The organism is Streptomyces sp. F63, from assembly GCF_018070345.1.
Lineage (GTDB): Bacteria > Actinomycetota > Actinomycetes > Streptomycetales > Streptomycetaceae > Streptomyces.
Genome location: NZ_JAGPXX010000036.1, coordinates 1 through 55,034 on the forward strand (window position 1 = coordinate 1; position 55,034 = coordinate 55,034).

The 55,034-nt window shown below is 73.6% G+C and carries 56 protein-coding genes and 1 pseudogene (1 of these 57 running past the window's edge); 31 read left to right on the forward strand and 26 right to left on the reverse strand.

The window, feature by feature from the left end:
- Window positions 1-232 precede the first annotated feature (232 nt).
- Window positions 233-913, reverse strand: a complete 681-nt coding sequence (locus tag KBZ10_RS25410) for a response regulator transcription factor (RefSeq protein ID WP_030546079.1) — start codon at window positions 911-913, stop codon at window positions 233-235.
- A gap of 205 nt (window positions 914-1,118) precedes the next feature.
- Window positions 1,119-2,462: a cell wall metabolism sensor histidine kinase WalK gene (locus KBZ10_RS25415; protein ID WP_210990062.1), complete on the reverse strand. Its 1,344-nt coding sequence runs from the start codon at window positions 2,460-2,462 to the stop codon at window positions 1,119-1,121.
- A gap of 423 nt (window positions 2,463-2,885) precedes the next feature.
- Between KBZ10_RS25415 and phoU the strand changes: the two genes are divergently transcribed.
- The gene (gene phoU / locus KBZ10_RS25420) at window positions 2,886-3,563 is read left to right on the forward strand and encodes a phosphate signaling complex protein PhoU (protein WP_210990063.1); all 678 of its coding nucleotides are present in this window, start codon (window positions 2,886-2,888) and stop codon (window positions 3,561-3,563) included.
- An 832-nt stretch (window positions 3,564-4,395) separates the two neighbouring features.
- Here phoU and KBZ10_RS25425 read toward each other — a convergent pair.
- The gene (locus tag KBZ10_RS25425; protein ID WP_210990064.1) at window positions 4,396-4,869 is read right to left on the reverse strand and encodes an FMN-binding protein; all 474 of its coding nucleotides are present in this window, start codon (window positions 4,867-4,869) and stop codon (window positions 4,396-4,398) included.
- 7 nt (window positions 4,870-4,876) lie between these two features.
- Entirely contained in the window at window positions 4,877-6,229 is a 1,353-nt protein-coding gene (locus KBZ10_RS25430; RefSeq protein ID WP_210990065.1) for a ferric reductase-like transmembrane domain-containing protein, read from the reverse strand.
- 230 nt (window positions 6,230-6,459) lie between these two features.
- On the opposite strand from KBZ10_RS25430, the gene KBZ10_RS25435 reads away from it, so the two are divergent.
- The gene (locus KBZ10_RS25435) at window positions 6,460-7,209 is read left to right on the forward strand and encodes a response regulator transcription factor (RefSeq protein WP_210990066.1); all 750 of its coding nucleotides are present in this window, start codon (window positions 6,460-6,462) and stop codon (window positions 7,207-7,209) included.
- 86 nt (window positions 7,210-7,295) lie between these two features.
- Window positions 7,296-8,750 carry a sensor histidine kinase gene (locus KBZ10_RS25440; protein ID WP_374223419.1) on the forward strand — a complete coding sequence of 485 codons (1,455 nt, stop codon included), beginning with the start codon at window positions 7,296-7,298 and terminating at the stop codon, window positions 8,748-8,750.
- 299 nt (window positions 8,751-9,049) lie between these two features.
- Here KBZ10_RS25440 and KBZ10_RS25445 read toward each other — a convergent pair whose 3' ends face one another.
- The 5 genes from KBZ10_RS25445 to KBZ10_RS25465 all read right to left on the reverse strand — a co-directional run bounded on the left by KBZ10_RS25445 (window position 9,050) and on the right by KBZ10_RS25465 (window position 12,343).
- The gene (locus KBZ10_RS25445; RefSeq protein WP_247702981.1) at window positions 9,050-9,421 is read right to left on the reverse strand and encodes a GIY-YIG nuclease family protein; all 372 of its coding nucleotides are present in this window, start codon (window positions 9,419-9,421) and stop codon (window positions 9,050-9,052) included.
- A 613-nt stretch (window positions 9,422-10,034) separates the two neighbouring features.
- Window positions 10,035-10,274, reverse strand: coding sequence for a hypothetical protein (locus tag KBZ10_RS25450; RefSeq protein WP_210990068.1), 240 nt, complete (start codon window positions 10,272-10,274; stop codon window positions 10,035-10,037).
- Window positions 10,275-11,119: 845 nt separating this feature from the next.
- On the reverse strand, window positions 11,120-11,467 hold the full coding sequence (locus KBZ10_RS25455; RefSeq protein WP_210990069.1) for a hypothetical protein: 348 nt from the start codon (window positions 11,465-11,467) through the stop codon (window positions 11,120-11,122).
- Window positions 11,461-11,889: an ATP-binding protein gene (locus KBZ10_RS25460; RefSeq protein WP_210990070.1), complete on the reverse strand. Its 429-nt coding sequence runs from the start codon at window positions 11,887-11,889 to the stop codon at window positions 11,461-11,463. Before KBZ10_RS25460 ends, KBZ10_RS25455 begins: the two co-directional genes overlap by 7 nt.
- Before the next feature lie 46 nt (window positions 11,890-11,935).
- Complete coding sequence (locus KBZ10_RS25465; RefSeq protein ID WP_210990112.1) at window positions 11,936-12,343, reverse strand: NUDIX hydrolase; 408 nt, start codon at window positions 12,341-12,343, stop codon at window positions 11,936-11,938.
- Between the two features lie 108 nt (window positions 12,344-12,451).
- Here KBZ10_RS25465 and KBZ10_RS25470 point away from each other — a divergent pair, with 108 nt between their 5' ends.
- From KBZ10_RS25470 to KBZ10_RS29820, 9 genes and pseudogenes are all read left to right on the forward strand, one after another.
- Window positions 12,452-13,240 carry a GntR family transcriptional regulator gene (locus tag KBZ10_RS25470; RefSeq protein ID WP_210990071.1) on the forward strand — a complete coding sequence of 263 codons (789 nt, stop codon included), beginning with the start codon at window positions 12,452-12,454 and terminating at the stop codon, window positions 13,238-13,240.
- Between the two features lie 156 nt (window positions 13,241-13,396).
- Entirely contained in the window at window positions 13,397-13,750 is a 354-nt protein-coding gene (locus KBZ10_RS25475; RefSeq protein WP_210990072.1) for a hypothetical protein, read from the forward strand.
- On the forward strand, window positions 13,750-15,129 hold the full coding sequence (locus KBZ10_RS25480) for an FtsK/SpoIIIE domain-containing protein (RefSeq protein ID WP_210990073.1): 1,380 nt from the start codon (window positions 13,750-13,752) through the stop codon (window positions 15,127-15,129). Before KBZ10_RS25475 ends, KBZ10_RS25480 begins: the two co-directional genes overlap by 1 nt.
- Before the next feature lie 89 nt (window positions 15,130-15,218).
- Window positions 15,219-15,425: a hypothetical protein gene (locus tag KBZ10_RS25485; RefSeq protein WP_210990074.1), complete on the forward strand. Its 207-nt coding sequence runs from the start codon at window positions 15,219-15,221 to the stop codon at window positions 15,423-15,425.
- Between the two features lie 2 nt (window positions 15,426-15,427).
- On the forward strand, window positions 15,428-16,012 hold the full coding sequence (locus tag KBZ10_RS25490; protein WP_210990075.1) for a DUF2637 domain-containing protein: 585 nt from the start codon (window positions 15,428-15,430) through the stop codon (window positions 16,010-16,012).
- 11 nt (window positions 16,013-16,023) lie between these two features.
- On the forward strand, window positions 16,024-16,215 hold the full coding sequence (locus KBZ10_RS25495; RefSeq protein WP_043462864.1) for a mobile element transfer protein: 192 nt from the start codon (window positions 16,024-16,026) through the stop codon (window positions 16,213-16,215).
- Between the two features lie 13 nt (window positions 16,216-16,228).
- On the forward strand, window positions 16,229-16,423 hold the full coding sequence (locus tag KBZ10_RS25500) for a hypothetical protein (RefSeq protein WP_210990076.1): 195 nt from the start codon (window positions 16,229-16,231) through the stop codon (window positions 16,421-16,423).
- 25 nt (window positions 16,424-16,448) lie between these two features.
- Window positions 16,449-16,694, forward strand: a complete 246-nt coding sequence (locus tag KBZ10_RS25505; RefSeq protein WP_210990077.1) for a SpdD protein — start codon at window positions 16,449-16,451, stop codon at window positions 16,692-16,694.
- 154 nt (window positions 16,695-16,848) lie between these two features.
- Window positions 16,849-17,354, forward strand: a pseudogene (locus KBZ10_RS29820) (replication initiator); the annotation flags it as partial.
- Between the two features lie 180 nt (window positions 17,355-17,534).
- Here KBZ10_RS29820 and KBZ10_RS25510 read toward each other — a convergent pair.
- From KBZ10_RS25510 to mshA, 3 genes are all read right to left on the reverse strand, one after another.
- Window positions 17,535-18,293 carry a phosphoglyceromutase gene (locus KBZ10_RS25510; RefSeq protein WP_210990078.1) on the reverse strand — a complete coding sequence of 253 codons (759 nt, stop codon included), beginning with the start codon at window positions 18,291-18,293 and terminating at the stop codon, window positions 17,535-17,537.
- Window positions 18,294-18,482: 189 nt separating this feature from the next.
- Window positions 18,483-19,055 carry a YbjN domain-containing protein gene (locus KBZ10_RS25515; protein WP_210990079.1) on the reverse strand — a complete coding sequence of 191 codons (573 nt, stop codon included), beginning with the start codon at window positions 19,053-19,055 and terminating at the stop codon, window positions 18,483-18,485.
- Window positions 19,042-20,352, reverse strand: coding sequence for a D-inositol-3-phosphate glycosyltransferase (gene mshA / locus KBZ10_RS25520; protein WP_210990113.1), 1,311 nt, complete (start codon window positions 20,350-20,352; stop codon window positions 19,042-19,044). The genes KBZ10_RS25515 and mshA overlap by 14 nt, the downstream gene beginning before the upstream one ends.
- 368 nt (window positions 20,353-20,720) lie before the next feature.
- On the opposite strand from mshA, the gene KBZ10_RS25525 reads away from it, so the two are divergent.
- On the forward strand, window positions 20,721-21,530 hold the full coding sequence (locus KBZ10_RS25525) for a class I SAM-dependent methyltransferase (RefSeq protein WP_210990080.1): 810 nt from the start codon (window positions 20,721-20,723) through the stop codon (window positions 21,528-21,530).
- Between the two features lie 665 nt (window positions 21,531-22,195).
- On the opposite strand, the gene KBZ10_RS25530 is transcribed toward KBZ10_RS25525, so the two are convergent.
- The 4 genes from KBZ10_RS25530 to mshD form a co-directional block, all read right to left on the reverse strand.
- A complete protein-coding gene (locus KBZ10_RS25530; protein WP_210990081.1) occupies window positions 22,196-22,678 on the reverse strand; it encodes an NUDIX hydrolase in 483 nt (160 codons plus the stop codon).
- Window positions 22,675-24,258: a CHAD domain-containing protein gene (locus tag KBZ10_RS25535; protein WP_307847601.1), complete on the reverse strand. Its 1,584-nt coding sequence runs from the start codon at window positions 24,256-24,258 to the stop codon at window positions 22,675-22,677. The genes KBZ10_RS25530 and KBZ10_RS25535 overlap by 4 nt, the downstream gene beginning before the upstream one ends.
- Complete coding sequence (locus KBZ10_RS25540) at window positions 24,242-26,620, reverse strand: RNA degradosome polyphosphate kinase (protein WP_247702983.1); 2,379 nt, start codon at window positions 26,618-26,620, stop codon at window positions 24,242-24,244. Before KBZ10_RS25540 ends, KBZ10_RS25535 begins: the two co-directional genes overlap by 17 nt.
- A gap of 576 nt (window positions 26,621-27,196) precedes the next feature.
- Window positions 27,197-28,129, reverse strand: a complete 933-nt coding sequence (mshD, locus tag KBZ10_RS25545) for a mycothiol synthase (RefSeq protein ID WP_210990082.1) — start codon at window positions 28,127-28,129, stop codon at window positions 27,197-27,199.
- A 213-nt stretch (window positions 28,130-28,342) separates the two neighbouring features.
- Between mshD and KBZ10_RS25550 the strand changes: the two genes are divergently transcribed.
- A complete protein-coding gene (locus KBZ10_RS25550; RefSeq protein WP_210990083.1) occupies window positions 28,343-30,151 on the forward strand; it encodes a bifunctional UDP-sugar hydrolase/5'-nucleotidase in 1,809 nt (602 codons plus the stop codon).
- A gap of 201 nt (window positions 30,152-30,352) precedes the next feature.
- Here the strand turns inward: KBZ10_RS25550 and KBZ10_RS25555 are convergent, their stop codons facing one another.
- The 6 genes from KBZ10_RS25555 to KBZ10_RS25580 all read right to left on the reverse strand — a co-directional run bounded on the left by KBZ10_RS25555 (window position 30,353) and on the right by KBZ10_RS25580 (window position 36,376).
- A complete protein-coding gene (locus KBZ10_RS25555) occupies window positions 30,353-31,783 on the reverse strand; it encodes a cell wall metabolism sensor histidine kinase WalK (protein WP_247702984.1) in 1,431 nt (476 codons plus the stop codon).
- 239 nt (window positions 31,784-32,022) lie between these two features.
- The gene (locus KBZ10_RS25560) at window positions 32,023-32,754 is read right to left on the reverse strand and encodes a response regulator transcription factor (RefSeq protein ID WP_210990085.1); all 732 of its coding nucleotides are present in this window, start codon (window positions 32,752-32,754) and stop codon (window positions 32,023-32,025) included.
- Between the two features lie 255 nt (window positions 32,755-33,009).
- Window positions 33,010-34,167 (reverse strand): S1C family serine protease, encoded by a 1,158-nt coding sequence (locus tag KBZ10_RS25565; RefSeq protein ID WP_210990086.1) that lies wholly within the window; start codon window positions 34,165-34,167, stop codon window positions 33,010-33,012.
- A gap of 155 nt (window positions 34,168-34,322) precedes the next feature.
- The gene (locus KBZ10_RS25570; protein ID WP_210990087.1) at window positions 34,323-35,348 is read right to left on the reverse strand and encodes a LacI family DNA-binding transcriptional regulator; all 1,026 of its coding nucleotides are present in this window, start codon (window positions 35,346-35,348) and stop codon (window positions 34,323-34,325) included.
- A 24-nt stretch (window positions 35,349-35,372) separates the two neighbouring features.
- A complete protein-coding gene (locus tag KBZ10_RS25575; RefSeq protein ID WP_210990088.1) occupies window positions 35,373-36,224 on the reverse strand; it encodes a response regulator transcription factor in 852 nt (283 codons plus the stop codon).
- Window positions 36,221-36,376 (reverse strand): hypothetical protein, encoded by a 156-nt coding sequence (locus KBZ10_RS25580; RefSeq protein ID WP_210990089.1) that lies wholly within the window; start codon window positions 36,374-36,376, stop codon window positions 36,221-36,223. The genes KBZ10_RS25575 and KBZ10_RS25580 overlap by 4 nt, the downstream gene beginning before the upstream one ends.
- A 335-nt stretch (window positions 36,377-36,711) precedes the next feature.
- Here KBZ10_RS25580 and KBZ10_RS25585 point away from each other — a divergent pair, with 335 nt between their 5' ends.
- The 8 genes from KBZ10_RS25585 to KBZ10_RS25615 all read left to right on the forward strand — a co-directional run bounded on the left by KBZ10_RS25585 (window position 36,712) and on the right by KBZ10_RS25615 (window position 42,967).
- Window positions 36,712-37,611 (forward strand): alpha/beta hydrolase, encoded by a 900-nt coding sequence (locus KBZ10_RS25585; protein ID WP_247702994.1) that lies wholly within the window; start codon window positions 36,712-36,714, stop codon window positions 37,609-37,611.
- A 159-nt stretch (window positions 37,612-37,770) separates the two neighbouring features.
- Window positions 37,771-38,034, forward strand: a complete 264-nt coding sequence (locus KBZ10_RS25590) for a MoaD/ThiS family protein (RefSeq protein WP_210990091.1) — start codon at window positions 37,771-37,773, stop codon at window positions 38,032-38,034.
- A 763-nt stretch (window positions 38,035-38,797) separates the two neighbouring features.
- A complete protein-coding gene (locus tag KBZ10_RS29825) occupies window positions 38,798-39,895 on the forward strand; it encodes a hypothetical protein (protein ID WP_374223418.1) in 1,098 nt (365 codons plus the stop codon).
- 63 nt (window positions 39,896-39,958) lie between these two features.
- Complete coding sequence (locus KBZ10_RS25600) at window positions 39,959-40,666, forward strand: DUF2993 domain-containing protein (protein ID WP_210990092.1); 708 nt, start codon at window positions 39,959-39,961, stop codon at window positions 40,664-40,666.
- Window positions 40,667-40,991: 325 nt separating this feature from the next.
- Window positions 40,992-41,072, forward strand: a complete 81-nt coding sequence (locus KBZ10_RS30665) for a putative leader peptide (RefSeq protein WP_350797220.1) — start codon at window positions 40,992-40,994, stop codon at window positions 41,070-41,072.
- A 244-nt stretch (window positions 41,073-41,316) separates the two neighbouring features.
- A complete protein-coding gene (locus KBZ10_RS25605; protein ID WP_210990093.1) occupies window positions 41,317-42,156 on the forward strand; it encodes a sulfurtransferase in 840 nt (279 codons plus the stop codon).
- 66 nt (window positions 42,157-42,222) lie between these two features.
- Entirely contained in the window at window positions 42,223-42,510 is a 288-nt protein-coding gene (locus KBZ10_RS25610; RefSeq protein ID WP_210990094.1) for a DUF1416 domain-containing protein, read from the forward strand.
- A 202-nt stretch (window positions 42,511-42,712) separates the two neighbouring features.
- Entirely contained in the window at window positions 42,713-42,967 is a 255-nt protein-coding gene (locus KBZ10_RS25615; RefSeq protein ID WP_210990095.1) for a DUF3099 domain-containing protein, read from the forward strand.
- Window positions 42,968-43,152: 185 nt separating this feature from the next.
- Here the strand turns inward: KBZ10_RS25615 and KBZ10_RS25620 are convergent, their stop codons facing one another.
- Window positions 43,153-43,515: a DsrE family protein gene (locus KBZ10_RS25620; protein ID WP_210990096.1), complete on the reverse strand. Its 363-nt coding sequence runs from the start codon at window positions 43,513-43,515 to the stop codon at window positions 43,153-43,155.
- Window positions 43,516-43,829: 314 nt separating this feature from the next.
- Between KBZ10_RS25620 and KBZ10_RS25625 the strand changes: the two genes are divergently transcribed.
- Entirely contained in the window at window positions 43,830-44,393 is a 564-nt protein-coding gene (locus tag KBZ10_RS25625; protein ID WP_210990097.1) for an FABP family protein, read from the forward strand.
- Between the two features lie 58 nt (window positions 44,394-44,451).
- Here the strand turns inward: KBZ10_RS25625 and KBZ10_RS25630 are convergent, their stop codons facing one another.
- Window positions 44,452-44,898 (reverse strand): ATP-binding protein, encoded by a 447-nt coding sequence (locus KBZ10_RS25630; protein ID WP_210990098.1) that lies wholly within the window; start codon window positions 44,896-44,898, stop codon window positions 44,452-44,454.
- 340 nt (window positions 44,899-45,238) lie between these two features.
- Between KBZ10_RS25630 and KBZ10_RS25635 the strand changes: the two genes are divergently transcribed.
- The 3 genes from KBZ10_RS25635 (at window position 45,239) to KBZ10_RS25645 (ending at window position 49,012) form a co-directional block, all read left to right on the forward strand.
- Window positions 45,239-45,745, forward strand: a complete 507-nt coding sequence (locus tag KBZ10_RS25635; protein ID WP_210990099.1) for a Fur family transcriptional regulator — start codon at window positions 45,239-45,241, stop codon at window positions 45,743-45,745.
- 9 nt (window positions 45,746-45,754) lie between these two features.
- Window positions 45,755-46,738, forward strand: a complete 984-nt coding sequence (locus tag KBZ10_RS25640) for a folate-binding protein YgfZ (RefSeq protein WP_210990100.1) — start codon at window positions 45,755-45,757, stop codon at window positions 46,736-46,738.
- A 171-nt stretch (window positions 46,739-46,909) separates the two neighbouring features.
- Entirely contained in the window at window positions 46,910-49,012 is a 2,103-nt protein-coding gene (locus KBZ10_RS25645) for a SpoIIE family protein phosphatase (protein WP_210990101.1), read from the forward strand.
- A gap of 214 nt (window positions 49,013-49,226) precedes the next feature.
- On the opposite strand, the gene KBZ10_RS25650 is transcribed toward KBZ10_RS25645, so the two are convergent.
- Complete coding sequence (locus KBZ10_RS25650) at window positions 49,227-49,712, reverse strand: D-aminoacyl-tRNA deacylase (protein WP_210990102.1); 486 nt, start codon at window positions 49,710-49,712, stop codon at window positions 49,227-49,229.
- A 270-nt stretch (window positions 49,713-49,982) separates the two neighbouring features.
- On the opposite strand from KBZ10_RS25650, the gene KBZ10_RS25655 reads away from it, so the two are divergent.
- From KBZ10_RS25655 to KBZ10_RS25665, 3 genes are read left to right on the forward strand one after another with little or no spacing between them, the layout of a single operon-like run.
- Window positions 49,983-50,546, forward strand: a complete 564-nt coding sequence (locus KBZ10_RS25655; protein WP_247702985.1) for an ABC transporter substrate-binding protein — start codon at window positions 49,983-49,985, stop codon at window positions 50,544-50,546.
- Window positions 50,547-50,594: 48 nt separating this feature from the next.
- A complete protein-coding gene (locus KBZ10_RS25660; RefSeq protein WP_210990104.1) occupies window positions 50,595-51,632 on the forward strand; it encodes an asparaginase in 1,038 nt (345 codons plus the stop codon).
- Between the two features lie 25 nt (window positions 51,633-51,657).
- A complete protein-coding gene (locus KBZ10_RS25665; protein WP_210990105.1) occupies window positions 51,658-52,920 on the forward strand; it encodes a GNAT family N-acetyltransferase in 1,263 nt (420 codons plus the stop codon).
- Window positions 52,921-53,011: 91 nt separating this feature from the next.
- Here KBZ10_RS25665 and KBZ10_RS25670 read toward each other — a convergent pair whose 3' ends face one another.
- Entirely contained in the window at window positions 53,012-53,191 is a 180-nt protein-coding gene (locus KBZ10_RS25670) for a hypothetical protein (protein ID WP_210990106.1), read from the reverse strand.
- 219 nt (window positions 53,192-53,410) lie between these two features.
- On the opposite strand from KBZ10_RS25670, the gene KBZ10_RS25675 reads away from it, so the two are divergent.
- Window positions 53,411-54,310, forward strand: coding sequence for a GntR family transcriptional regulator (locus KBZ10_RS25675; protein WP_307847602.1), 900 nt, complete (start codon window positions 53,411-53,413; stop codon window positions 54,308-54,310).
- Window positions 54,311-54,532: 222 nt separating this feature from the next.
- Window positions 54,533-55,034: the 5' portion of an HAD-IA family hydrolase gene (locus KBZ10_RS25680; RefSeq protein ID WP_307847603.1), read on the forward strand. It continues 338 nt past the right edge of the window; only the first 502 of its 840 coding nucleotides appear in the window; it begins with the start codon at window positions 54,533-54,535; its stop codon lies off the right edge, out of view.

The window sequence follows — 55,034 nt, forward strand, 5'->3', positions numbered from 1 at the left end:
GGCAGAGACTGACCATCCGGAGACGCCGGAGGGGGGCCCCCCCCACCCCGGGTGGGCGGGGGGGGGGGGGCGCCGCGGCGGTTCTCTGCTGCCGTTCCGCTGCTGCGGCCCGCCGGCGCCCGTGCCGGTGCCGCGCGGGTCGCGTCCGCCGGCCGCCGTGGACACGGACGGTCCCGGACGGGCCGGATGGGCCCGGGCCGGCCGGGTGAGCGGGGTGACGGTCCGCGGCGGCCTACGGCTCGAACTTGTAGCCGAGACCCCGCACGGTCACCAGGTAGCGCGGGGCTCCCGGATCGGGCTCGATCTTGGCGCGCAGCCGCTTGACGTGGACGTCGAGGGTCTTCGTGTCCCCCACGTAGTCGGCCCCCCAGACCCGGTCGATCAGCTGCATGCGGGTGAGGACGCGGCCGGCGTTGCGCAGCAGCATCTCCAGCAGGTCGAACTCCTTGAGCGGGAGGTCGACCTTCGCGCCGGAGACCGTGACCACGTGCCGGTCGACGTCCATCCGCACCGGCCCCGCCTCCAGGGCCGCCGGTACGACCTCCTCCGGCTCTCCCCGGCGGCGCAGCACGGCCCGGATGCGCGCGACCAGTTCGCGGGAGGAGAAGGGCTTGGTGACGTAGTCGTCGGCTCCTATTTCCAGACCGACGACCTTGTCGATCTCGCTGTCCTTGGCGGTCACCATGATGACCGGGACGTTGGAACGGCCGCGCAGCTGGCGGCAGACTTCGGTGCCGGGGAGGCCGGGCAGCATCAGATCGAGCAGCACCAGGTCGGCGCCGTTGCGCTCGAACTCGTCCAGCCCGTCGGGTCCGGTGGCCGCGACGGCGACCTCGAAACCCTCCTTGCGCAGCATGTAGGACAACGCGTCGCTGAACGATTCCTCGTCCTCGACAACGAGCACTCGGGTCACGAAAGGACCTCCGGTCTGTTCTGCGAGCGGCGCTGCTCGGCGCCACCGCGGTGTGGGTCGGCACCCCCGCGTCGTACGGGGATACGGGGGGTTGGCGCGGCCCCGCTGAACACGGCTTCGGGGGCGGCGGTGGTGTCGGTGGTGTCGGTGGTGTCGGGGAGGCCCGCGGGGGCCGTGCTGCCGGGCCGGAGGAGGCCGGCCGGGATCACGGGAGTGCCTCCGGAGCGGAGAGCGAGGCCCGGGGGAAGGGCTCGAAGGAGGTGTCGTCCTCGTCGAGGTCGTCGTCCGGCTCCGTCAGCGGCCGGTCCGGGGTGTGGAGGACCTGGGGCTCGCCGTGGGCCGCGAGTCCGCGCTCGCCGGGGCCGGGCTCCTCGCGCCCGGATGCGGCGCGGTCCCTGCCGTGCCCGGCCTCGGGGAGCCGGAGGGTGAAGGTGGATCCCTGGCCCTCCGCGCTCCAGACCGTGACCTCTCCGCCGTGGGACGCGGCCACGTGCTTGACGATGGCCAGGCCGAGGCCCGTCCCGCCGGTGGCGCGCGAGCGTGCCGGGTCGACGCGGTAGAAGCGCTCGAAGATGCGCTCCCGGTCCTTCTCGGAGATCCCGATGCCCTGGTCGGTGACGGCTATCTCGATCATGTCCCCGCCGGTGCCGGCGATGCGGCGGGCGGCGATGCCGACCCGGGTGTGCGCCGGGCTGTAGTTGACGGCGTTCTCCACGAGGTTCCCGAGGGCGGCGGCGAGCTGGCCGCGGTTCCCCCAGATGGCGAGGTGGGCGGTGCCGCCCGAGGCGATGGTGATCTGCTTGGTGCCGGCCTGGTGGCGGCAGCGGTCGATGGCCTCGGCGACCAGCTCGTCCACCCGTACCGGCTCGGCGTCCTCCAGGGGGTTGTCGTTCTGCACCCGGGAGAGGTCGATCAGCTCCTGGACGAGACTGGTCAGACGGGTGGCCTCCTTCTGCATCCGCCCGGCGAAGCGGACGACCGCCTCCGGATCGTCGGAGGCGTCCATGACGGCCTCCGACAGCAGGGAGAGGGCCCCGACCGGGGTCTTCAGCTCATGGCTGACGTTGGCCACGAAGTCGCGGCGCACGGCCTCTATCCGGCGGGCCTCGGTGAGGTCCTCCACCAGCAGCAGCACCAGCCGGGAGCCGAGGGGGGCCACTCTGGCGGAGACGGCGAGGGCCTCGCCGCGGCCGGTGCCGCGCCGCGGCAGGTCCAGTTCGACCTGCCGTATCTCGCCGTCCCGGCGGGTGTCCCGGGCCATCTTCAGCATGGGTTCCACGGCGAGCTTCCCGCCCCGGACGAGCCCGAGGGCGTAGGCGGCGGAGCTGGCCTTGACGACGCTGTCGGCCTCGTCGAGCACGACGGCCGAGGAGCGGAGCACCGAGAGGACGGTGTCCACGCCCGGTGGCAGCACGGCCTCGGTGTGGAGGGAGCTGCGGGTGGGTTTGGCCTGCTCCCGCTCGCTCCAGCGGAACGCGAGCATGGCGATGACACCGGTGCAGACCCCGGCGATCGCTGCCGTGGCGGCTACCGCCGCGTTCACGTCCATGAGTCCAGATTAAGCGGGTGCGGAGACACCTCCACAGCCGTCCGGGGACCGTCTCGGACAGTGGTTGCCGAGAGTTCACCGGCAGGTCGGTGCTGATTCATTCCCGCGGACCCGGCGTGGGCGGGAAGGAGGGGGAAGGGGCGCGCGGGAATCCGCCCACGCCGTAGCCGCCTCCGCACGCCGTCCCGGGGCAGGTGAGCCGGGGGGTGGGGCGGAAACGGGCCGTTGCCGAGAGTTCACCCCCGCGCCCACGGTGGTTCATCCGGGATGCCGGAAGCCGACGCGTGGGCACACCAGCGTGGCACCGTGGGGGCCGGCAGCCTTCGCCGGGCGCCGGGCCGCCGGTACGACCGGCGGACGGCCCGACGCGGGATGTACACAGGATTCGCAGGTATCGCAGGATTTCGATGGAAGGAAAGCGCGATGCGGGACGCATACCACGAGGAACTGGACTCGATCGGTGACGACCTGGTGGAGATGGCCCGACTCGTCGGCTCCGCGATCGGCCGGGCCACGACGGCCATCCTCGACGCCGACCTCAAACTCGCCGAGAGCGTGATCGCGGCGGACGAGAAGGTCGACACGCTCCAGCACGAGCTGGAGGCGAAGGCGATCACCCTGCTCGCGCGCCAGCAGCCGGTCGCCACCGACCTGCGGATCGTCGTCACCAGTCTGCGGATGAGCGCGGACCTGGAGCGCTCCGGCGACCTGGCACAGCACGTGGCCAAGCTGGCCCGGCTGCGGTTCCCGGAGACCGCGGTGCCGCGGGACCTGCACTCCACCATCCTGGAGATGGGGCAGCTGGCGCAGCGGCTGATGGCCAAGGCCGCCGAGGTCATCATCACCAAGGACGTGGACCTGGCGCTCCAGCTGGAGCAGGACGACGACGCGATGGACCTCTACCACCGCAGCCTCTTCCAGCACCTGATGGACGACCGCTGGAAGCACGGCATCGAGACCGCCGTCGACGTGACCCTGCTCGGCCGCTACTACGAGCGGTTCGCCGACCACGCGGTGTCGGTCGCGAAGCGGGTCGTCTACCTGGTCACCGGGGAGCACGCGGACGAGCTCACGGCCGAGGGGCAGGACGAGGGGGCATAAGCGCCCGGGGCCCCGGGCCGGTAACCGGACGGTGGATGCGCCGACGCGGGCAGAGCCGGCCGGACGGGTTCCGGGCGGCCGTGCCGGCCCGGAGCGGCCTGCGACCACGGCCGGGAGCGGAAGCGACCCGTGGGACCACGGCCGGGACGAGCGGGGCAGGGGGCGTGAAGGGCGGACCGCGGACGGCGCGAGCGCATCGCGCGGGACGCCCGGGCTCCGGGGACGGCGCGAGTGCTCTCACGCGCCCTTGCTGCGCCCGCCGCAGCAGGTGTCCAGTGGTCGGCAGGACCGCTGCGGGTCCGCCGCGGACACCGCCGCGGACCCGTCGCGGGCCGGGTCAGGTCCAGCGCAGTCGAGGAAGGGTACTCATGGCCGTTTTCCCGACCACACCGTCACCGACACCGACCGTTCGCGAGCCAGGCGTCACCAAGATCCCGCTGCCCCTCCTGGGGGCCTGCGGCTGCGGCTCCGGGTGCAGTTGCGGCTGCCAGAGCGGCGGCCCCTGCCAGTGCGGCGGCAGCTGCGGCTGAGCATCGCGGCCTCCCGGCCGTACAGCCCACGAACCCCCGCGCGCCGGGCCGCCCGGCGACCGCAGCGATGGGTCGCGCGCGGTCGCGGGGTGGGGCGGCCCTGACGCGCGGGCCCTCGCCGGGAGCGTGACGCGCGGCCCCGGCCGGGGTTTCTCCTCCGGCCGGGGCCTGCGTCTTCGTCGTCGCCGGGCGGCCATCGCGGGGAAGCCGGGCGGCCATCGCGGGGAAGGCGTCGCCGGGCCCGGGCGCGCACGACGTCCCCGCCGCGGAGCGCGCCGGCCCGGCGGGCGCCGGCGCCGGCCTCAGCGGCTCGCGGAGTCCAGCGCCGACTGGAGCGACCTGCGGTAGCCCTCGCTGGTGTACGTGGCCCCCGAGACCGTGTCGATGTCGGCGCTCTGCGCGGTGACGGCCTCCCGGGTCAACCGCGGGACGGCGTATGCGCTGATCCGCCGGTCCTTCGGATTCTCCTGCGGGGTGACGACCGCGGTGACGCCGGTGAGTCTTCCGTCCTCCAGCGTGACCCGGACCTGGACGGAACCGTATCGGGTCCGCACCCGGTCTCCGGTGAGGGTCCGGGTGCCCGAGACCGAGCCGCCCCGCCCGGGCACCCCCCTCGGCGTGCTCGCACCACTGGACGGCGCGGGAGAGTACGTGAACCCCCCGGCCGCCGGCGGTGTGTGCGGCTTCAGCGACAGCAGCAGCACCATCCCGGAGACGGTCGCGGCGCTCGCCAGCACGATGCGGCGCAGCGGCCGGTTCTTCCTCAACGTGTGCACGCGGGCCTCACAGCTCGAAGGACTCGTGGTGGATACGGCGGTCCGGGACCCCGGCGCCGCGCAGCGCCTCGTACACGTGCTGCGCGAACCCGTGGGGGCCGCACAGATACACGTCGTGCGCCTCCAGACCGGGCACGGCCGCGCGCAGGGAGCGGGCCGTGATCTCGGGGCGCCGGCCGTGCGGACCGTTGAGCGCGTAGAGCACCGTCGCCCCGCGGCACCGTGCGACGGCCTCCAGTTCGCCGCTCAGGGCCAGGTCCTCCGCCGTGCGGGCGCGGTAGACGAGGGTGACGTCGCCGGGCAGCGTCTCGAACAGGGCCCGCAGTGGGGTGATGCCGACGCCGCCCGCGACCAGCAGAGTCCTCGAGGAGGTCCGCCGGTCCGCGGTCAGCGCCCCGTAGGGGCCCTCGGCCCATACGCGGGTGCCCGGCCGCAGCCGGGAGACGGCGGCGCTGTGGTCGCCGAGCGTCTTGACGGTGATGCGCAGCCGGTCCGGGCGCGGTGGCGCCGACAGGGAGTACGGCGTGGAAGTCCAGCGCAGGCCCGGGGTGAGGAACCGCCAGCGCAGGAACTGCCCCGGCCGCGCACCCATCTCGGGCAGCCGCCGGCCCCGCACGACGACGGAGTGCACGCCCGGCGCCTCCTCCCGCACGGAGTCGACCCGCAGCCGGTGCCGCAGGTTGAGCCGGATCGGAGTGAGGATCCGGAACCACACCACGAGCGCCGCGGTGCCCGAGTACAGCGCGTACCAGGCGGCCCGGGCCGGCGGGTCGCCGGCGAAGTCCGAGCCCAGGGCGAGTTGGTGGCCGAAGGAGAGGAAGACCGCGGCATACGTGAGCAGGTGCACGTAGTACCAGAACTCGTGGCCGGCCCGGCGGCGCACCGCACGCACCGAGACGATCCCGACCGCGCACAGGAGGGCGGTGCCGGCGGTGGCCTTGAGCATCTCCGGGTAGTCCAGGACCACCGTGAGCGCCTCGTCCGGAATCGGCGAACCGTCCTGGGCGGCGTACCCGAGCACGGTCAGCACGGCGTGTACCACCAGCAGGGAGATCGTGTAGCGGCCGGCCATGGCGTGCCAGCGCGCCACCCGGTCCGCTCCGATCCCCCGCTCCAGGAGCGGAACGCGGGCCATCAGAGCGATGAGGACGGCGGAGGCGTACCCGCACAGCAGTCCCGCGATCCGCCCGGCGCCCGTCAGCCAGCCCGCGAGGCCCACGACGGACCCCGTGCCGTGCCACCACAGGGCGATCACGGCAGCGGCCCCGCCCCACAGGGCGACGAGCACGGGGCCGGCCGGGGAGCGGCGCCGCACGGGCTCCGGGTGGCGGGTCTTCTGCCGCGCGTACACCGTCGTCATCCGCGGATCCCTCCGATGCTCGTCCGTACGTCCCCTCGGCCGTCCGGGACGACACTGTGCCGACACAACCTCTGAGCCGGCTCTCAGCACACGGTGGGCGGTACGGCTCGCCGCAGGTGGGAAGGGGCGCCGGGAGGCCGGGCGGACGGGCGGCCCGGCGGACTCAGAGCGAACTCAGAGGCGGGCGGAGAAGCCCGGGCCCCGGGCAGGGCTGCATCCTGGTATCCGAGATGAACACTCACCGCCCCCGCGGCTCCGGCCGCCCCGCGCTCACCCGGACCGATGGCACCCCGCTCCGGGTCCTCGTCGTCGACGACGATCCCGACCTGGCGGAAGTCCTCTCCGGAGCCCTGCGCTACGAGGGCTGGGAGGTCCGCACGGCCGGCGACGGCCTCTCGGCTGTCGCCGAGGCACGGAGGCTGCTGCCCGACGCGGTCGTCCTCGACATCATGCTGCCGGACACCGACGGCTTCGCCGTGCTGCGCTCGCTGCACGCCGTGCGGTCCGACGTCTGCGTGCTCTTCCTCACCGCGCGGGACGCCGTCGAAGACCGCATCGCGGGCATCACGGCGGGCGGCGACGACTACGTGACCAAACCGTTCAGCCTCGAAGAGGTCGTCGCCCGACTGCGCGGGCTGCTGCGCCGTGCCGGTATGGCCCGGCAGACGGAGGACGGGCCCCGGCTGGTCGTCGGCGACCTCGTCATGGAGGAGGAGGCCCGCGAGGTCACGCGCGGTGGCGAGCTCATCGAGCTGTCTCCGACGGAGTTCGAACTGCTGCGTCTCCTCATGCGCAACCCGCGGCGTGTGCTCAGCAAGGGGCTCATCCTCGACCGCGTATGGTCCTACGACTTCGGCGGGCGGGCCCACGTCGTCGAGCTGTACATCTCGTATCTGCGCAAGAAGGTGGACGCGGGCCGCCCGCCCATGATCCACACGGTGCGGGGCGCCGGGTACGTACTGAAGCCGGTGGTCCGGTGAGGGCCGGGCCGCGGCAGCGTCCCGGGGGCCGTCCGCCGCGGCCGGCGGCGAGGCGGCGGCTGCCGCGTCCGCCCCGGCCGCGCACGCTGCGGCCGCGCACGCTGCGCGCCCGGCTCACCGCCGGGCTCGTCCTCCTGCTCGCGGTCGGCTGCGCGGCCATCGGGGTGGCCGCGGTGGTGGAGCTGAACGGCTTCCTCACCGGCCGTCTCGACCAGCAGCTGCGGGAGGCGGGCGCACGATTCCCGGCAAGCCTGGAGCACGGCGGGCGGCCACCGTCCGACCACGACGGCGACGAGAACGGCGACACCCGCCGCCAGGCCGCCGGAACCTTCGGCGCCCGGCTGGCCGGCGACACGGTCACGCACGCCGCTGTGGTGGCGTCCGGCAGCGGTACGGGGTCGGTGACCGTCTCGCTCAGCGCACTGGACAGGGGGAAGCTCGCCGGGCTGCCGGCCGATGGCGCGGGGCACACGGCCGATCTCTCGTCCCTGGGCGACTACCGCATGATGGCGACCCGGGGTCAGGACGGCGATGTCCTGGTCACCGGGCTGCCCATGGAGCCCGTGGAGGCCGCCGTCCACCGGCTGGAACTGGTCGCGGCCGTTGTCTTCGCCGCGGTGCTCGCCGCAGCCGGCGTCGCGGGAGCACTGGGGGTGCGCCGGTCGCTGCGACCGCTCAGCGAAGTGGCCGCGACCGCCACGCGGGTCAGTGAACTACCGCTCTCCAGCGGCGAGGTGGCGTTTCCGCCGCGCGCGCCCGAGAGCGATCCGCGCAGCGAGGTGGGACGTCTCGCCGGCGCCTTCAACGCGATGCTCGGCCACGTCGAGGAGGCGCTGACGAAACGGCAGGCGAGCGAGGAGCGGCTGCGCGGTTTCGCCGCCGACGCCAGCCACGAACTGCGCACACCCGTGGCGTCGATCCGCGGCCACGCCGAACTGGCGCTGCTGCACCCGGACCCGGTGCCGCGGAAGGTGGTGCGGGCGCTGGAGCGCATCGAGGCGGAGGCGGCGCGCATGGGCGGGATGGTCGACGACCTGCTGCTCCTCGCCCGCCTCGACGCGGGACGCCCGCTGGCACGCCTCCCCGTCGACCTGACGCGCCTGGTCCTGGACGCGGTGACGGACGCGCAGGCCGCGGGCCCGGGACACCACTGGACACTGGAACTGCCCGAGAAGCCGGTGACGGTGACGGGCGACGACCACCGGCTCCATCAGGTACTGGCCAACCTGCTGGCCAACGCGCGTCTGCACACACCCGCCGGCAGTACGGTGACCGTCTCGCTGGGCACCGAGGACGGGACGGCGGTGCTGAAGGTCCACGACGACGGGCCGGGCATCGCCGCGGGCGTCCAGCCCAAGGTCTTCGAACGCTTCACCCACGCGGACCACCGCCGCACCAAGGACTCGGACGAGGGCACGGGGGCCGGCCTGGGGCTGTCGATCGTGGCAGCCGTGACGGAAGCCCATGGCGGAAGCGTCGCCCTCGACAGCGTCCCCGGCTCGACCACTTTCACCGTCCGGCTCCCCGCCGGCCCCCGATGACCGGAACCGCCACGCCCCCGAGCCCTGCCCGGCCGAACACACCCCGGGGGCCAGAGTGGTCCCAGGCCGTGAAAACGCCTCCCATCCGCGCCGTAGGCGCAGGCGGGAGGCATGATCACAACAGCTGCTACTTCTTGCCCTGGGTCTTGCCAGGGATCTTGGTGAGCTGGCTTTTCGCTGCTCAGCGGCAGTGGGCCCGTGCGCCTGGTGGTCGTCGTTGGTCGTCATTGGCCATTGTCGAGCGGCCTCGGACGGCCCAGGGACGGCCCAGGCAACGATCCGTCGGCTCTTTGGTCGGCCTACGAGCTGACGGGCAACTCCTTTGCTCGCTGGCGTGCTTGGGCCCGTATCTCCTTCAGGCGGCTGTGGAACGCGTTGTGGCGGTTCTGGTCGAGGTTCAGTGGTAGGTCGAGCTGAGAGATGAGCTGTGACTCCAGGTCCCAAGGTTCGCTCCGCTCGATCCAGCAGACTCGCGCGTTGTCCGCCATCCACTGGCTCAGGGTGGCTTCGCCCGTCTTGCCGAAGGTCATTCGCTTGCCGCTGCCAACGCGGCGCAGCTCAAGGCCGAGCAGGCAGCCGAGGGTGAGCCGTAGGGTCGAGCCGGCCGCGTTGCCCCGGTAGTGGTAGCGCACCCGCTTGCGCAGGTTCTGCGTGCTGGTCCGGTTCGCCATGTACCGCGGTGCTATCCCGACGTAGAGCAGGCGCCCAGCGCCCAGGTCCGAGTGGGGCGGCTGCACAAAGTGCCACCCGTAGACCCCTGCCGCCGCCGGGACAGGGCTCGGACGCACCAAGACTTCCTGCGCCGACCACAACCGATGGGGACTGACGAGAGCGGTCGCTTCCACGAAGCCTCCAGACGTGCCGCAACTGACCGTCGCAGGCTACTGGTCAGCGCCGACAGGGCATTCGGGGCTGTGCAGTCGCGTGACATCAGCTTGGGAAGCCTGGCGCCCCTTTGTTGGCGGTCTCTGCTGGTCACCGGGCACGCAGCGGCGCCGAGCCTGCTGACGGCCTTCTACACCGCCGCGAACTGCGAGTGACCGTGGTTGACCGCTCGATCTGGCACGGATCTGGCACGCGGACCGCATTCCCGCACCCTCAAGTTCGACCCTGGCAGTCGGCGAGACCCGTTTCGATCGACGCCGAGTCACCAGTTTGGAAGATCGCGTACGCGGATGCTCGCTGACCTGGCGAGGCGCTGACCTGTCCGTTCCTTGCCGAGTCCCCGTGGTTTACAGTGCTGCCCTCTCGGGTGCTGCTGTATCGGGCACGCGGCGGACACGCTCAGTCGTCGGACCGTTGATCTTCATGGGTTCGGGGGAGGGTCAGTGAGATAGACCACACAGCGGCCAGCATGCCGACGCCGTAAGGCAAACCGTCCCACGGCTGCGGCAGCGACTTCTGGAGCCATGTGGTCGCCGCGAAGATGAGCACGAGTACCAGGATCAGCAAAGGGCGCCGGACGACGTGCCTGACTATCGCGAGGAACGATGCGCCGAACTGCGTCAGTCTCCCTGGCTTCATGTCCGGGACTGTAGCGCCGCTTCTTCTCACCTGCACCAGCCCACCACTCACCCCAGCTCCCATCCCGTCTGCCGTCGACCCACACACCCGTGGAGCGGGCTTGGCCCCTGGTGTCCAGGTGGAGCGCGCCACTGTACGAACGACCTGGACACCAGGGGCCAAGCCCGCTCGGCTTGCCCTGGGTCGACGGCAGACGGGATGGGAGCTCCCTCGCGCACCACGACGGACGCGCGGGCGCACACGGAGCCGCCGCCATCCCGGAGCCTGAGCGCCCCCGCCGGAGGCATCTCTGTGACGGCTTGGTCCTGGTGCTCGCCCTCATGCCCTCGGGCCTACGTCGTGGTCGCGCGGCCGGCGGACGGCGGCGCTGAGCGGGACGGAGGCAGGAGCGGGCGCGGCCGCCCGCCGGCCGCGCGCCCGGCGGAGCGGTAGCGGAGCCGGGTGACTTGAACCCGTGGAGAAGGTTGTAACTCAGTCGGCTGTTGTGGGTCGGAAGAGCCAGGCGCAGTGCGGCAAGTTGGTGTTCTGGCGGTGTGCCATGGGGAGCAAAAGCACTGGTCGGGCTGTCCATGTGACGTGGGTGCCGTGGCTGTTGACCGACACGGTGCAGGGTTCGCCGCTGTGTAAGGCCGTGGTGGTTGCGGTGCGGCCGTCGTGGAGCCAGTCCCAGGCTTGTGCCGCTGCTGCTGGTTCCAGTCCGGAGGTGATCGTGCGGAGTGCGACGGCGATCCAGCGGACTGCCTGCGGGGCCGAGTAGGTCTCGATCGAGGCCAGGAGCGCGGGTCGTTGTGTGCAGCTGGGGCTGTCGGTCCAGCACTCGCACCAGTAGCCCGGGACGGGTTGTGTCATCGGGCCTCCGGTGGGTGGGCTACGAGGACGTAGCGGCATTCCTCGTCGTGGAGGGTGAGTTGGTAGGCCGTACCGGCGGCCAGGTAGGCGAGGGCGCGTTCGTGTTCGGCTTCGTCGGTGAGCCAGTGGCGGCCGGGCTGTGCGTGGGGCGGGTCCAACTGGTCGGTGATGTCGCGGGTTCGGTCGCGGAGCCAGCGCAGGGCCAGGCGTGGGCTGGTGGCCGTGTGGGCGCTGAGCGGGATGGAGGTGACCGCGTGCAGGGGGTAGGCGGTGGCCCAGCAGCGGTACGGGGTGTGCTGTCCGGCCGTGGTGGTTAAGGGGTGCTGGGGGCCGGAGGTCAGCACGGGAGGTCTCCGGGGCGGAGGCCGGTGAAGAGTTCGGCGGTGACGGTGCGGCCCTGGTGGCTGTCGTGGATGACGACGCGGTGGGCGAGGGCGGTGACCATGGCCAGTCCGCGGCCGTGTACGGCGTCCTCGCTCGGGTGGCCGGCCTTCGGGGTGGATGCGGTGCCGCCTGCGTCGGTGACCGAGAGGGCGATCACCTGGCGCCAGACGGCGAGGGCCAGGTGGAAGCTGCCGCAGGGGTGGCCGCTGGCGGTGTGGAGGACGGCGTTCGCGCTCAGCTCGCTGACGATCAGCTCGGCGTCGTCGGCCCACGGTGAGCCTTTGAGAATGTCCCGGGTCCAGCGGCGGGCCCGGCTGACCTCTTCGGGGAATCCTGGGCAGATCAGTCCCCAGACCCGCGGACTGCTCGTATACTCGTGCATACAAGTTCCTTCGTGCTGGTAGGCCGCCATGTGCAGCGGGTTCGGGCTAGACGAGTTTCACGCCGTCGTGAGCGCGTATGGCCGGCGGGGCCGCTGCATCCATGGCATCCAGGACGCGGATCGCGTATGCCTCGTCGGCGAGGTCGGAGACTTCTTCGCGGGTGACCCAGCGCAGTGCGCGGGTCTCCTCACCGGTGGTGGGCGTGCCGTCGGCGGCCTGGCAGCGGAAGACCAGGGAGACGATCAGGCCCTTCATGTTCTTGTAGACGCCGGTCAGGGTCGCGGGAAGCGCGATCTTGATTCCGGTCTCTTCGAGGACTTCTCGCTGAAGGGCTTCGGGGATGGTTTCCTCGCGTTCGAGGACGCCGCCCGGCGGTTCCCAGTGGCCGTTGTCGCGCCGCTTGATCAGCAGGGCCCGGCCCTGGTCATCAATGATCACTCCAGCAACGCTCACGGAGTGCGGGCGATCAGCAGTCACGTCCCTTGGCCCTTCATAGCTGGCTAGGCTCTCAACCGTAGCAACAGAACTCGGCCACTCGTCTAGATACCTAAAGGAGTACCTGTGAGCCCTCTTCCCAGCGGCGTGCTCGGTGCGCTTGATCCGACCAGTGATCGCGCCGTTTTCCGGCAGATTGCCGATCAGCTGCGTGCGGCGATCGACAAAGGCCGCTTCAAGGAGGGCGAGAAGCTGCCGTCCGAAGCCGAGCTGGTCGATCATTACGGCGTCTCCCGGATGACCGTTCGCAACTCCTTCTCCATCCTCCAGGGTGAGGGCCTGGTCCACTCCGAGCACGGGCGCGGCGTCTTCGTGCGACCACGTCCGCCGGTGCGGCGATTGGCCTCCGACCGCTTCGCCCGGCGCCACCGGGAGCAGGGGAAGTCGGCGTTCATCGTGGAGGCGGACGCCGCGGGCAGCCGTCCGGAGGTGGACAGCCTGGAGGTCAAGGAGGAACGGGCGACACCCGACATCTCCGCCCGGCTGGGCTCGGTGCGCCGGGTGCTCGCGCGGCGGCGCCGGTATCTGCTCGACGGCCGGCCGGTGGAGTTCGCCACCTCGTACCTGCCGCTCGACCTGGCACGGGACACCCCCATCGCCCAGCCCAACCCCGGGCCCGGCGGCATCTACGCCCGGCTTGAGGAACTGGGGCACCGGCTCGACCACTTCGAGGAAGAGATCAAGGCCCGGATGCCCTCCCCCGCCGAAACCAAGACACTGCGCCTGGCCTCCGGCGTGCCCGTGATCCACCTGATCCGCACCGCCTACGACACCGAGGGGCGGGCCGTGGAGGTCTGCGACACCGTGATGGCGGCCGACGCCTACGTCCTGTCGTACCAGCTCCCGGCGACGTGACGGGCGGTGCGCGAGGCCATTTCCCCGGACTCGTACACCCCGACCCGCACACTCGTATAGACGAGTGGGCAAGTTGTGTGGCAAGGTGTCTGCGCGCCCGGCGATCCGGGTGCACCACGACGCATCTTGTATAGACGAGTAGATGGGAGAGGTGTCTTGCGCACCATTCGTGTGGAGACCTCCGGCGCGACGATGCTGCTGACCGAGGCTCCGGAGACCAAGGTCCGCGACCGGCAGACCGGAGAGGTCGCCAAGGACGCCACCAGCGGCGAGACGCTGATGACGATCGGCGTCGTCCACATCGAGGACGGCGAGTCCTCGCTGATCAAGGTGACGGTGCCGGAAAGCGGCATCTCGGAGGGGCTGACCCTCGGGGCGCCGGTCTCGCTGCCCGGGCTGGTGGCCCGGCCCTGGGAGAACGTGTTCAACGGCCAGCAGCGGCACGGCATCGCCTTCCGCGCCACGGCCGTGGTCCCGGCCGCGTTCCCGGGCGCTGCTGAGGCGGCCTGATGCCGGACCTCTCGGCACTGCTGGAAGTGGGTGGCCCCCTCGCCGCGCTCGGCGGCGGAGCCGCCTGGGCCCGGGCCCGGCATCCGGCCGTGTACTGGTCGGCGGTCGGCCTGCCGGTGTCCACGGCCCGGCTGCTGACCTCCTACGGCTCCGTGATGGAGGCGTGCGGGCTGACCGTGCCACCGTCCCGGCTCCGGGTCCTGGCGGTGAAGGCCACCACCCGCCGGGAGGTCCGGCCCGTGCCGCCGCGCCGGGGTCTGCTGCGGCCGACCTCGACGGGGCTGCGGCTCCGGCTGCGGCTGGCGCCCGGGCAGGAACCGGCGGACGTGGCGGCCTCGGCCGAACGGCTGCGGCACGCCTGGGGCGTTCACGCCGTGTACGTGTCCACGGTCCGGCCGGGCGTGGTCGAGCTGCGGCTCGTCGGCTTCGACGTGCTGCGGCGGGTCCGGATGCCGCGCACGGCCGGGGCCGGCTTCCTCGCCGTGCCCGTCGCGTTGCGGGAGGACGCCACGGCCTTCGTACGCGACTACCGGACCGTGCCGCATCAACTGACGCTCGGCGCAACGCTGTCGGGCAAGTCCATGTACCTGCGGCACCTGATCACCGGGCTCGCCAGGCAGCCGGTCGCCCCGGTGGGGATCGACTGCAAGCGGGGTGTGGAGCTGGCACCGTTCGCACCCCGGCTGTCGGCGCTCGCCACCGATCCGGAGCAGGCGGCCGAGCTGCTGCCCGCGCTCATACGACTGATGGAGGACCGATACGACCTGATCAAGAAGCGGCAGGGCATCGCCCCGGACACCCCGGCGGACGAGATCACCTCGGATGTCTGGGGGCTGCCGGAGAGCGAACGGCCGGTGCCGGTCGTGCTGTTCGTGGACGAGGTGGCCGAGCTGTTTCTCGTCGCCAGCAGGAAGGACGAGGAGCGGCGGGACGAGATGGTCACGCAGTTGATCCGTCTCGCCCAGCTCGGCCGCGCCGCCGGGATCTACCTGGAGGTGTGCGGGCAGCGCTTCGGCGCCGAGCTAGGCAAGGGGGCGACCATGCTCCGGGCCCAGCTCACCGGCCGCGTCTGCCACCGGGTCAACGATGAGGCGTCGGCCAAGATGGCGCTCGGTGACATCGCACCGGAAGCGGTCGCCGCGGCCTGCGCCATCGCTCCGGAACGGCCGGGGCTGGCGGTGGCCGGTGACACCTCCGGCGGGTGGTCCCGCATCCGGACGCCGTACCTGTCGCTCGGTGAAGCGGCCGGGATCTGCCGGGAGTCGGCGGACCTGGTGCCGGAGCTGCCCGCGCTGGAGCGCTTCCGGCCCGCCGTTCCCGTGCCGTCGCCTGCCAAGGAGTCGGCTCCGGTCGTCAAGCCTCATCCCGTGACCGGCTGACCGCCATCCCACATCGGCCGGCGTGACCGTCTCGCGCCGACTCCCTACCCCTGCCATGCCCGAAACCGGATGAGAGGACGTGACCACAGATGTCCGAACGCCCCTCCGTACAGGAGATCGCCGCCTTCCTGGCGGACGTCAGGGCCAGCCGCACCGCCGACGCAGACCCGGCTGACCTGCTCGCCCGGAAAGCGGACCTCCTGGAGCGCATCGCCGACACCATGCCCGGCGACGCGGAAGCCGCTGACGTAGCCCGCACCGCGCGGGCCGCCGCCGACGAAGCCGCCGGGCAGTGACCATGGCGCGCTCTCGGCCCCGGATCGACGCCGTACTGATCCAAGCCTTCATCGCCGCCGCGCTGTCCTTCGCGCACCTGCACGACCTCGCGGCGGCGGCCGGTCAGGACGGGTGGAAAGCCTGGGCCTATCCCGTCTCCGTCGATCTGCTGCTCGTGGCCGCCTGGCGGCGACTGCGGTCAGGGCAGGATCGGGCGGCCGGGTGGTGCTGGTTCGTCATCACGCTCGCCGCGTCGCTCGGCGCGAACGTCGCCACGGCCGGACTGCTCGACCTCGACGACGTGCCGGCCTGGCTGCGCATCACCGTCGCGGGCTGGCCCGCCGTCGCCTTCCTTGGCGGAACGCTCCTCGCGCACTCCGGCCCGGCTGCCGAGCCAAAGCCCGTACGGGAGCGCGAGCCGGAGCCCGTACCCACGCCGGAGCCTGCGCGGCCTGCCGTGCCCGTTCCGGCCGCCCTGGTCGAGCACGCCCGCAAGGTGGCCGCCGACCACCGCAACCGCACCGGAACGCCCATCGACGCCCCCACCCTCCGGGCCCGGCTCGGGGTGCCCGCGCCCATGGCCGAAGCCATCACCGCCCGTCTCTGAGAGGAGTGCCCGTGACCGCCAACCGCCGTTTCCGCGCCGTCACCCGTATCGGCCCCGTCCAGGTCGGCACGTCCTACGACGGCCGGGGCCGTGAGAAGCACACCGCCGCGTGTACCGCTCCGCGCTGCGGCTTCTCCGCCGACTACGACAGCCGCGCCGCCGCCGAGCTGGCCGCCCGTACCCACCGCTGCCCCGTCCGCTGAAAGGAACCGCCCCGTGACCGTCACCCTGCCGCTTGTCCTGGTCCTCGGCCTCTTCGCTTGGGGCGCGATCAAGTTCCTCGGCGTCCGCACCTGGATCGTCGGCCTGGTCGCGCTGTTCGGCTTCTGGCTCTCGGACACCTTCCTCGCGCCCGCCATCGAGTCCGGCACGCGCTCCGGCGTGGACGTCATCAACGGCACACATGACTAGACGAGTAGATGTGAGAGGTCTTCCGATGCTCCTGCCCCAGTACCCGGACAACCCGACTCCGCCGCCCGCCTACCGGCACGCACCCACCGACCCGGCGCCCGTCCAGCGCGCGGCCCCCTCGATCTCCGTCAGCACGGGAGTGGTCGTGGCCCTGGTCACCAGCGGCGTGGTGCTGACCGCGCTCCTGGCCGCCGTCGCCGTCTCGGCCATCTCCGTGGCCGTCGCCGCCGTCGTCCTGCGCTCCCTGCTCCGCGAGCACCACCGGCGCTGAACGAACAGCTCCCGGGGCGGCCCTGATACCGCCAAGCATCCGCCGCCCCGGGAGCCCGAACCCCTCCGACCGCAGCCAGAAGGAGACAGCCATCATCCCCCGCACCACCCCGCCTCCGCTGCCCGAACTCGGCAAGCTGGCGGCCTTCGGCACCCTGCCCGGCCTGCTGCGGCAGCTCTCCGGCCTCGGCGGCTGCACCCGGCCGATCCGGCTGGACGGCCACCGCACCGAGTACGACATCGACACCCGGACCGGCGAGATCGGCCGCGTCCTGCACCACCTCGACTCCGCCCGCCTCCCGGCCGGCCAACTCCTCGTCCGCTGCAACAACCGCCGCGCGACCCGCTGCCCGGCCTGCGCGGAGGTCTCCCGGCGCGACACCTTCCACCTGATCACCTCCGGCCTGCGCGGCGGCAAGGGCGTCCCCGAACGCGTGGCCACGCACCCGCGCGTCTTCGCCACCTTCACCGCGCCGGGCTTCGGCCCCGTGCACAACCGCCCGACCGGCCCGGCCGGTTCGGTCCGCCGCTGCCGCTGCGGCGTCCTCCACAACCAGGACGCCGAAGCCTCGGCACCCCGCTCGACCCGGCGACGTACGACTACGAAGCGGCCAAGTGCCGTTCTTGCTGTTCGGCGCCGGTGGCATGGCCTTGGCAACGTGGGCGGAGGCACCCACCGCCTTCGTTTACCCCGCCGCCTTCTTGATCATGGTGAGCATCAACCTGCGCATCCGGCGGGTTCACCGCTCCTAGTCTCCCGTCCCCACGACGGCCCGGAGACAGCAACAAGCCCCCTCCCAGCGGCAAACCCGCAGGTAGGGGGCTTGTTCGATGCTGCAGACTACTTCTTTCCCTGGTTCTTGACCGCTTCGATGGCCGCCTTGGCGGCGTCCGGGTCGAGGTACGTGCCGCCCGGGTTGAGGGGGCGGAAGTCGGCGTCCAGGTCGTAGGAGAGCGGGATGCCGGTGGGGATGTTGAGGCCGGCGATGTCGGCGTCCGAGATGCCGTCGAGGTGCTTGACCAGGGCCCGCAGGCTGTTGCCGTGGGCGGCGACGAGGACCGTGCGGCCGGTCAGCAGGTCCGGGACGATGCCGTCGTACCAGTACGGCAGCATGCGGAGGACGACGTCCTTCAGGCACTCGGTGCGCGGGCGGATCTCGCTCGGGATCATCGCGTAGCGCGGGTCGTCGCTCTGCGACCACTCGGCGCCGTCCTCCAGGGCCGGCGGCGGGGTGTCGTAGGAGCGGCGCCAGAGCATGAACTGCTCCTCGCCGAACTCCGCGCGCACCTGCGCCTTGTCCTTGCCCTGCAGGGCGCCGTAGTGGCGCTCGTTGAGCCGCCAGGAGCGCTTGACCGGGATCCAGAGGCGGTCGGCGGCCTCCAGGGAGATCTGCGCGGTGCGGATGGCGCGCTTCTGCACGGAGGTGTGCACGATGTCGGGGAGCAGGCCGGCGGCAGTCATCAGCTCGCCGCCGCGCTGCGCCTCCTTCTCGCCCTTCTCGGTGAGGTCGACGTCAACCCAGCCGGTGAAGAGGTTCTTCGCGTTCCATTCGCTCTCGCCGTGGCGGAGCAGGATCAGCTTGTACGGTGCGGTGGCCATGGCTCCGAGCCTAATCGACCTCTGTGATGCCACGAACCTCGTTCCCCGGCCGTCTCGGACCCCGGACAGCCGGGGGACGGAGTCCGGGCCGGGGCCCGGATCGTGGCCCGGATCGTGGCCCGGACCGGTAAGCCCCGGTGACGTTCGGGCGGCTTACGAGGACGGGGGCCGGCCCGGTCGCCCGCCGCGTCAGCCGGCCGCGTCCCCGGACGCATCCGCGGCCGCGCCCCCGGGGGCGGCTCCGGTCCCGCTCCCGGATCCGCCCCCGGTCGGCGCCGTCAGGTGGGCGAAGGCTTCGAGGTTCCGGGTGGACTCGCCGCGTGCGACGCGCCACTCGTACTCCTTGCGGATCGCGGTGGAGAAACCCATCTCCAGCAGGGTGTTGAAGCTGCCGTCCGCGTTCTCCAGCACGGTGCCGAGCAGCCGGTCCAGCTCCTCCGGGGTGACGGCGGCCAGCGGCAGCTTGCCGGCGAGGTAGATGTCGCCGTGCCGGTCGATGGCGTAACTCATGCCGTAGAGCTTGGTGTTGCGCTCCAGCAGCCAGCGGTGGACGGCCGCCTCGTTCTCGTCCGGGTGCCGGACGACGAAGGCGTTGACGGACAGGGAGTGTCTGCCGACGACCAGCGAGCAGGTCGTGGAGAGCTTCCGGACCCCGGGGAGCGTGACGACGTAATGGCCGTCGGAGGGGCTGTCCCATGCGAGGCCCGCCTCGTCCAGTGTTCGTTCGACGGTCTCGATCACATGCGGGTCAAGGTCGGCCATGCAGTGATCGTAGGCGACGCCGCTGATGCATCTGGTGCATGGCTGCCGCGTAGACGTCGGCCGTGGCCGCGGCGGTGGCGTCCCAGCCGAACGACTGGGCGTGGCGGGCCGCCGCGGCGCCCATCCGGCCGGTGAGTTCCGGCCCGTCCAGGAAGCGGCGGAGCACCCGGGCGTAGTCGGCCGGGTCGTGCCCCTCGACGAGGAAGCCGCTCTCCCCGTCGCGCACGGCCACCGGCAGGCCACCGACCGAGGCGGCGACGACCGGGGTGCCGCACGCCTGCGCCTCCACCGCGACCAGCCCGAAGGACTCGCTGTACGAGGGCATGACGAGCACGGAGGCCGCCCGGTACCAGTCGGCCAGCCGGTCCTGGTCCACCGGCGGGTGGAACCGCACGACGTCGCAGAGGCCCAGCTTGGCCGCCAGCTTCTGCAGTCCCTCCGGCTTGGCGAGGCCGCTGCCGCTGGGACCGCCGACCACCGGGACCATGATCCGCTCGCGCAGCTCCGGCCGTTCGTCCAGCAGCACGGCCACGGCGCGCAGCAGGATGTCGGGGGCCTTCAGCGGCTGTATGCGGCCCGCGAAGAGGGGTATCAGCGCGTCCTGCGGAAGTCCGAGACGGGCGCGGGCGGCGGCGCGGCCGTCGGCGGGGTGGAAGCGGCGGAGGTCGACACCCGGGTGGACGATCTCGACCTCGGCGGGGTCGGCGTCGTAGTGCTCGACGAGCTCACCGGCCTCGCCCGCGGTGTTGGCGACGAGGCGGTCCGCGGCGTGCACGATCTGCGTCTCGCCGATGACACGCGCGGCGGGCTCGGGGGTGTCACCGGCCGCCAGCGCGGCGTTCTTGACCTTCGCCATCGTGTGCATGGCGTGCACGAGCGGAACGCCCCAGCGCTCGGCGGCCAGCCAGCCGACATGTCCGGAGAGCCAGTAGTGCGAGTGCACGAGGTCGTAGTGGCCGTGACGCTGCTCGGCCCACGCCTGCATCACGCCGTGGGTGAAGGCACACAGCTGGGCGGGCAGTTCCTCCTTCGCCAGGCCCTCGTACGGCCCGGCGTCCACATGCCGCACGAGCACGCCGGGCGCCAGTTCGACGGCGGGCGGAAGGGAGGCGGCGGTGGCACGCGTGAAGATCTCCACCTCGATGTCGATGGCGGCCAGCTGCCTGGCCAGCTCGACGATGTAGACGTTCATGCCGCCCGCGTCGCCGGTACCGGGCTGATGCAGCGGGGAGGTGTGCACGCTGAGCATGGCGACCCGGCGGGGCCGCCGGGTACCGCCGAGGCCGCCGAAGCGCATGGGGTGACGGCCGCGCCGTTCGTTCCTCGACTGCTGGGCGCCCCGCTGCTTGGGCAGGGCCGATCCCAGCCAGGACACGTGATGACTCACCGCGCGCGACCTCCTTGCCGGGGCCCGGTCCGCCCCTCCTTCCGGGGTGTAACCGCCGGGGAGAACACTTCATTCCGCGCGGGGAGGTGGAATGGGGCGGGATCGGACGGTGCGCGGCCGATGCCCGGCCGGTCCGCGGACGGCACGCGGACGGCACGCGGACATGGCCGTGCCGGCCCGGCCGGTGCGCGACGGGACGGGCCACCGTGCACCGGGCCCGGCGGCCGGGAAGGGCCGGGCGGGGGCGGCCCGCGGCCGCGGCCGCATAGGCTCGGGGCATGGCAGGCCGCGTCCCCCCGAGCTCCCGGCCCGTCGGGACGGCGACCCGCGGGACCACCAACCCCAACCGGCTGCGCCGCATGGACCGCTGGATCACCGCCGTCCACGCCCCCGCCCTGCTGCGCGCGGACGAACCGCCGGTCGCCGTGGACCTCGGCTACGGGGCCGCGCCCTGGACCGCCGTCGAACTGCTGGCACGGCTGCGCCGCGTCCGCCCCGACAGCCGGCTCGTCGGTGTCGAGATCGACCCGGCCCGCGTCGAGGCGGCGCGCCCGTACGAGCGGGACGGGCTGAGCTTCCGGCACGGCGGCTTCGAGGTGCCGCTGTCCGGCGGCGCGCGCCCGCTGCTGATCCGGGCGGCGAACGTCCTGCGGCAGTACGAGGAGGACGAGGTGCGGGCCGTCTGGGAACGGCTGTGCACACGGCTGGCGGTGCCGGACGGGCTGCTGGTCGAAGGCACGTGCGACGAGATCGGCCGGCGCCACGTCTGGGTCGCGCTCGGGCCGGAGGGTCCGCGCACGGTGACGTTCGCCACCCGGCTCGGCTCGCTCTCCGCCCCGTCCGATCTGGCGGAGCGGCTGCCGAAGGCGCTGATCCACCGCAATGTGCCCGGCGAGCCGGTGCACGCCTTCCTCCGCGACTTCGACCGTGCCTGGGCCGCCGCCGCCCCGTACGCCTCGCTCGGCGCCCGGCAGCGCTGGATACGCGCGGTGCGTTCGCTGGCCGGCGGCTGGCCGGTCACGGACGGCCCGCGGCGCTGGCGGCAGGGCGAGGTCACGGTGCGCTGGGAGGCCCTGGCCCCGCGGTGAGGGAAACCACGGAGCCGGCGGAACCGGGGGCCGCGCAAAGCGCGTGAGCCGCGCGGGGCGCGTGGTGTTCCCGGGACGGTGATCAGGGAAGCACGCACCGCCGCTTCTCCCCCGGGCCGCCCGGTCGCCCGGTCGCCCGGTCCGTTCGGCTCGCGGCTCGATCCGCACGGCCGGGCCGGAGTTCCGTTGCGGTCGCGGAGGCGGCTTGGTACGGATGGTGAGTTCGGCGGCTCCGGTAGGGGCGGACGGCGTGCAGGTGCGGCTGCCGGGGGACGCGAACTGTCAGAGGCGCGGGGGAGGATGCGGAATGCCGGTCATGGGCCGGTCACGGGGGTGAAGCGCATCGAGCCGAAGGGGGACGACTCGGCCGACGGGCCGCAACGGGGAATTCAGTGGGAACCGCTGAGGCCCTGAGAGCGAAGCCGATGACGCCGGTGGCGCGGCTCGCGCCGATGAGGGCGGCGGCTCGGCAGCGCGGCGCACCGGCTACGACGGCGCGGAGGCCGCGGGGCGGGCGTGGGACGGCCCGCGGCGCACCTTCGTCGGCGCGTACGCGGACGGCATGGACTGAGCGGGGCAGGAAGAGCACCTCTCCGGCCGGCGGATGGAGAGCAAGGGGTACGCGAAGGAGTTCGGCAAGGCGTTCATCGCGTACGACATGTCCGTCAGACCAGGTCGAGTGTGGTCAGCAGGGCGTCGACCAGTACGCGGTCGTGTTCGTGCGTGAGGTGGGGGCGGGCGGCCTCGGGCCTGAGCCAGAGGAGTCGGTCCACCTCCGGGTTGGGGACGAAGCGTTCGCAGGGCGGCACCTCCGCCGCCCAGTAGCGGACCTCCTTGGCGCGGCCCCGGACCGTGTAGCGCACGGTGGGCAGCGCGGGGCCGGGCTCGCAGTCCATGCCCGTCTCCTCGGCGACCTCGCGCAGCGCGGCCGTCAGGGCCGACTCGCCCGGGTCGAGTTTGCCCTTGGCGTGCGACCAGTCGTCGTACTCGGGGCGGTGGACCAGTGCGATCTCGATGCCGCCCTCCGGTGCGCGCCGCCACAGCACGCAGCCCGCGGCACGGATGATTCCCTGCTCCCACGGGTGTTCTTCGGCGTGCTCACGCGCCTGCCGGCGATACGTACCGCCGTGGTGCCCGTCGCCTCTCATAACACCCCCGTCGTCAGTCGCTGCCAGATACGGCCGAAGACTAGACGAGTCGCTTCCACCTCGTGCCGCTGGTCCGCGTGGAGCACGCCCAGCGCGTAGGCGGTGGCCGGGGCGATCCGCGGGGTGCGGGCCGCGGCGGCAGCGGCGGCGGCGGCCTCGGCGGCGTCCTGGTGCTGCTCCAGCGCCTGCTCGGCACTCAGCAGGACCGGCGCCACGGGGTGCGCGCCGGAGTCCGGCGGTACCTCGTACGCCCCTGCCCGGTCGAGGACCTCCTGCGCGTACCGGCAGAGCCGGACCAGCAGCCGTACCTGGTGCCACCGGGCGTCCTGCCGTTCGGCGGCGGGTGGTGCGTCGGCCGAGCCGGTGGCGGCCAGCGCGTGGGTCAGCGCCTCCGCGTTGTACGGGTGGGACGCGCGGGTCAGCGGCAGTGCCTCGACGGCCTCGCCGAGCCGCCGGTACGCCGCCTCCGCCAGGGGCGGCAGCACCTCGTGGGCCGGCCGCCCGGCGGTGTCCGGGGCGAGCGGCACCTCGGAGGCCAGCAGCGCTATGGCGTCGGCGACCGCGTGGAAGCGGGAGGAGCCGAGGGCCTGGAGGGCGGCGGAGTGCGCGCGGGTCCGGGCGAGGGTCAACTGCCGTTCCAGTAGCGCCCCGGCGCGGGCGGCCCCCATGGTGAGCGTGGAGCGTGCGGAGGGGCCGGCGGATGCGCGGTTGCCGCTTCCGTTCCCGCCGCCGGTCCCGCCGCTGTTCCCGCCGCCGTTGCCGTTGCCGCTTCCGCTTCCGCGCTGCGGGCCGACGAGAGGAGTGGCGGTGTCCTTCCGGCCGCCCGTGCCGGCGCCTGTGCCGGTGTCCGTGCCGGCGCCTGTGCCGGTGTCCGTGCGGGCGTCCGTGCCGGTGCCTGTCCCTGCCGGGCCGGTGATCTGCGCGCTGCCGTCGGCGGCTGTTCCGGCACCGGGGCCGCCCGAGCCGCCGGGCCCACCAGATCCGCCGGCTCCGGTTCCGTAGGCGCCGCCTGCTCCCGCGTCGGTTCCGAAGGCAGCCACGGAGACCCGGCCGGTCCCGCCCGCGCCCTCGGGATCCGCGCCGAGGGCGTGTGCCCCGGCCGGAGCGGCTCCGCCGCCGCCGTCCCCCACACCGCCCGACAGCCGGTGCAGGGCGCCGCGCAGCCGCTCCAGCCGCTCGGTGTAGCCGTGCTCGCGGGCCAGCGTCGTCGAGAGCCAGGTCAGTTCCGCGGCCAGCGGGTCCGCCCAGCCGGTGTCGGTGAGGGCGCGGTAGGTGTGCAGCGCGCCCCCGATGCGCCGTGCCGAGCGGCGCATCTGGAGCAGTGCCCCGACGGCCTCCTCCGCGTCCGATCCGCTCTCGCGGTGCAGCCGCAGGCTGCGCAGGAACTCCGCCGCCTGCGCGTGCAGATAGGCCGCCAGCACCTCGCCGGCCGTGCGGTCGGTGAGCCCGTGGCCGGCGGGCCCGTGCCCGGCCGTGATCACGGCCGGGCCTCCCGGAGCGGGGAGGCCGGACCCGGAGAGGGGGCCGGCCGGGCCGTGGGCGCGGGTGGTGCCACCCGTGGGGTCATGTCGCTGGGCCACGCCGGCGCCTCCGGGCGTCGATGAGCATCTCCTGTACGTTCCGCAGCGGCTGTCCTTCCGTGTCCACCGCGTGCCGGGTCCAGTTGCCGTCCGGGCCGAGGTGCCAGGAGGCGGTGTCGTCCGACATGCCGGTCTCCAGCAGCCGGCTGAGCGACTCCCGGTGCCCCGGGTCGGTCACCCGCACCAGGGCTTCGATCCGCCGGTCGAGGTTGCGGTGCATCATGTCGGCGCTGCCGATCCAGACCTCCGGGTCGCCCCCGTTGCCGAAGACGAAGACCCGGGAGTGTTCGAGGAAGCGGCCGAGGACGCTGCGCACCCGGATGTTCTCCGACAGTCCGGCGACGCCCGGCCGCACCGCGCAGATGCCGCGCACCCAGACGTCGACCGGCACGCCCGCCCGGGCGGCCCGGTAGAGGGAGTCGATGAGGACTTCGTCGACGATCGAGTTGACCTTGAGCCGGACGGAGGCGGGCCGTCCGGCCCGGTGGTGCGCGATCTCCCGGTTGACGCGCTGTACGAGGCCGTCGCGGAGCGAGGTGGGCGCGACGAGCAGCCGCCGGTAGGTGGAGCGGCGGGAGTAGCCGGAGAGCCGGTTGAAGAGGTCGGAGAGGTCGGCGCCGACGTCCGGGTCGGCGGTGAGCAGCCCGAGGTCCTCGTAGAGCCGGGCGGTCTTGGGGTGGTAGTTGCCGGTGCCGACGTGCGAGTAGCGGCGCAGGGTGTCGCCCTCCTGGCGGACGACCAGGGAGAGCTTGCAGTGCGTCTTCAGCCCGACGAGGCCGTAGACGACGTGGCAGCCGGCCTCCTCCAGCTTCCGCGCCCACTTGATGTTGGCCTGCTCGTCGAAGCGCGCCTTGATCTCCACGAGGACGAGCACCTGCTTGCCGGCCTCGGCGGCGTCGGCGAGGGCGTTGACGATCGGCGAATCGCCCGAGGTGCGGTAGAGGGTCTGCTTGATCGCGAGGACGTCCGGGTCCTCGGCCGCCTGTTCGAGGAACGCCTGCACGGAGGTGGAGAAGGAGTCGTACGGGTGGTGCAGCAGGACGTCGCGCTCGCGCAGCGCCCCGAAGATGTCCGGCGCGGACGCCGACTCCACCTCGGCGAGGTCCCGGTGGGTGCCGGCCACGAACTTGGGGTACTTGAGCTCCGGCTTGTCCAGGGCGGCTATCCCGAAGAGCCCCGTCAGGTCCAGGGGGCCGGGCAGCGGGTGCACCTCGGCCTCGCTGATCTTCAGCTCGCGGATCAGCCGGTCGAGCACGTCCGGAGCCATCGACTCCTCCACCTCCAGCCGCACCGGCGGGCCGAAGCGGCGGCGCATGAGCTCCTTCTCCAGCGCCTTCAGGAGGTTCTCGGCGTCGTCCTCCTCCACTTCCAGGTCCTCGTTGCGCGTGACCCGGAACATGTGGTGGGAGAGCACCTCCATCCCCGGGAAGAGCTCCTCCAGGTGGGCCGCGATGACGTCCTCCAGCGGCACGTACCGCTGCGGCGAGACCTCCTGGAAGCGGGAGAGCAGTGGTGGCACCTTGACCCGCGCGAAGTGCTCGTGGCCGCTGACCGGGTTCCGCACCACGACGGCCAGGTTGAGGGAGAGCCCGGAGATATACGGGAAGGGGTGCGCCGGGTCGACCGCGAGCGGGGTCAGCACCGGGAAGATCTGCTGCCGGAAGAGGGTGAGCAGCCGGCCCTGCTCCGCCTCGGTGAGCTCGCGCCAGCGGATGAGGTGGATGCCCTCCTCGGCGAGGGCGGGCAGCACGTCCTGCTGGAAGCAGGCGGCGTGCCGGGCCATGAGCTCGCGGGAGCGGGTCCAGATGAGGTCCAGCACCTCGCGCGGCTGGAGGCCGGAGGCGGAGCGGGTGGCGACGCCGGTGGCGATCCGGCGCTTGAGGCCGGCGACCCGGACCATGAAGAACTCGTCCAGGTTCGAGGCGAAGATCGCAAGGAAGTTCGCCCGTTCGAGCAGCGGGGTGGCCGGGTCCTCGGCGAGTTCCAGCACTCGCTCGTTGAAGGCGAGCCAGCTGCGCTCCCGGTCCAGGAAGCGGCCCTGCGGGAGTTCGGCGGCCGTCTCGTCGTCCTCCTCCCAGGTGTCCGGATCGCCGTCGAGGTCCGGGTCGAGGTCGGAGGCGGTGGCGGGGACGACGGCCGCCGGGCGGTGCGCGGCGATGGAGCCCACGGACGGCTGCGGGCGCGGCGGGGGCTCGGCGGCGGGCCGGGGGCCGACGGTGGCGGGCTGCCGGCTGGTGGCCGACTCCTCGGTGGTGGACCGGCCGGTGACGGTTCCGCCGGTGGAGGGCTGCCCGTCCGTGGCGGTCGGGGCGGAGGGTGCCGGGGCGGTCCGGGCCGGTTCCTGGGCGCTGGAGTCGTTCATGTCCCCATTGTTCCGCGACGCGGTGGGGACCGGCTCCCCGGAAGACGGCCGGACGGCGCGGGGAGGCCGCCGGTGGGGGGTCGTCGGGACGGCGGGCTGCATTCGGCGATGCTCGCAAGCGAGTCTGAATCACCGGTAACGGCCACATGGCGGACAGGCAAGCGGGGACCCTCACGGAGGTGCCGCGATACCGCCGCCGGCGAGGGCCGCGGCCGTACGGACCTCCTGCCGGATCGTCGAGCGGGGCAGTCCGGGGGCCCCCGGGGCATCCGCGGCGTGCGGGACGCGGGAGCCGGGCGGCGTCCGGTCCCGGCGGGGCCGGTCGGGCGGACGGCCGGGCGGACGGGCTAGGCGGACGGGCGGGCGGGCGGACGGGCGGACGGAACGAGCGGAGGACCGGCCGGGAGGACCGGCCGGGTGGACCGGGCGCGGACCGATTCGGCGCCGGGCGGCACTGTTCGGCCCCCGGCCCGACTGCCCCGCCCCGCCCTGCCCGGGTTCCGTCCATCCCCGGTTCCCGTCCATCCCCGTTCCGTCCATCCCCGGATCCGTCCGCCCCCGGTCCCGTCCGGTGTGTCAGGTCTCCGTGCGGTACATCAGGTCCGTCTCGTGGACGGTGAACCCCAGGCCCTCGTAGACGCCGACGGCCGCGGTGTTGTCGGCGTCAACGTAGAGGAGGACGCCCGGCAGCCCGCGGCCGGCCAGATGACGCAGGCCGATCAGGGTGAGGGCCTTGCCGAGGCCGCCGCCCTGCGCGTCCGGCGCCACCCCCACGACGTACACCTCGCCGAGCCCCTCCTCCCGGTGGATCTTCGTCCAGTGGAAGCCGACGATGCGGCCCTCGCGCTCGGCGAGGAAGAAGCCCTCCGGGTCGAACCAGTCCTCGCTCTTGCGGTCGTCGAGGTCCCGCTGAGTGAGGGAGCCCTGCTCGGGGTGGTGGGCGAAGGCGGCCGCGTTGACGGCCAGCCAGGCTTCGTCGTCCTCGCCGGGCCGGAAGGTGCGGACGGTCACGCCCTCCGGCAGCCGCGGCTCGGGGAGGGCGCCCTCGCCGGTCAACGGGCGGCGCATCTGGCGCAGTTCGCGGAAGAGGGTGAGGCCCAGACCCTGCGCGAGGAGGCGGGCGGCGGGATGACCGCCGTGCGCCCAGACGCGCAGCCGCTGCCCCGTGGCCGTCAGCAGGGCCCTGCCCAGGGCCCGGCCATGCCCCTGGAGCCGGTGGGCCGGGTGGATCACCAGTTCGGCGGCGGGGGCCTCCACCGGGTCGGTGCCGTCCAGTTGGGCGTAGCCCGCGAGGGTGCCGCCGTCGGTCTCGCGGAGCAGGAAGTGCCGGACGCCCTCGCGCCGGCCGCCGCGCAGGTTGAGCCGGCCCTGCTCGGACACCGCCTGGCGGCCGTCCTCGAGCGCCGCCCCGTCGATCAGTTGCCCTACCTCCGTGAGCAGGCCGGACGGCACCTCGTCGAGGATGTCGATCGTGCGGCCCGCGCCCGCACCGTTCATCACGTCGCTCATGGCGCCGAGCCTACGACGCGGCGCACCGGCCCGCCGCAGAGCCGCACGCGAGGCCGCGGGCGGGGCCGTGCGCCGGGCCGCCGGTCCCCGCGGCACCGCGCGGCACCCGGCCGCAACCCGCTCGTTACCCGACCGGCCCTGACACGCTACGCGCGTTGACCGTAGGCTGCGACGCACCGCATCGGTCTTCCACAGCCTGTGAAGGGGAACTTCATGTCAGCCTCATCCCAACGGCGCCGCCGCGTGCGCCGGTTGACCGCAGGGACGGCCGTCCTGGCCGCCACGGCCGGGGTGCTGTCCGCAGCCGTGCCGGCCGGCGCCCACAGCGGTGACCGCGGCCGTCCCGGCCACAGCAGGACCGTCGACGTCCAACTGCTCTCGTTCAACGACTTCCACGGCAATCTGCAGCCGCCGGCCGGCTCCTCCGGGCAGGTGACGCACGTTCACGAGGACGGCACGACGGAGAAGATCGACGCGGGCGGTGTCGAGTACCTGGCGACCTCGCTGCGCCAGGCCCGCAAGGGCAACCGCTACAGCGTGACCGCCGCCGCCGGCGACATGGTGGGCGCCAGCCCTCTGCTCTCCGGCCTGTTCCACGACGAGCCGACCATCGAGGCCATGAACAAGATCGGCCTGGACGTCGCCGGAGTCGGCAACCACGAGTTCGACGAGGGCCGCGCCGAACTGGCCCGGCTGCAGAACGGCGGCTGCCACCCGGAGGAGGGCTGCTTCGAGGACGGCAAGGTGTTCGAGGGTGCCGACTTCCCGTACCTCGCGGCGAACGTGACGGACGAGAAGACCCGCAGGCCCGTCCTCAAGCCGTACACGATCTGGAAGCGCGGCGACGTCCGGATCGGGTTCATCGGCGTGACCCTGGAGGGCACCCCGGACATCGTGTCGGCGGAGGGCGTCAAGGGCCTGAAGTTCCACGACGAGGCCGAGACCGTCAACAAGTACGCCCGGGTGCTGGAGCGCAAGGGCGTCAAGTCGATCGTCGCGCTCATCCACGAGGGCGGCTCGCCGGCGAGCCCGGCGTACAACTACGACTGTGACAGCCCCGGTCCGGGCGACGGCATCTCCGGGCCCATCGCCGAGATCGCCGGGAAGATCACCTCGCGGGTGGACGCCCTGGTCACCGGCCACACTCACCAGGCGTACGCCTGCACGATCCCCGACCCGTCGGGCAAGCCGCGCACGGTCACCTCGGCCGCCTCCTACGGCAAGCTCTACACCGACACGACGCTGACCTACGACCGGCGCACCCGCGACATCGTGCGCACCCGTGTCAGCTCCGCCAACCACGTCGTCCGGCGCGACCAGCCCAAGGCGGCCGACATGACGGCGCTCGTCGAGCGCTGGAACGCGAAGGCAGCCCCAGTCGCCGGCCGGCCCGTCGGCCACATCGCCGCGGACATCCCCGGCCGCGGCGCCGGCACGCCCGAACTGCCGCTCGGCGACCTGATCGCGGACGCCCAGCTGGAGGCCATGGCCCCCGCCGACAAGGGCGGCGCGGAACTCGCGCTGATGAACCCGGGCGGCATCCGCTCCGACCTGGCGTACGCCCCCTCGGGAGACGAGGGCGACGGCGTGGTGACCTACGGCGAGGCCTTCACGGTGCAGCCGTTCACCAACATGCTCACGGCGGTCGACCTGACCGGCGAGCAACTGCTGACCGCCCTGCGGCAGCAGGTCAGCGGCTCCAACGAGGCCACCCCGAAGATCCTCCAGGTCTCGGAGGGCTTCACCTACACCCTCGATCTGACGAAGTCCGGCGCCGACCGGATCGTCGCGGACTCGGTGCGGCTGAACGGCGAGCCGGTCGACCCGCAGCGCACCTACCGGGTGGCGATGAACGAGTTCCTGGCCGGGGGTGGCGACGGCTTCGCGGTCTTCAAGGAAGCCACGGACAAGTACGTCGGCAACTCCGACCTGGACGCCTTCACGGCGTACCTGGGAGCGCACTCCTCGGCGGAGGCGCCCATCGCCCCTCCGAAGGCGGACCGGATCACGGTCGTGCAGTAGTGCGGTAGTGCGGTAGTGCGGCGGCGCGGCGGACCGCGCACGGCCGGTGTGCGACGCGGCCGGGAAACGGCGCGCGGCCCGCGGCGCGTGCGCGGTACGCCGTGAGCGGCGGACAGGAGACGGGCCCGGGATGGGCAGCCCGAGGCCCGGCCCCGCCCCCCCTTGCGTCGGGCCCGAGCCCGGCCCCCGCGGACAGCCCGGTCAGTCCGGCGTCGTCCCCGGCGGTGGGTGCGGGGCCCCCGGCAGCCGTACGGCAGCCACGGTGCCGCCGCCCGGCGCCGGCCGCAGCAGCACCTCGCCGCCGGACTGGCGGACGGACCGGTCGACGATCGACAGCCCGAGCCCCGAACCGGGCAGCCCGCGCGCCGAGGGCGAGCGCCAGAACCGTTCGAAGACATGCGGCAGTTCCTCCGCCGGCACACCCGGGCCGTGGTCGCGCACCGTCAGCTCGCCGCCCGCCAGCGCGACCTCCACCTCGCCGCCCGGCGGGCTGAACTTGACCGCGTTGTCGAGCAGGTTGACCACCGCGCGCTCCAGCGCCGCCGGCTCCGCCCGGACGTACCAGGGCGCCAGATCCGTGACGATCGCGATGCCCGAGCCGCGCAGCCGCGCACGCTCCACCGCCCGCCCGGCGATCTCGTGCAGCGCGACCACCTCCGGGGGGCCGGCGCCCGCCGCGGCGTCCGGCCGGGCCAGTTCCTGGAGATCGCCGATGAGCACCCCCAGCTCCGTCATTTGGGCGCGCACCGAGGCCAGCAGGGCTCGGCGGTCCTCCTCGGGGATGGCACGGCCGGTCTCCTCGCTCCGTACGAGCAGGTCGACATTGGTGCGCAGGGAGGTCAGCGGGGTGCGCAGTTCGTGTCCGGCGTCGGCGATGAGCTGCTGCTGCCGGTCGCGGGAGGAGGCGAGGGCCGCGGTCATCGCGTTGAAGGAGCGCGACAGCCGCGCGATCTCGTCCCCGCCCTCGACCGGGATGCGGACCGCCAAGTCCTCCGTCCTGGCCACGTGTTCGACCGCACCGGTGAGCCGGTCCACCGGCTTCAGACCGGTGCGCGCGATCCACAGGCCGGCCGTGGCCGCACCGAGGACTCCGATCCCGGCGACGGCGGTCAGCAGCAGCGCCAGCGTGTCCAGCGGCTCCTGGATCTCGCTCAGCGGCCGGGAGACGGAGACCGCGTAGCCGGTGACGCGGTCCCCGGGACCGGGCCGCTTGGTCAGGACCCGTACGGGCTCGCCGCTCTCCGTCACGCCGTCCCGCAGCACCTCGTCCCGGGTGCCGGCGGCGACCTCGGCGTCCTCGGGCTCGACCCGCACGGGGCGGGAGTTGAACCCCACGCAGCGGCGGCCGTCGTCCGTGACGACCTGCCCGTAGGCGATGCCGGGGAGTGTCTGCTCGCTGGTCGGGGGGTCGGTGGACGCGCAGTCGCGGACGGTCTGCGCGATGTACGTCGGCGGGACGTTGACGTTGCGCAGGGAGGCGTCGAGCTGGGAGCGGAGCTGGTCGCGGGTGAGGAACCAGCAGGCGAAGGCGGAGACGGCGACGGCGACGGCCACCGCGACCGCCGTCAGCAGCGTCAGCCGGGTGCGCAGGGGGAGACGCCGGGACGTACGCCCCGGGCGCCGGCCGGGCAACGGGGCGGACCGCGGTCCGGACTGCGGTCCGGGCGACGGGGCAGGCGGCGGGGCGGGAGTCGCGGGTGGCCCCGGTGGCGCGGCGGGGAGCCGCACACCGCCGTGGGGCGGCGGGGGTGGAGGCGTGGGGGCGGGGCGGGAGGCGGCCGGGTCCGGGGAAGCGGCGCCCGGGGGCCGGGACGTGCCGTACGGGCCCGGTTCCCCGGGGCTGCCCGGCGGGTGCGGGCCGTCCGGGGTGCTCATCGCGCTCCGTTGCCGTCGCGCAGGACATAGCCGACGCCCCGCACGGTGTGGACGAGCCGGGGCTCACCGGCCGCCTCCGTCTTGCGTCGCAGATACATCACGTACACATCCAGGGAGTTGGAACCGGGTTCGAAGTCGAATCCCCAGACGGCCTTGAGGATCTGCTCCCGGGTGAGCACCTGCCGGGGGTGCGCGAGGAACATCTCCAGCAGCGTGAACTCCGTGCGCGTCAGTTCGACCGGCCGCCCGCCGCGGGTCACCTCGCGCGTGCCGAGATCCATCCGGAGGTCGCCGAAGGCGAGGACTCCGGGCGGCTCCTGCCCCGCCTCCGCCGCGCCGGACGCGTACGAGCTCCGGCGCAGCAGGGCCCGCACCCGGGCCAGCAGTTCGTCCAGTTCGAACGGCTTGACGAGGTAGTCGTCGGCGCCCGCGTCCAGGCCGGTGACGCGGTCGCCGACCGTGTCCCGTGCCGTCAGCATCAGGATCGGCACCGTGCTGCCCGAGGCCCGGAGGCGGCGGGCGGCGGTCAGGCCGTCCATGCGCGGCATGAGGATGTCGAGCAGCACCAGGTCCGGCCGGTACTCCTCGGCCCGGGCGAGGGCGTCGAGACCGTCGACGGCTGTCCGGGTGCCGTAGCCCTCGAAAGCGAGGCTGCGGCGGAGCGCGTCGCGCACGGCGGGCTCGTCGTCGACGATCAGAATGCGGTGGCCGCCTTCGGTGGGGCTCATCGATGCGTTACCTCACGGGTGTACGGCACTACGGCACTACGGCTCTACGGCATGGCGGTGTGCGGCACGGCGGAGTGCGGCGGGCGCACCGGGATGTGCGGCACAGCTCTCAGACTCGCACGGGGAGGCCGTCCGGCGCGGGGTTCGCCATTCGGTGCGCGGGTGTCCGGGCGGGTCCGCCATCCGGTGCGCGGGCGTCCGGGCGGGTCCGCCGTCCGCCCGGGGCGCGGCCGCATGCGCTCCCGGAGCCGCGCCTCACCCGCCGGAGCCGGACCTCAGCTCCTCCATGATCTGCTTCACGTCGTCGACCGGGATGGCGAAGCCCAGGCCGACACTGCCCGCGCCGCCCGACGCGCCGGCGACCGTACTGGGCGCGTACATCGCCGAGTTGATCCCGATGACGCGGCCGTCCATGCCGATCAGCGCCCCGCCGGAGTTGCCCGGGTTGAGCGAGGCGTCCGTCTGCAGGGCCTTGTACGTCGTGGTGTCGGAGCCGACGTCGCCGTTGTACTCGCCGCCGCCGAACGCGAACGGCCACCGGTCGCCCCCGCCGTACGGCTGCTGTTGTCCGCCGTCGTCCCGCCGCACGGTGACATCGCGGTCCAGAGCCGAGACGATGCCGCTGGTCACCGTGCCGGTCAGCCCTTCCGGTGAGCCGATGGCGACGACCTGGTCGCCGACCTTCACACTGCCGGAGTCGCCCAGCCGCGCGGCCCGCAGCCCCTGGACGTCCCGCGCCTTGAGCAGCGCCATGTCCAGGTCCGGCGCGGTGCCGACGACCTCGGCGGCCGCCGTCTTCCCATCGCTGAACACCACCTCGACGGCCGAGGCACCGGAGATCACGTGGTTGTTGGTCAGGATCTCGCCGTCGGAGGTCGTGATGACCCCGGAGCCGGTGGACTCACCGGAGCGGGAGGTGGCGCGGATCTCGACGACGCTCGGCCGGACCGCGGCGGCGACGGAGGCGACGGTGCCGTCCGGGGACGCGGAGGTCTGGGTTCCCGTGACGGCCGTGGCGGGGGTGTTCCCGCCGCCGTCCGTCAGCGCGCCGGCCGCCCATCCCGTCCCACCGCCGACCGCGGCCGCCACGAGGGCGACAGCGGCGAAGAGCCCGGCCGGCCCGCGGGCGCGGCGCCGCCGGTGCCCGGCCCGCGGCGCGGACTCCGGCGGACCGGGCGGGGCCGCCGGCGGGGCCGCCCCGGGGTCCGCGTGACCGCCCCCGCCCCCGGAGGGCCAGACGGTGGCGCCGTCGGGGGTGACGAAGGGCGCGCGGGAGGGCCGCTCCGGGACGGACGCTCCCGCAGACGAGGGCGGGGGCGGGGGCGGGAACTGCGGCTGCGACTGCGACTGCGGCTGCGGCTGCGGCTGCGGCTGCGGCTGCGGCTGCGGCGGGTGCGTACGGATTTCATCCATGCCTTCGACGGTGCGCCGCGAAGATGAGAATCCGATGAGTACGTCCTGAGAAGCCCGGCAGAAGCGCGTATGCCCGACATAAAGGCCCCGGCGGCCTCCGGCATGGCGCACCGGGCCCGTCCGGCCCGTCCGGCCCGCCCGGCCGGGGCCGGCCGCTAATCGCCGCAGCCGCAGGAGCGCCGGACGACGAGCCGGGACGGGAACTGCCGCAGCCGCTCCCGCCGCGAGCCCGCGACCCGGAGCCCGTCGTCCAGGACGAGATCGACCGCCGCCCGTGCCATCGCCCGGCGGTCCGAGGCGACCGTCGTCAGGGGCGGATCGGTGAGCGCGGCCTCCTTCACGTCGTCGAAGCCCGCGACGGCCAGTTCGCCCGGCACGTCGATCCGCAGCTCGCGCGCCGCCCGGAGCACGCCGATGGCCTGGTCGTCGACGGCGCAGATGATGGCGGGCGGCCGGTCCGGGCCGGCCAGCAGCTCCAGGGCCACCCGGTACGCGTCGTAGCGGTTGTACGGGGCCTGGAAGAGCCGGCCCTCGGTGGAGCGGCCGGCCTCGGCCATGGCCCGCCGCCAGCCCTCGACGTGGTCGGTGACGGGGTCGCCGGCCACCGGCGTCGTCTCGACCCCGCCGAGGCAGGCCACGTACGGATGGCCGTGCTCCAGCAGATGCCGGGTGGCGAGCTGCGCGCCGCCGATGTCGTCGGTGACGACGGCCACGTCGTCGATGGCGTCCGGCCGGCGGTGCAGCAGCACCACCCGGGCGTCCCAGGCGTCGATCTCGGTGGCCGCGTGCTCGCTGGGGCCCTGGCTGATGAGGATCAGCCCGGAGACCCGCATGCCGAGGAAGGCACGCAGGTAGTGCACCTCGCGCTCGTCCAGGTAGTCGGAGTTGCCGACCAGGACCATCTTTCCGCGCTCGGCGGCCGCCTGCTCCACGGCGTGCGCCATCTCGGCGAAGAACGGCTGCCGGGCGTCGGGCACGATGAGCCCTATGAGGTCGGTACGGCGGCTGGCCATCGCCTGGGCGACGCGGTCCGGCCGGTAGCCGAGTTCCTTGATGGCCGCGAGGACCCGCTCGCGTGTGGCCGGGGCGACCGGCCTCGGCCCGTTGTTGATGACGTAGCTGACCACCGCGGTCGAGGTCCCCGCCAGTCTTGCCACATCGTCACGCGTCACCTTGGCCACACGCGGCAGTCTACGCGGGCCAACTCATCCCTTGGCCGCCCCGGCGGAACGCGGCCCGGCGGCCTCGGCGGCGCCCGGGCCCGCAGGTCCCCCGGCTGCCGCGGCCTCCGCCCCGGCCGCCGTCCCGGCCCCGGCCTTGGCCTTGGCCTGCGCCTCCGCCTTCGCCTCCGCCTTCGCCTTGGCCTCCTCGGCCGCCCGTTCGACCTTCTCCGGGACGACGAAGCGGTAGCCGACGTTGCGCACGGTGCCGATCAGGGACTCGTGCTCCGGGCCGAGCTTGGCGCGCAGCCGCCGTACGTGCACGTCGACGGTGCGGGTGCCGCCGAAGTAGTCGTAGCCCCAGACCTCCTGCAGGAGCTGCGCGCGGGTGAAGACCCGCCCGGGGTGCTGGGCGAGGTACTTCAGCAGCTCGAACTCCTTGAAGGTCAGATCGAGGACCCGGCCCTTGAGCTTGGCGCTGTACGTCGCCTCGTCCACGGAGAGGTCGCCGTTGCGGATCTCCATCGGGCTGTCGTCGCCGGTGAGCTGCTGGCGGCCGGTGGCCAGCCGCAGCCGGGCCTCGACCTCGGCGGGACCGGCGGTGTCGAGCAGCACGTCGTCGACACCCCACTCGGCCGTGACGGCGGCGAGTCCGCCCTCCGTCACCACCAGGATCAGCGGGCAGCCGGGGCCGGTGGAGCGGAGGAGCTGGCAGAGGGAACGGACCTGGGGAAGATCGCGCCGCCCGTCGATGAGGATCACGTCGGCGCCGGGGGTGTCCACCAGGGCGGGCCCCTCGGCGGGGGCCACGCGTACGTGGTGCAGCAGCAGGCCGAGGGCGGGGAGTACCTCGGCGGACGGCTGGAGCGCGTTGGTCAGCAGCAGGAGAGAACTCATCGCCTGCCCCCTTCGAGCGGGGTGGTCATTGCTGTCGTCGCGGCCTGAGCGGCCTCGGTGGCCGGAACGGCCGGGGTGTCGGTGGCCTGAACGGCCTGGATATGGTGCCCGGCCGAGCGGGCTTTCCGGTTCCGCGATGTGCGCTTGCCCATGACGTCGGTTCCTCCTCGGTCCCTGCGAGGACGTAAGCGGCACTGCTCTGTACTGCTCCGTACTGCCGGCTACTCGTATCGCACCGTGCCGCTCGCCGCGGCAACGCTCCGTACGCCCCGTCTCCCGCCTCCTCCCGGGCACGGACCGGGGAGCTCCGTGCCGGACGTGTCCGAATGCACGAAAGGACCCGGGGGCGTCGCTGCCCGGATCCTTCATGCCCAGCAGAATAGCCCACATGACGGCGGAACCGGAGGCCTCGCACCCACGGATCGGTGTCTCTCCGGTCACCTCGCGTGGCGGGAGAGGCCCTGTTCAGGGCCTTCGCCGCGCCACGCTGCTGACGGACGACGGGGTGCCGGTCGAGGCCGCGTACCGGCCCGCCCGGCCGCCCGGCGGCCCGGGCGGGTCCGGGGGCGGGTCCGGGGGCGGGCCCGGGCCGGCCGGCGGGAAGCCCGGGAAGCGGGCCTCCGACGGGCCGGTGATCGTGGTCGCACACGGGTTCACCGGCTCCCTCGGCCGTCCCGCCGTCCAGCGGGTGGCGGACGTGTTCGCGGAGCACGCGGCCGTGGTCACCTTCTCCTTCCGGGGGCACGGCCGCTCCGGCGGACACTCCACCGTCGGGGACCGCGAGGTGCTGGACCTCGCCGCCGCGGTGCGCTGGGCCCGCTCGTTCGGGCACCACCGGGTGGCGACGGTGGGCTTCTCCATGGGCGGCTCGGTGGTCATCCGGCACGCCGCCCTGTACGGGCCGAACGCCCCGGCGGACGGATCCGTACCGGGCCCCGGAAGCCGCTCCGCTCCCGCCGATCGCCCCGGCGTCACGGCCGAGGGGCGCACAGGAGCGGGCACGGACGCGGTCGTCGCCGTGAGCGCCCCCGCCCGCTGGTATTACCGGGGCACCGCGCCCATGCGCCGCCTCCACTGGGTGGTGACCCGCCCGGCCGGGCGCATCGTCGGCCGCTACGGGCTGCGCACCCGGATCGACGACCGAGAATGGGATCCGGTGCCGCTGTCCCCGGTCGCCTCCGTCCCGCTCATCGCGCCGGTACCGCTGCTCGTCGTGCACGGCGACCGCGATCCCTACTTCCCGGTGGACCACCCGCACTCCCTGCTGGCCGCGGCCCCCTCCCCGGACGCGGTGGAGCTCTGGCTCGAACGCGGCATGGGCCACGCGGAGAACGCGGTCGCGCCCCCTCTGCTGCACCGCATCGCCGACTGGCTCGACAGCCGCTGAATCCGGAGCCGGCCGGCCGCCCCGCGACGGGGGACGGCGGCGGCCGGAGCGGGCCGCCGGGGTGCGCCGGACCGGTACGGAGCCCCCCTCGCTTAGATTTGACGGGCGGCGCCGGACAGCGGTCGGGCGCCGCCCGGGAGACCGACAGAAGGAGCCGTCATGGCCGCAGCAGGGACGATCCGCTACTGGGCGGCGGCCAAGTCGGCCGCGGGCACCGCCGAGGAGCCGTACGAGGCGGCCACCCTCGCGGAAGCGCTGGAGGCCGCGCGGCAACGGCACAGCGCGCGGCCGGAGTTCGCCCGGGTCCTGCGCGGCTGCTCGTTCCTGGTGGACGGCAACCCGGTTGGCGTCCGCGGCCACGACACGGTCACACTGACCACGGGCGGCACGGTCGAGGTGCTCCCACCGTTCGCAGGAGGGTGAGCAGCCGAGCATGACCGACCAGCCCCAGCACTCCTACGGCCCGCACGGCCCGTACGACCCGCACGGCCCGTACGCCGCCGACGGCCCGCGTCCCTCCGCGGGCCCCCGCCCCGCGCCCGGACCGTACGGCGGCACCGGCGCCCAGGGCGCTCCGCCGGCCGGCGGCCCGGGGACGCCGGGGTCCCCGGCCGAGACGGCGTATCCGCCGCGCCGGAGCCCGGATCCGTCCCGGGGCCGGGCACCGGAACAGCACCGGGATCCTGGGGAGGGCCGTGGCCCGGCGCAGGGGCAGGGGCAGGGGCAGGGCGCGAACGGGGCACAGGGTCCCGGTCCGGGATGGAGCGGGCCGGGATGGAGCGGACCGGGCCCGCTGCCGCCCGAGCAGCCGGCCCCGTACGGAGCCGGCCCGGCCGCCGGGTTCGGCATGGCCGCGGGCGGCCACCCGGCACCGGGCGACGACCCCACCGCCCACCCCGGGCAGCCCACGCACCCCGCGCAGCCCGGATACCCCGCACAGCCCGCGCACCCCGCACAGCAGTCCGCACACCCCTCGCAGTCCGGATATCCCGGGCACCCCGGGCAGTCCGACCACCCCGCGCACCCCGCGCCCCCCGCACAGTCCGCGCACCCCGCGCAGCCCGGATACCCCGGATACCCCGGGCCGGGTCGCCACGCCCCCGCTCCCGGCGTCGCCCACCCGGCAGGTCCGCAGGGACATCGGGGCGCCCCGCACGGACACCCGAGTGCCCCGGCCGGACAGCAGGTGCCCCAGTACGGCGCGCCGGTGGCGCCCGGCGCCCACGGCGCCCCGCACCCCGGCCCAGGCCCCGCCGGGCACCCCGGCGCCGCTGCCCGGCAGCCGGGCACCTCCTCCCAGCCCGGCGCCCCGGCCCCCGGGCCGTACCCGCCCGCTCCGTATCCGCCCGGCCCGTACGCAGCCGGCCCGTACGGCACCGGCGCCGTCCCCGGTTCCCCGCCCGGCCCCGGATCCCGGCCGGGCCCCGGCGGGGGCGCCCCGGCGGAGCCTCCGGCCGGCGCGCACGCCCCGCAAGCCGCCGCCGGCCCCGCCCGCCCCGCCGAACCAGCCGGGCCCGCGCTCACGCCCGCCCAGCGGGCCCGCGCCGAGGGCAGGTCGCCGATCATCGCGCCCGGCCTCCAGCCCGCTCTGCTCACCGCCGTGCTCGCCGCACTCATCGCGCTGACCGCGCCGCTCGCCCGGCCGGCGCTCGCCGTTCCCGTCGTCCTCCTCCAGGCCGTCACGGCGGCGGGCTGGTACCGCCTCAACGGCATGTGGCCGGCCCGCCAGGGCATCGCCCTGGCCTTCGCGGGCGGACTGACGGCGGACGCGGCCCTGTTCGCCACGGACCGCGGTGACGCCGCGACCGTCGCCCTGGGCACGCTCGGCGTCTGGCTCCTCCTCGTCCTCGTGCTCCAGCTGCGCAACCACAGTTCGCCGGACGAGCGGATGTACGCGCTGACCGCCGGGGTGGCGTCCAGTGCGTTGGCCGTTCTCGCGGGCGGTTATCTGGCCGCGGCCGCGTACTCCGGGGGCGCCGTCGTCACCGGCGCGGCGGCGGTGGCTGCCGCGGCGGTCGTCCGCGCGCTGCCGCTGCCCTCCGTGCTCTCGGTCTCCGGCGCGCTGGCCGCGGCCGCCGCGGCGGGCTTCGGCGCGGGCCAGTGGGCGGGCGACGGTCCGGCCGGCGCCCTGCTCGGCGCCGTCGCCGGTCTCTGCGCGCTGATCGGGCTGCGGGTGGCGAGCTACGACTACCCGTCCCGGTTCGTGCACATGACCGCCGGTGTCGCGCTCCCGCTCGCCGCCGCGGCTCCCGCCGTGTACGTGCTGAGCCGGACGCTCGGTTGACCGCCACGCCTCCGGCATTAGGCTCGCGCGGAACGGGTGGATCTCTCTCTGGGGTGGAAACGGATGCGCGCACTGCGAATACTGCTGATTCTCACGGTGGTTCTCGGCGGTCTCTTCGTGGCCGCCGACCGGCTCGCCGTCAATCTCGCCGAGTCGGAGGCCGCCGCGAAGATCAAGAGCAATCAGGGCCTCACCGGGGAACCCGAGGTCTCGATCAAGGGTTTCCCCTTCCTGACGCAGGCCGCGGGCAAGGAGCTCGACGAGGTCGAGGTCACCATGGACGGCATGACGGCCGAGGCGAACGGCCAGTCCGTACGGCTCACCACCATGACCGCCCGACTGCGCGACGTGGCCCTGGAGAACAACTTCTCCTCCGCCACCGCCGCCACGGCCACCGGTGCCGCGTCCATCAGCTACGCGGACCTCTCCGAGCTGGCCGAGGACGGCATCAGCATCGCGTACGGCGGCAAGGGCGAAACCGGTCAGCCGCAGGTGAAGGTCACGGCGAGCCTCCAGCTGCCCACCGGGCAGTCCTTCGACCGCAGCGTGGTGAGCGCCGTCTCGGTCGCCGGCGGCGACACCATCAAGCTGCGCGCCGAGGAGATCGCCACCGACGGGCTGCCCGGAGTGGAGCAACTGGTGCGCAGCCGGATCGACATGGAGCGGAAGATCTCGGGCCTCCCGCAGGGCCTGGAGCTGGAGTCCGTCGAGCCGACCGAGCAGGGCATCGACATCACCTTCAAGGGCAGCCGGGTGGCGCTCGCCGGCTGAGCCCCGCACACCGGCCGCGCCCGCACACCGGCCGCGCCCGCACACCGGCCGCGCCCGCGCCCGGTGCCGCGCCCCCCGCCCGGGGCTCAACCGGTACGGCCGGCCGCCCGGGCGGGGTCAACCACCCACACCCGTACGGGTGTTCACACGCCGTCCCGACAGCCGAGACGGCGATGTCCGTGCCCCGGAAATCCCCGGGCGCTCCGGCCCCGCACGGCTTCCGCGGGTTCGCCACGGCCGCCGCTATCCCGCATCGTGAACTTTCACGTCTCGCCATATGACACGCCGGTGACATGGTGGGCCGCGGCTCCCTACGATCGGGGCCATGAAGCGACAGGCGGATCTCACGAAGCGGCGGGCAGTCGACCTGTGCCGTGTCGCCGCCATGCTGTGTCGCGCTCTCTGAGCGGGTGACCACACCCGTTTCCCGGGCCCCGCAGGCCCTCCCCGCCCCATGAGGCGCAGGCACCCGCGCACTGCGCCCTCGGGCCGCCGGACGTCCGTGAACGGCGCCGGTCCCGCCTCCCCGCCTCCCGCGAACGAGCGAACCGGCGCCGCCCCGATGTCCGCAACCGCCCCGGAGCACCACAGCTCCCGGGCCGTACCGAAGCACCCCGAACCGCCCCGAACTGCCCCGGAGGAGAAGACATATGAGCCGCAACGACGTTCTGGTGGACGCCGATTGGGTCGAGGCCCATCTCGACGACCCGAAGGTCGCCGTCGTCGAGGTCGACGAGGACACCTCGGCGTACGAGAAGAACCACATCCGGAACGCCCTTCGGATCGACTGGAAGACGGACCTCCAGGACCCGGTCCGCCGCGACTTCGTCGACCAGGCCGGCTTCGAGAAGCTGCTCTCCGCCAAGGGCATCGCCAACGACCACACGGTCGTCCTCTACGGCGGCAACAACAACTGGTTCGCGTCCTACGCCTACTGGTACTTCAAGCTCTACGGCCACCAGGACGTCCGCCTGCTCGACGGCGGCCGCAAGAAGTGGGAGCTGGACTCCCGCGACCTGGTCGCCGAGGTCCCGCAGCGCCCCGCCACCGACTACAAGGCCAAGCCGCAGGACACCTCGATCCGCGCCTTCCGCGACGACGTCGTGGCCGCGATCGGCGTCAGGAACCTGGTCGACGTCCGCTCCCCCGACGAGTTCAGCGGCAAGCTGCTCGCCCCGGCGCACCTGCCGCAGGAGCAGTCGCAGCGCCCGGGCCACGTGCCGAGCGCCCGCAACATCCCGTGGTCGAAGAACGCCAACGACGACGGCACGTTCAAGTCGGACGAGGAGCTGAAGGCGCTCTACGAGTCGGAGGACGTGGACCTCTCCAAGGACACCATCGCCTACTGCCGCATCGGTGAGCGCTCCGCCCTCACCTGGTTCGTGCTGCACGAGCTGCTGGGCCAGGAGAACGTCAGGAACTACGACGGTTCCTGGACCGAGTACGGCTCGCTCGTCGGCGTGCCGATCGAGCTCGGCCCCGCCAAGTAGCCACGGAATCCCGCCGGTTCGGACCCAGGGCCCGGCCCGGCACCCCTTCGACCAGAGGAACAGCACATGTGTGGAGCACAGCCCGGCGGCCCGGACACCTCGGCCGTCAAGCCCGGTGAGACGACGATCCAGGGCCAGGTGACCCGCGACGGCGAGCCGGTCACCGGCTACGTACGACTGCTGGACAGCACCGGCGAGTTCACCGCCGAGGTCCCCACCTCGGCCACCGGACAGTTCCGCTTCTACGCCGCCGAGGGCACCTGGACACTGCGCGCCCTCGTGCCCGGCGGCACGGCCGACCGCAAGGTCGTCGCCCGGAAGGGCGGCCTCGCCGAGATCTCCATCGCCGTCTGACGGCGGTACGGACGGTACGGGCGCCGGGTGCGCGAGCGATACGGGCGGTCGCTCGCGCACCCGGGTCCACCGGCACCGCTTCCGGGCAGCCGGCCGGAACGCGCCGGCGCACCCGGGGACGCGAAGACGAACGGGCACCGGACGGGCACCGAACGGGAACCGGACGGCAGCCGGGCGGGCGTTCCGGTCGTACGCTGGTGGAATGTACGCGCGACGCCGGCGCAGCTACTTCATCCTCATGGGCGCGTGCCTGACCCTGTTCGTCACGGCCTGGTCCGTGGTGCGTCTGTGGTCGGTGGCGGCCGCGATCGCCATGTGCGTGGTCGCCGCGGCCATTCCACCGGTGGCCGCGATCGTCGCCAACCGGCGCGGTCCCGAGGACCGCTGGTGGGACGAGTCCGGCGATCCGGAGTCGGACCGCTGGTGGCGCGAGATCGACCGCCACGACCGCGGCTGACTCTCACGCCGCATCCGGGCGCCGCTGGGCATCCGGGCGGCCGTCCGCCGCGGCCCGTCCGGCACGGAGCCGCGCCGCCGCCTCGGCCGGCCCGGTTCCCCCGCGCCCCCGGCCGTCCTCCGCTTCCGGTGGCCGCCGGCGGCTCCCGCGGCGGCGCGCGGCCTTCGGCGGACGGGCCGGAACGATCAGTAGACGAGCGCCTGCGTGCCGTCCGCCATGGCCTCGCTGACGAACACCTGGGCGCCCGCGATCCGTACGCCCTCCAAGGTGTCCTTCTCCTCGATGCCGCGACGGGCCGCGCACTGGGTGCACAGCGTGACCCGGCCGCCCGCGAGCAGCGCGTCGAGCAGGTCCGGCAGCGGGGCTGCGTGCGGCAGTTCGAACTCGGCGGCCTTCCCCGGCAGCGCGAACCAGGCCGACTCCCCGGTCAGCCACAGCGAGACCTCCACCCCGCTGGCGACGGCGACCGCCGCCACCGTGAACGCCTGCGAGCACCGCTCGGGTGCGTCCGCCCCGGCCGTCACCTTGATCACGAGCTTCTTCGCCATGCGTTCACTCTAGAACCACGCGTTTCACCCGAGCGGCCGAGCACCCCGCCGGTACGGCGGCCGCACCCCCCGGGGCGGTGGACCTCACACCGCCGCCCGGGGCCGTGCCGACTAGACTCGGGGGCGGTCCGTCGTTCCCCCTTCCGAGAGGCGCGCTCCCGTGCTTGAGGCATTCTTCACCGTGCTGCTGGTCCTGGTCGTCGTCGGCGTGCTCGCGTTCGCCGGCCTGACCTGGAAGAAGCTGTACCAGGGACAGCGCTGACCGACCCCCTCCGCACCACACCGCACCCCACAGATCGCCAGGGCCTGAACTCATGATCGAGATCCCGTCCGACCTGCACCCGGACCTCGTCCCCCTCGCCTTCCTCCTCGGCAACTGGGAGGGGGCCGGTGTTCACGACTTCCCGGGCGCGGAGAAGTGCAACTTCGGCCAGGAGGTGACCTTCGGCCACGACGGGCGGGACTTCCTGGAGTACAGCTCGCACACCTGGGAGCTCGACGCCGAGGGCAGGAAGGTCCGCCCGCTGGAGTCCGAGAAGGGTTTCTGGCGGATCGACAAGGAGCGCAAGGTCGAGGTCGTCATGGTCCGGCAGGACGGTGTCGTCGAGGTCTGGTACGGCGAACTGGCGGACCAGAAGCCGCAGATCGACCTCGCCACCGACGCCGTCGCCCGCACCGCCGCCTCCGGCCCGTACTCCGGCGGCAAGCGGCTCTACGGCTATGTGAAGAGCGACCTGATGTGGGTCGGCGAGAAGGCCACCCCGGAGATCGAACTGCGCCCGTACATGTCGGCGCACCTGAAGAAGGTCGTGGACCCGAGCGAATGGGCCAAGGACCTGAAGGACCTCCCGGACGACGGCATCGCCTTCTTCAAGTAGCCCCCGTAGCTCCCCGCCCTTCCCGGCCGGAGGGCCGGCCCCGGCCCCGGCCGGGGGTTCACGCCCCCGCTGCCCCCGCGGTCTCCGGGTGCTCCAGGAGCAGGACCCAGACCTCCTTGCCGGTCGGCGTCCGCTCGGCGCCCCAGCCGTCCGCGGTGCGGCTGAGCAGGAACAGGCCGCGCCCGCGCTCCGCGTGCCAGTCCGGCTCCTCGTCCGCGACGGGCAGGGCGGGAGAGCGGTCGCTGACGGAGATCCGCACCCCCTCGGGCAGCGCCTGCAGCATCAGACCGCACTCGTGCGAACTCACATGCCGGTGGACATTGGCCAGCAGTTCGGTGACGCACATGGCGGCGGCGTCGACCAGGCCGTCGTAGCCCCAGAGCCGCAGCTGCGCCCCGACGGACTTCCGGGCCAGGGCGAAGCGCTGCGGCACCGCGACCAGCCTCGTGCGGTACGTCCGCAGCTCCGCACCGTCCGTCACGTCCAGTGACGAAGCCTGCCTCATGGGGCCCACCTCCCGGGCCGGGGGTGCCCCCCGGCCAGACCTACAGCTCTAGAGATCTACAGAACGGATGCGCTCGGTAACGGCTGGGCACCGGCCGGTGGGGGAAGGTCGGCACAAACCGAAAGACAAAGCATCCGTAACCCTCCAGATGTTCGACTCCCGGGTCAACCCCCTGGGAAGGTACGGTTCCGGATCACCCGTGGGCGGCCGGCGCCCCGCCGGGCCGCCCCGTACCACGCCCGTCCCCTCCCGCGAGGGCGGGAAGAGCCGTGGGCACCGCTCCCACTCCGTGCCCCCGGCACGCCGCCCCGCGCGCCCGCCGGACTCCTACACTGGCCCTGTGGTGACCACCGACTGGCAGAGCGATCTACGGAAGCGCGGCTACCGGCTGACCCCGCAGCGCCAGCTCGTGCTGGAGGCCGTGGACAAGCTGGAGCACGCGACGCCGGACGAGATCCTCACCGAGGTGCGCCGTACCGCGGGAGGCGTCAACATCTCCACCGTCTACCGCACGCTGGAGCTCCTGGAGGAGCTGGGCCTGGTCAGCCACGCGCACCTCGGGCACGGCGCGCCGACGTACCACCTCGCCGACCGGCACCATCATCTGCACCTGGTGTGCCGGGACTGCTCGGAGGTGATCGAGGCCGATCTCTCCGTCGCGGACGCCTTCACCGCGCGGCTGCGGGAGACCTTCGGCTTCGAGACCGACATGAAGCACTTCGCCATCTTCGGCCGGTGCGCGGCCTGTTCGGCGGAGGAGGCCGGCCCGGCCGCGGAGAGCCCCGGCGGCGCCCCCGCGCGATCCTCCGCCCCCCGCGGGGCGGACGGGGCGGAGGCCGGGCCGTAGGCTGGTCCCATGGAGCAGCCACACCACCGAGCCAGCCCTCTGCTGTCGCTGCCCGGCGCCGTCGCCGCCGAGGCCCCCGACGAGGGTGTCGCCGCGCACTACGGCGATCTGTTCCGGGAGCAGCGCGCGCTCGCCGACGGCACGGGCTTCGTCGACCTGTCGCACCGCGGAGTCGTCACGGTCACCGGTGACGACCGGCTCGGCTGGCTGCATCTGCTGCTCACCCAGCACGTCAGCGAACTGCCGCCGGGCCGGGCCACCGAGGCCCTGGTCCTCTCGGCCCACGGCCACATCGAACACGCGCTCTATCTCGTGGACGACGGCGCCACCACCTGGGCACACGTGGAGCCCGGCACCGAGGCCGCGCTGGTCGCCTATCTGGAGAGCATGAAGTTCTTCTACCGGGTGGAGGTCGCCGACGCGACGGACGGCTACGCGGTCGTCCACCTCCCGGCCGGTTCGATCGCCGAGACCCCCGGGGGCGTCGTCGTCCGGGAGACCCCGTACGGCCGCGACCTGTTCCTGCCGCGCGCCGACCTGGAGGCGTTCGCCCGCTCCCACGGGCCGGCCGCGGGTGCGCTCGCGCTGGAGGCGCTGCGCGTCGAGGCGCACCGGCCGCGCTTCGGGATGGAGACCGACCACCGCACCATCCCGCACGAGCTGGGCTGGCTGGACACGGCGGTCCATCTGCAGAAGGGCTGCTACCGGGGTCAGGAGACGGTGGCCCGGGTCCACAATCTGGGGCGTCCGCCGCGCCGGCTGGTCTTCCTGCACCTGGACGGCAGCGAGGTGAAGCTGCCGGGGCACGGCGCCCCGGTGCGGCTGGCGTCGGACGGCCCCGACGGGCGGCAGCTCGGTTTCGTCACCACCTCCGCCCGCCATCACGAACTCGGGCCGATCGCCCTCGCCCTGGTCAAGCGGAACGTTCCGGTGGACGCCACCCTGCTGGCCGATGGCACGGCCGCCGCCCAGGAAGTCGTCGTCGAACCGTAGAGCGGCCGGTCCGGACGCCCGGTGCCGGGCCGGAGGGCGCCGCGCGGATCCGTGTGCGGCGTGAAAGCGGCTCGGATCAGTGGGATATTTGCCTCATACGGCCGCAGACCGACAGCCGGGCGTCTCAGCGGAGGCAGGCCGAGCCGCCGGGCACGTCCACCGGGGATGACGATGACAGGTTCCGACAGCACGGCTCCCCCGGCCCCGCCCCTGGACCTGTTCGACCCGGCACCGGTCGCGGTGGCCCTCTTCATGGGACCGCGCCTCCTGCTGGCCTACACCAACGCCGAGTACAAGGAGCTCTACGGAGAGCGGCCGCTGGGCGTACCCGCACGGGAGGCGCTGCGCGACCTGGAGCAGGAGGCCGCCTTCGACTGGGCGGAGCGGGTCATGGAGACCGGTGAGACGTTCCGCTACACCTCGGAGTCCCCGGTCCGGATCAGGGACAGGCACGGCCGGCTGCGGGACAGGTACTTCACCGTCAGCATGTCCCGGGCCACCGCGCGGGACGGCGGGGGCGGCCCGGAGGAGCGGGGTGTCCTCTTCGTCGCCCTGGAGATCACCCCGGAGATCACCGCGCGGAAGCAGATCCGGAAGCTCGCCGAGAAGCGCCGCCGGGCCCTCCAGCGCTACGAGAGCCTGGTCACGGCCGCCACCCAGCTGGTGTGGGTGGCCGACCCGTCGGGCCGCGTCACCGAGAGCAGTCCGTACTGGGAGGGGATCACCGGCCGGAGCGGGCCGGAGATCCGCGGAGACGGCTGGCTGGACACCGCCCACCCGGAGGACCGGCCGGGTTTGGCCGCGGCCTGGGAACAGGCGGTCGAGGAGGTCCCGGAGCTGTTCCGGCACACCTACCGGCTGGGGCACGCGGACGGCTCGTACCGCCACTACGAGCTGCGGGCGGTACCGGTGCGGGAGAGCGGGCGGGTCGTGGAGTGGGTGGGGGCCTGCGCCGATGTCGAGGACCGCTGGTGGCAGGACCGCCGGAAGGACCTGATGGCCCGGGTGTCCTCGGCGGTCACCGAGTCCACGCGGGTGGAGGACGCCCTGGCCGCGCTCGGGGAGGCGATCGTGCCCGAGCTGGCCGACGGATGCGGTCTCTACCTGTTCACGGAGATCACGGAACCCGTCTCCGACGAGCCGCTCGTCATCAACCGGGTCGCCGTCTCCGTCCGCGACGGCCTGGTGACGGAGGACATGGCGCCGGCCCCGCCGCGCACGGAGCGCGTCGAACGCGGTTCGGCCTTCGACCGGGCCGTCCGCGAACAGCGACCGGTCCACCGGCGGCCCGCCCCCGGCGCCGCCGAGCCCGGGGACGTACCGCCCGGCACACTCACCTGGGCCAACGCGGTGGGTGTCCACGACATCGTGATGATCCCGATCACGGTCGGCGATGTCGTGGTGTCCGTTCTGACGGCCTACTCCTCCGGTGACCGGCCCCCGCTCGGCTCCGCCGAACTGTCGCTGATCCGGGACCTGATCGACCAGTCGAAACCCTCCGTCGGCACCATCCTCGAATACCGCCGGACCCAGCGCATCTCCCTGGCCCTGCAGCGCAGCCTGCTCACCGAGCCGCCCCGGCCCGACGGCCTGGAGATCGTCGCCCGCTACGAGCCGAGCGCGATGGCCGACGAGGTCGGCGGCGACTGGTACGACTCCTTCGTCCTGCCCGACGGCGCCGTCACGCTGATCATCGGCGATGTCGCCGGCCACGACCTCTCGGCGGCCATCACCATGGGCAAGATGCGCAACATGCTGCGCGGCCTCGTCGTCGACCGGCAGGAGCCGCCGGGGGACATCCTGCGCCGACTGGACCTCGGCACCCAAATCCTCAATCCCGAGGAGACGACGACCACCTGCATCCTGGCCCGGATCGAGCACGCGCCCGGCGGGCGGCGGCAACTGCACTACAGCGTCGCCGGCCATCCGCCGCCGCTCCTGGTCGGCCCCGAGGGAACCGCCCGCTACCTCGACCAGGCGCAGGACGTGCTGCTCGGCGGGCTGGCCCCCGACCTGGTGCGCAGCAGTTCGGTGGAACCGCTGCCGCCCGGCTGCACCGTTTTCCTCTACACCGACGGGCTGATCGAACGCCCGGGGCAGGACATCGACACGGGCCTGGCGTGGCTGCGCAGAAAGGCCGCGCGGCTCGCCACCGTACCGCTGGCCGACTTCTGCGGGGAACTGGTCGCGGAAGCGATGGCGGAGAGCAACGACGACATCGCCGTGGTCGCCGTCCGGATGCCGGAGGGCGACAGCGGTGGCCCGTCCGGGTGACGGGCCCGGGCGGTGTGCCCGGCCCGGAAACCGGCACGGCGCCCGGCGCGGCGCCCGGGAGCGCGTAACGGCGGCCGCGGGGCCCGCTGCCGGCGGGCGGGCGGCGGGCGGGCGGCGGTCCCGGGTGACGCGACGCCGGAACGGCGGCCGCACCGGGTGCCCCGAGCGGATCCCCGGAACGGATCCCCGGAACGGATGCCCGGACGGCCCCGGCTCAGACGTCGAGCAGGACCGTGAACGGCCCGTCGTTCGTCAGCGACACCTTCATGTCCGCGCCGAACCGCCCCGTCTCCACCCGCGCGCCGAGGGACCGCAACCGGGCCACCACCTCGTCCACCAGCGGCTCGGCGAGTTCACCGGGGGCGGCCGCGTTCCAGGTGGGCCGGCGTCCCTTGCGGGCGTCACCGTAGAGAGTGAACTGGGAGATCACCATCAGCGGGGCACCGAGGTCGGAACAGGACTTCTCCGCACCGGGGCCCGGGCCCGCCGCGCCGTCACCGCCGCCGTCATCGTCACCGTCCCCGTCCCCGTCGAAGAGACGTACGGTCCACAGCTTCCGCGCCAGCCGCTCCGCCTTCTCCTTCGTGTCGTCGTGCGTGACCCCGACCAGCACGCACAGACCGCGCTCCCGGATCTCGCCGACCGTCTCGCCGTCCACGACGACGCTCGCACCGCTCACTCTCTGTACCACCGCACGCATACGGACCATCATGCCCTGCGGCCAACCGGGTTCGATCGGGTGCGCTGGCCATGCACGTGCAGCGCTCGCAGTGGCACGATGCAGACACACGGTACGAGTTCCGCGGATACGGGGCCGTACCGAACGGAGGGGACACAGATGAGTACAACCAGCGCCGGACAGACACCCGGGCACGGACCGGCCGGCCCGCCGGACACCGGCGCCCCGGCCGCCACCACGGCCGTCACCGCAGCACCTCGCTTCGATCCGTCTCGTCCCGAGGATGGGCCCATGCTCCACCAGGCCGACGCCCTTCAGCCGCGCCCGCCGCTCCAGCGCACGGCGTCACCCACCGGCTCCGCCCTGCGCGAACTCGGCCTGCTGACCCTGCCGGAGCTGCGCTCCCTGCGGCAGCAGGCCCGGCGCGAGGAGGCCGACCTCAGCTATGTGCGCCGGCTGCTCCAGGGCCGGATCGACATCCTCCGCGCCGAACTGGCCCGCCGCGCGACGCCGGACTCGGCGGACGCGAACCGGCTGGATCTGCGGCGGCTGTCGCGGATCCTGGCGGACGAGCCGTCGCCGGTCCGCTCCTCCGCCCGCCATGTGACGCTCAGCACACCACACTGCGAGGAGTACCGGCGGCTCGCGGAGGACATGCTGTCCGAGATCGGCCTCTCCGATCTCCACGCCCGTACGGACACCGAACTGCGCTCCGGCATCGGCCGGTTGATGCGCTGCGAGCAGGAGGTGTCGGTCCGGCGGCGGGTGACGCAGCAGACGGCCGACGACTGCAGCGCCGAGATCGCCCGCCGCTACCGGGAGGGTGAGGCGCAGGTGGACGATCTGCTCGCCTGAGCGACCGCAGCGGGGCGGCCCCCCGCGTTCCCCCGGGAGAGACGACGCATGCCCCCCACGGACACCCGCCGCCCCCCGTCCGCCCCGGACCCCGCCGCCCCCGGCTCCGAGCCCCGTGCGGCCACCGCCGAGCCCGGACCGGCCGCGGCACCGCCGGTTCTCGCGGAGGTGGTCCGGTCCGGCTTCGCGGAGAGCCGGCACCGCGGCTCCCTGGTGCTGCTGGCGGCCGACGGCAGCGAACTGCTGGCCCTCGGCGAGGTGACCGGACCCGTCTACCCCCGCTCCGCCGCCAAGCCGATGCAGGCGGCGGCGATGCTCCGCGCGGGGGCCCGGCTCTCCGGCGAGCGGCTGGCCCTGGCCGCGGGCAGCCACTCCGGCGAACCGTTCCACCTCGACCTGGTGGCCGCCGTACTCGCGGACGCCGGGCTGTCCGAGGCCGATCTGCGCACCCCGCCCGCACTGCCGCTCGACCCGGCCGAGGCCGAGGCGCTGCTGACGTCCGGCGGCGGCCCGAGCCGGATGGCGATGGACTGCTCCGGCAAGCACGCCGGGATGCTCACGGCCTGCGTCGCCGCCGGCTGGCCCACGGACGGCTACCTCTCCCCGGACCACCCGGTGCAGCGGCTCGTCCGGGAGGAGATCGAGACGGCGACGGGCGAAGGTGTGGTGCACACCGGCACCGACGGCTGCGGTGCCCCGCTGATGGCCGTCTCGCTCACCGGCCTGGCCCGCGCCTACCGCCGTTACGTGCTCGCCGAACCGGGCTCACCGGAACGGCTGGTGGCGGACGCGATGCGCGCCCACCCCGAGTACGTGGCGGGCACCCGCCGGCACGACACCTGGCTGATGCGGGAGGTACCGGGCGCCCTGGCCAAGGTGGGCGCCGAGGCGGTGCAGGCCGTCGCGCTGGCGGACGGCCGGGCGCTGGCCCTCAAGGTGGAGGACGGCGGCGGGCGGGCCGTCGGCCCGGTGCTGCGGCGCGCGCTGCGGCTGCTGGGCGTGGACGGCGCGCTGCCGGAACGGCTGGGGGACGCCCCGGTGCTCGGCGGCGGGCTGCGGGTGGGTGAAATTCGCGCGAGTTTCTGACCGGGCGGCGGTTAGCGTGACCGGCATGAGCCCCGAAATCCGCACGGTCACCGACGATGAATTCCCCGACTGGGTCCGCACCCTGCACACCGGTTTCCTGCGGCCGCCGGAGACGTCCGAGGAGGAGACCGAGGCCCGCCGCGGCATGTACGACATGCGCCGGGTGCGCGGTGCCTTCGACGGCGGCCGCTGCGTGGGCACGCTGCGCAGCTTCGCGCAGGAGCTGACGGTGCCCGGCGGCGCGGCGGTCGCGGCCGACGCGATCAGCAACGCGGCCGTCGCCGCCACGCACCGGCGGCGCGGGCTGCTCAGCCGGATGATGGCCGCCGATCTCGCGGAGGCCCGGGAGCGCGGTGACGTCCTCGCCACGCTGATCGCGGCCGAATACCCGATCTACGGCCGTTTCGGCTTCGGCCCCGCCGCCTGGACCACCGAGTGGCGGGTGGATGTGCCCCGGACCGGCCTGGACCCGCGGTGGTCCGGCCCGGAGTGCGGCGGCCGGATCGACTTCACGGACGGCGCCGGCATACGGAAGCTGGGACCGGAGCTGCACGACCGCATCCGGGCCCGCCGCCCCGGCTTCGTCAGCCGCGGCGAGCACGTCTGGCGCCTGGCCACGGGCGATCTGCACTATCCGTCCCTGGGCCCGTGGACGGAGCCGTTCCACGCCGTGTACCGCTCCGCGAGCGGCGAGGTCGAGGGGCTGCTCACCTACACGACGGACAGCACCTGGGAAGCCGCGCGGCCGCAGATCAGGGCGACGGTCCGGGACCTGCTCGCCCTCACGCCCGCCGCCGAACGGGCCCTGTGGCACTTCGTGTTGTCGGTGGACTGGGTGACGAGCGTCGACTCCGGGCTCCGCGCGCCCGACGACCTGCTGCCGCTGCTCCTGCCCGACCCGCGCTCCGCGCGTGTCACGGGCCAGGCGGACTTCCTGTGGATTCGGCTGCTGGACATCCCGCGCGCCCTGGAGGCCCGCGCCTACGCGGACTCCGGCACGCTCGTGCTGGACGTGCGCGACGAAACCGGCATCGCGGCGGAGACCGGCCTCACCGGCGGCCGCTTCCGGCTGGACGCCGCACCGGACGGCGCGGCCTGCGCCCCCACCACCGCGGAGCCGGACCTGACCCTCTCCGTGGCGGACCTGGCCACGCTCTACCTCGGCGACGAGTCGGCGGTCCGGCTGACGGCCCTGGGCCGGGCGGAGGAGGCCCGGGAGGGCGCCGCGGCCCTGGCGGACCGCCTGCTGCGCACCTCCCGAAGGCCCTGGTGCCCGGACATCTTCTAGCCCCTCAGCCCTTTCCCTCTCCGGACCACGCGGCGGGGCGGGCACGGGGCGGTTCGCGGAACCGCCCGCGGGGCCGGCCCGCACCGGCCGCTCACTGGGTGAGCAGCAGGGCCAGCATCACGGCCCCGACACAGCTGCAGGTGATGTTGCGGGCCTTGACCCCGATGGACAGCAGCAGCATGCCGACCACCCCCACCGCGCCGAAGCGCGACTCGACGAGCTGCTCGAAGCAGACCACGACGACCGCGACGAACAAGGCGAACGCAGGCATGAGAACCTCCCCCGGTTGGATGAAGCAGACTTTCCGCCGCCCGCTCCGCCCCGTACCGGGGTGCGGGCTGTGGCGCCCTCCTCATGACCAACTTCGCCTTACCCCGTTGTAGTTGCAAAGTTGGTAACCAATTCAAGGATGTTGTCCCCAAGTTAGAACATCAATAAAACTGCTTCTCACCAACTCCCCCATGTCCGGACCAAGTTGTACGGTGTCCTCGTGAAACCCGAGAGCCCGGCGCCTGCGGGCAAGAAGCGGTCCCATCTCCAGATCGCCGACGAACTGCGCCAGCAGATCCACGCGCGCACCCTGGCCCCCGGGGAGCGCATGCCGACCCAGGCCGAGCTGGCGGACCGCTTCGGCGTCCCCCGGGGCACGGTCCGCCAGGCGCTGCGCATCCTGCAGGACGAGGGGCTGCTCACCAACGCCGGCCGGGGCAGCCCGGCCACGATCGCCGACCCCCGCGCCGTCCACGACGCCCCCGAAGGGCTCGAACGGGGCGTCGTCGCCCTCGCCCCCCGCGTGGCCGCCGCCTTCACCGCCCAGCGGGTCCGTATCGACGCCCTCTGCCTCACCGCCGAGACGCTCACCCTGGCCATCGCCGAGGCCGTCCACCTCGTCCACGCGGGCACCGCGCGGCCGGAGCGCATCGAGCTGCGCCTGCTGATGCCCGGCCGCAACATCGATCTCGCCTTCCCCACGGCCACGGAGGGCTCGGACGACGACCGGGTGCACCAGCGCTGGCTGCGGCAGCGCAACGCCCAGGGGATGGCCCTCACCACGTTCCTCGGTTCACTGCGCAAGCCGCCCTACTCCGTGAACGTCTCCGTGCGCTTCCGGGCCCTGCCCTTCACCCCGTCGGTGAAGCTCTACCTGCTCAACGGCGAGGAGGCGCTGTTCGGCTACTACCTCGTCAGGCAGCGGGAGGCGGAGATCGAGGGCGAGAACGTGGAGCTGATCGACACCCTGGGGATGCAGTCGATGCTCTTCCCCTTCCTCACCCGGGCCGAGAACCGCCGGAACCGGGCCTTCGTCGAGCAGTCGCAGCTCTGGTTCGACTCCCTCTGGGAGACGGTCTCCTCGCCGCTGGAACTCGGGGCCGGCTTCTCCGACATCTGAGATCGGAACGCCCGCTGAGCCACCTGAGCCACCTGAGACGAGCCCTGATGCGGATGCCTCCTTTCCCCACCGGCCCGGCCGGTGCCACCTGCCTTCCCGGGGCTGTCCGCGTTACCGGTGCTGTCCGCGCTGCCCGCCTTACCGGTCGTTCCGCCCCGCCCGCAGTAGCGTTTCCCGCCGTGAGCTCCTCGTTCTTGCCCGACTCCCGCCCGCGGACCCGCCGTGGCTGAGGCGCGGCCGCGGCCCGGCAGCGACCGGCCCGACCCGGCCGTGCTCGGCGCGCTCCTCGCCTCCGTCAAGTGCGTGCTGTTCGACTTCGACGGCCCGGTCTGCGATCTCTTCGCCCGGCGTCCCGCCCCCGGTGTGGCGGACCTGATGCGCGCCCGGGTGCGGAAGCTGCACCCCGCGCCCACGGTTGCGCCGGGCGGACCCGGCCGGATCGATGTGCCGGCCACCGGCGATCCGCACGCGCTGCTCCGCGCCCTGGCCCTCGGCGACGGAGTCCCGAACGACCCGTGCGGCCCTGACCGCCCCGGCAGCCCGCACGGGTCGTACGCCCCGGCGGCCGGCAGCCGTTCCCGCACCGTCGCCGAGCTGGAACGGCTGCTGGCCGCCGAGGAGGTCCGCGCCGCCGCCTGCGCCGAGCCGACCCCGTACGCCGACGAGCTGGTCCAGCGGCTGCACGCCACCGGCCACGCCCTCGCCGTCACCACCAACAACGCGG

Bases quoted from the DNA above. Each gene is read 5' to 3' on its own strand.
- KBZ10_RS25660 (WP_210990104.1), top strand. From the start codon at position 50,595: ATGCCCCCCACGGACACCCGCCGCCCCCCGTCCGCCCCGGACCCCGCC.
- KBZ10_RS25580 (WP_210990089.1), bottom strand. From the start codon at position 36,376: ATGGGCAAGCGCACATCGCGGAACCGGAAAGCCCGCTCGGCCGGGCAC.
- KBZ10_RS25490 (WP_210990075.1), top strand. From the start codon at position 15,428: ATGGCGCGCTCTCGGCCCCGGATCGACGCCGTACTGATCCAAGCCTTC.
- KBZ10_RS25625 (WP_210990097.1), top strand. From the start codon at position 43,830: ATGATCGAGATCCCGTCCGACCTGCACCCGGACCTCGTCCCCCTCGCC.
- KBZ10_RS25510 (WP_210990078.1), bottom strand. From the start codon at position 18,293: ATGGCCACCGCACCGTACAAGCTGATCCTGCTCCGCCACGGCGAGAGC.
- KBZ10_RS25435 (WP_210990066.1), top strand. From the start codon at position 6,460: ATGAACACTCACCGCCCCCGCGGCTCCGGCCGCCCCGCGCTCACCCGG.
- KBZ10_RS25445 (WP_247702981.1), bottom strand. From the start codon at position 9,421: ATGGCGAACCGGACCAGCACGCAGAACCTGCGCAAGCGGGTGCGCTAC.
- KBZ10_RS25575 (WP_210990088.1), bottom strand. From the start codon at position 36,224: ATGAGTTCTCTCCTGCTGCTGACCAACGCGCTCCAGCCGTCCGCCGAG.
- KBZ10_RS25610 (WP_210990094.1), top strand. From the start codon at position 42,223: ATGTGTGGAGCACAGCCCGGCGGCCCGGACACCTCGGCCGTCAAGCCC.
- KBZ10_RS25665 (WP_210990105.1), top strand. From the start codon at position 51,658: ATGAGCCCCGAAATCCGCACGGTCACCGACGATGAATTCCCCGACTGG.
- KBZ10_RS25560 (WP_210990085.1), bottom strand. From the start codon at position 32,754: ATGAGCCCCACCGAAGGCGGCCACCGCATTCTGATCGTCGACGACGAG.
- KBZ10_RS25620 (WP_210990096.1), bottom strand. From the start codon at position 43,515: ATGGCGAAGAAGCTCGTGATCAAGGTGACGGCCGGGGCGGACGCACCC.
- mshA (WP_210990113.1), bottom strand. From the start codon at position 20,352: ATGCGCTTCGGCGGCCTCGGCGGTACCCGGCGGCCCCGCCGGGTCGCC.
- KBZ10_RS25630 (WP_210990098.1), bottom strand. From the start codon at position 44,898: ATGAGGCAGGCTTCGTCACTGGACGTGACGGACGGTGCGGAGCTGCGG.
- KBZ10_RS25650 (WP_210990102.1), bottom strand. From the start codon at position 49,712: ATGCGTGCGGTGGTACAGAGAGTGAGCGGTGCGAGCGTCGTCGTGGAC.
- phoU (WP_210990063.1), top strand. From the start codon at position 2,886: ATGCGGGACGCATACCACGAGGAACTGGACTCGATCGGTGACGACCTG.
- KBZ10_RS25515 (WP_210990079.1), bottom strand. From the start codon at position 19,055: ATGGCCGACCTTGACCCGCATGTGATCGAGACCGTCGAACGAACACTG.
- KBZ10_RS25525 (WP_210990080.1), top strand. From the start codon at position 20,721: ATGGCAGGCCGCGTCCCCCCGAGCTCCCGGCCCGTCGGGACGGCGACC.
- KBZ10_RS25430 (WP_210990065.1), bottom strand. From the start codon at position 6,229: ATGACGACGGTGTACGCGCGGCAGAAGACCCGCCACCCGGAGCCCGTG.
- mshD (WP_210990082.1), bottom strand. From the start codon at position 28,129: ATGAGCGACGTGATGAACGGTGCGGGCGCGGGCCGCACGATCGACATC.
- KBZ10_RS25530 (WP_210990081.1), bottom strand. From the start codon at position 22,678: ATGAGAGGCGACGGGCACCACGGCGGTACGTATCGCCGGCAGGCGCGT.
- KBZ10_RS25605 (WP_210990093.1), top strand. From the start codon at position 41,317: ATGAGCCGCAACGACGTTCTGGTGGACGCCGATTGGGTCGAGGCCCAT.
- KBZ10_RS25460 (WP_210990070.1), bottom strand. From the start codon at position 11,889: ATGCACGAGTATACGAGCAGTCCGCGGGTCTGGGGACTGATCTGCCCA.
- KBZ10_RS25550 (WP_210990083.1), top strand. From the start codon at position 28,343: ATGTCAGCCTCATCCCAACGGCGCCGCCGCGTGCGCCGGTTGACCGCA.
- KBZ10_RS25540 (WP_247702983.1), bottom strand. From the start codon at position 26,620: ATGAACGACTCCAGCGCCCAGGAACCGGCCCGGACCGCCCCGGCACCC.
- KBZ10_RS25450 (WP_210990068.1), bottom strand. From the start codon at position 10,274: ATGAAGCCAGGGAGACTGACGCAGTTCGGCGCATCGTTCCTCGCGATA.
- KBZ10_RS25600 (WP_210990092.1), top strand. From the start codon at position 39,959: ATGCGCGCACTGCGAATACTGCTGATTCTCACGGTGGTTCTCGGCGGT.
- KBZ10_RS25505 (WP_210990077.1), top strand. From the start codon at position 16,449: ATGCTCCTGCCCCAGTACCCGGACAACCCGACTCCGCCGCCCGCCTAC.
- KBZ10_RS25640 (WP_210990100.1), top strand. From the start codon at position 45,755: ATGGAGCAGCCACACCACCGAGCCAGCCCTCTGCTGTCGCTGCCCGGC.
- KBZ10_RS25670 (WP_210990106.1), bottom strand. From the start codon at position 53,191: ATGCCTGCGTTCGCCTTGTTCGTCGCGGTCGTCGTGGTCTGCTTCGAG.
- KBZ10_RS25615 (WP_210990095.1), top strand. From the start codon at position 42,713: ATGTACGCGCGACGCCGGCGCAGCTACTTCATCCTCATGGGCGCGTGC.
- KBZ10_RS25485 (WP_210990074.1), top strand. From the start codon at position 15,219: ATGTCCGAACGCCCCTCCGTACAGGAGATCGCCGCCTTCCTGGCGGAC.
- KBZ10_RS25590 (WP_210990091.1), top strand. From the start codon at position 37,771: ATGGCCGCAGCAGGGACGATCCGCTACTGGGCGGCGGCCAAGTCGGCC.
- KBZ10_RS25645 (WP_210990101.1), top strand. From the start codon at position 46,910: ATGACAGGTTCCGACAGCACGGCTCCCCCGGCCCCGCCCCTGGACCTG.
- KBZ10_RS25480 (WP_210990073.1), top strand. From the start codon at position 13,750: ATGCCGGACCTCTCGGCACTGCTGGAAGTGGGTGGCCCCCTCGCCGCG.
- KBZ10_RS25565 (WP_210990086.1), bottom strand. From the start codon at position 34,167: ATGGATGAAATCCGTACGCACCCGCCGCAGCCGCAGCCGCAGCCGCAG.
- KBZ10_RS30665 (WP_350797220.1), top strand. From the start codon at position 40,992: ATGAAGCGACAGGCGGATCTCACGAAGCGGCGGGCAGTCGACCTGTGC.
- KBZ10_RS25655 (WP_247702985.1), top strand. From the start codon at position 49,983: ATGCTCCACCAGGCCGACGCCCTTCAGCCGCGCCCGCCGCTCCAGCGC.
- KBZ10_RS25415 (WP_210990062.1), bottom strand. From the start codon at position 2,462: ATGGACGTGAACGCGGCGGTAGCCGCCACGGCAGCGATCGCCGGGGTC.